The following is a 56,548-nucleotide window of genomic DNA, read 5'->3' on the forward strand; positions in this document are numbered from 1 at the left end:
AGCACGTACGAGCAGAACAAGATTCCGCCGAATCCGTTCGCCGCGCCGCCTGCGACCACGCCACCGGCAGCGACTACCCCGCCGGCGACGACGACACCGCCGGCCACCACCACGCCGCCAGCGACGACGACGCCGCCAGCGGCGAACACGCCGCCGGCCAGCATCCCGAACGGCGCCGCACTGCCGGTCACCAATCCGAACACCGCCAGCGCCGCTTATTTGCTGGCAACGGATTCCGCCGTAGGCGACGGCAAGCTGAGCCAGGGCGATTTGTGGAACATTGCCAACGACAAGACCGGCAAGTACAAGCCGCAGACCCAGGCTGCGGCCCAGTACCTGTACGCCAACAAGGGTTCGGCGTTCAAGGATGTCGACGGCGCCGACCAGAAGCATGGCACCGACGGTCATTGGAGCAAGAAAGCATGCGAGGCTTACGTGAAAAAGGCCGGCTTCGATATGTTCGATGCGGATAAGATCCCGCCGAATGCATTCGCGGCCCAGACCCCGACGCCGCCAGCACCGCCAGCGCCGCCAGCACCACCGCCGCCAGCACCGCCAGCACCGCCGCCGCCAGCGCCGCCAGTGCCACCACGGCCAGGCACCGGCGGTGCCGGCAGCCACCTGATGGCTTGACGCGTAGCCGGCGCTATCCCGGTCCGACGCCGGGAGCCGCGCGCCCGTCATGGCGCGCAATCACTCCCTGCCTGCTTGCATACGGCAGGGAGTACCGCGGCCTAATGATGCGCCGCCGCGGTTCCGCCATTGCCGTCGGGCAGTGCCACGCGGATGTTTTGCATCATGCCCTGGTCCTCGTGATCGAGTATGTGGCAATGCAGGACAAAGTCGCCGATATAGCGTTCGTAGCGGGTCCGCACCACGATCGTGTATCTGCCCTGTCTTGCCTTGGCGGGGTCATTCGATGCAAACAGGTTCTTGACCCACAAGGTATCCTTCCACACGTTTTTCAGGCCCACGTATTGACTGTCGCCGTCCGGGTCCCTGCCGTCGTCGCCGCTGATGTCGACGCCGTCGGGCGTCAGGATCTTGACGATCTGGAACGGGTTGACGTGGATGTGAAACGGATGCGAGACAAAATCCGATGCCAGCGTCCATTCGTCGACTGCGCCCAGTTGCAGCGTGCGGTCGATCCGGTTGCCGTCAAACGGCCTGCCATCGACCTGGAACGTGGTGCTGCCAGGCTTGCTGGTATCGATATTGAATGTCATCAGCTGCGTGCCGGTGACCTCGGCCGCATCGATGGTACGGTGCGGCACAAAGCTGCTCAGCTTGAAGCCGTCGTTCAGCTCGGCGACCACTTTCGGACTGACGCTGGCCGGCAAGTTGGCCTGCGCCGCCGCGACCAGCCTGGCCTTGACATAAGCGACGCTGTCGCCCCTGACCGGCGTTCCGGGCCCGACCTCGACCAGTCCCAGCAGGCGGGCCGACGGCGCGGCGCGGTCGACGCTGCTGGCCACCTTGACGTCGTTGATGACGCAGTAGTCGCCGGGCTGCGGGAATACCACCAGCGCGTCCCAGCGGTAGGCCGGCTGGAACACCACCGCCTTGCGCGGCATGGCCTTCGCCAGCGTCAGGCCGTCCGCCGCGATCAGCGGCAAATCCAGCTCCGGTCCGGTGCAGTATTGATTCACATAGTCTTCGGTGGCGCTGGCCCTGAGGCCGCTGATCGGCGGCGCGTTGAAGGCCCGGCGCTTGATCTTGAACGAAATGGTGTCCCTGACGCCGCCGTGTATCATGCGCCAGCGTTCGATCACGCCGGTCCTGGCCCTGGCCAGCTTGCCCAGCACCACGCCATTGATGCTGGTGTAGCGCCCGGAACCCTGCCAGCTGCCCGGGCCGAACTGGTCATACCCGTCGATCTGGCCGATATCGCCGTCGTCGCACTTGTAGCGCTGGTCTGTCGGATCGGACAGGCCGGCGCCGGGATCGTTGCCATAAGTTTTAATTTTGCCTTGCAGCGGGCCGGACTGGAAGCGGCAGGCATATTGTATCTGCTGGAATACCAGCACCCGCTCGGGAAACTGGGTGCGCGGGCCGGACTTGAGCAGGGTGTCGATATCGCCGTTTTCGGCCGGCGTCGGCGCCCTGGTGCCGCGCACGATCAGCGCGCCCGCCATGCCGCTCGACACTTGCAGCGCCGTCGAGCCGTGCCGGTGCGTGTGGTACCAGAACGTGCCGGCCGGATGGGTCGGCGGGATGTTGTATTCGTACTGGAAGCCGACGCCGGGATTGATCGAGATGAGCACGTTGTCGCTGTTGCCGGCCGGATTCACCCACAGGCCATGGCTATGCAGGTTGGTGCCGTTGAAGCAGTGCGGGATATTGCCGCTGCCGCCCTGGGCGATGCAGCTGGGGTCGGCCGGCAGATTGTTATTCAAGGTGATCCTGACGGTTTGTCCGGGATACGCTTCGATCTGCGGCGCGACAAACACCGTCTGGCCCGGCGCCGCCCAGTTGCTGTCCGGCGCGATCGAGCGCGCCGGGCCGCTGTCGCCCTGCACGTAGCTGCGCAGGCGGACCCGGTCGTATTTGATGGCGCCCGGCCTTTCGACGGACGGGTTGCGTATCCAGCCATTGACGTAGCGGATCGATAAATTGAGCTCCACCTCGCGCGGTACGCCCGGTGCAAGCTCGGTCATCAACGGCTGCGTCAGCAGGTTCAGGCGAGGGCGCGTGGCGCTGCTCTCCAGCAGATTGGCCGACTTCAGGATGGCCGCCGCCGAGCGCAGCGCCGGTGGATTGGCGATCTCTTGCTGGTCTTCCTGCTGCAGTTCGGCGGCGCCGGCCATGCGGCCCAGCGCCAGGCCCACGCCAAGCGCCAGCGCGGTGGCGCGCAACACAGGAATCCGGTATGTGTTTTGTCGCATGAGTTTTCTCCGGTTTACTTGCTTGGTGCGATGGCGGACGTTTCGAGGCGGATGTTGGCGACGGTCACGCCGGTGCCGGCCTGCTGGTTTTTCGCCTGGCTGGCGCTGGCCAGGTCGGCCGGCACGAAGCGCACGGTGATGTCGCTGGCCGAGCTGATCCCGAGTTCGGCAAGGTTCGCGTTGACTTTGTAGACCAGGGTGCCAAGCGCATTGTCCGATCCGTGACCGGCATGGCTGGCGTGCACCGGGCCGACCCCGAAGTAGCTGAAGGTCGCGATATAGCTGCTTTTCTGCGGCTGCGACTTGCTCGACAAATAGACTTTGTAGGTCAGCGCCGGCGCGCCCTGCAGCTGCACGTCTTCCAGCACCAGATAGGTTTGCCCGGCTTCCGCCGCGGCTGCGCCGAGCGACTTGACGATGGTGCCGCTCTCCTCGGCCGCCGCCTGCAGCCCGACCGACACGGTACTGTTGCCCAGCGTGATTTTCTTGCCGGCCGCCAGTGGCGCATGTGCTGTCAAGGGGGAGCTGGCCCATGCCTTCAGTCCTGCTGATTTTTCTTTGCTCATGGTATCCGGCCTGGCGTCGCAATTGTCGAGATGGTCGTACTGCGGGGTGTAGGCGGCGCTGAACACGTCGGCCACCTTGACCTTGACCGGTTTGCCGTTTTCATCGATGAAGGTGTATTGCTGTTCGAACCACGCATCGCTCATGCCGAGATTGGCCCTGGCCCACGCCAGCGTGATCGGCTGGCCCTTGGCCTTGCCTTTCATCCAGCACTGCCACAAGCGATCGATGTTGGCGTGGTGCATATAGAACACCGGGTCGGCGCCGGCGATCGGCACCAGGCCGATGTCGGGCATGGTGCAGCCGGAACCCGCTTCGCAATGCATGGTGCCGTGCGGCTGATTTTGCAACTGGTTCGAGAAGCCCGTGAAATCGTTGAAGCCGAACGCTTGCGTGGCGTCGGCGGAATCCGGGTCCATCAAATTGACCAGCTGGTTCAGCCCCGGCGTGCGCCACTGGTCGTACAGCGGGCTTGCTTGATTGGTGACCAGCGGCGGCAGCGCCAGCTTGTTCTTCGACGGCATATAGTTGTCGTAGTAAGACCAGTACGGCAGCGCCAGGTTCGGAGCCTTCGACTGCTTGCGCAGCGTGCGTTCGAAGAAGTGCAGGTAGAAGCGATGCCATGGCAGGAAAAACAGGTTGCCATGCTGGCAGGTGCCCCAGATCGTGTCGGTGTAGCCGTCGTTGGGCACCTTGACATTGACGACGTGCTGGTAATAGGCCGCGCAGGTCTTCTTGTCAAACGCCTTCAGGCACTGCGGAATGCGGTACTCGATGATGTACTTTTGCATGCTGGTGGCGTGCGTGCCGGTGCCGATGTAGCCATGGGTATTGGCCCAGTAGGCGAGGCTGGTCCTGAATTGTTCGGACATCGGATTGGCGCTGCTGAACTGGCGCATGCTCGCCACGCCCTTGGTCAGGGCCTCGACCATCTGCGGATTCTTTGAGAATTCCGCGACGCTGATGCGGGTCGGATCGGCGAGCGCCGCCGTGCTGCCGACGCCGAGCAGGAGCGAGCTTGCGGCGACGATGAAAAAGCGTTGGCTGTAATTATAGTCAGACATGTTACCCCCAGTTTCAAGATTGCAAATGGCGAGCGCACAGCGGGTCTGTAGTCAAAGGCGTTGAAATGCGGAGCTTGCGTGAGTCAGCGGTTCCCGATAAAGCTGAAAGGCTGATGTGCCTGACTGCAAAAAGCGGTGTCTCAGTGCGGTAAAAATGGTTGCCGCGGTTGCCGCAGCGTCGTTGCCGGCATTTGTCGAGTTTGGTATTCCGATAACGGAATGCAGTATTTATCAGAATACCGAAGCGGTCAATGCGAATCAGGGGGGTGAGAATTAGTGGTTCTGTCCATGCAACACTACTAAAAAGATACCATCTTGACGTAGCGCCGCGGCCGGTCTGGCGACTGGTTACGGCTTAGTTCGCTATCGATGCGAGAGTGCGTGTCAACTCGCGGCTCAACGCGGCGATATCGCCGCGCTGGCGCTCGATGACGGCATTGCCTGGCGCGCTACGGGCTTGTGCCTGGCGCAACGCCGCCTGCTGGTTTTGCAGTTCAACAGCGATCATGCGATAGCGTTCCTGGTCGCGCGCGCGCTGCACTTCCGGCGCAATCACCGGGAAATCGGCGGCGCCGACCGGCATGTCCGGCGCGCCGGACAGCGCCGGCATAGTGGCGGCGGTTTCGGAAAGACGCAGCGTTTTTTTCGCGCGCAATACCGGGGCCGGCGCGGCAAGGCGGATACGGCTGCCGTGCAAGCCGGACATCGGCTGGTTGCTATAGACCACGATATTTTTTGACGGCAACTGATAGCGCAGCACCGGGCTGTCGGCGCGATTCGACGCCAGCGCCGCCGGACTGGCGGCCAGCAGCGTCATCGCCAGCAGCGTGGCGCCATGCGTATGCGAAATCATCAAGAAAGCCTCCAGCGAAAAGACGGCGCCAACATGGCGCCGCTGATGCTGAGTACCCTGGCCGGGCCCGATGGTTCCGTGGCGGCGCCGCTTCGATGATGTCAGCCGTGCGCCGGTCTGGTGGCCGGCGCCGACTGGTACAGCTTGTACAGCGCGGCGCGGGTCGCGCCGCCGGCATAACGGCTGCGCAGCGGATGCCGGTTCAGCAGCGGCGTCGTGTCGCCGCCGATCGGCTTGACCGGCGTTACCGGCGTCACGGCGCTGGTGCGGACCAGCGCCGCCGGCGCTTCCAGTTGCCAGGCTGACATAACGGCGCTCATGCCGTGCGATAAGGCAGCGATTCTCATATTATTTCCTTCACAGCTCGATCATGCCGATCGGATGGGCGCGGGTATGCTGCGTCAATTCCGAAAACGCGAATACCGGCACCGAAAAGAATTCGTCTTCGATCAGGTTGCGCACCGAGCGCCGCAAGTCGGCCGCGGTGACCAGCACCGGCGGCGCGGCCGGCGTGCCGCCGGTGCCGGACAGTTCGCCGAGCCGGTCGAGGAAGCTTTGTTCGATTTCCGGATCCAGTTCCAGGTAGCTGCCCTGGTTGGATTCGCGCAGCGAACTGCGCAATTGATCTTCCAGTTCCGGCGACAGCAGCACCACTTCGATCAAGCCGTCGCGCGCCACTTCATGGCACAGCTGGCGCTTGAACGCCAGCCGCACATGGTCGGCGATGATGTCCGGATCGTTTTCCTTGGGCGCCCATTCCAGCGTGGTTTCCAGCAGCTGGCGCGCATTGCGCAGCGAGACGCCTTCGCGCGTCAGGCGCTGCACCACCGCCGTCAAGCGCGACAGCGTCACCGATTTGGCGATTTCCTTGCCCAGTTCCGGATAGCGCCGGTCGGCCCAGTTGGTGAAGCGCTGCACTTCGTGCACGCCGACGAACATCTGGCAATTGCGCAGCATTTCGACTTCGACGTCGGCCGAGAATACCTGTTCCCACGCCATGTATTTGACGCCGGCCGCCTGCAGGCCGGCGACATCGACCTTGACCCACACGCGGCGGCGGCGGGTGCCGTTCAATTCATCCTCGCTGCCGACAAAGCCCATTTCGAGGATCCGGTCCAGCGATTCGGTGGTGGCGGCCCAGCCGGTGCGCAGCGGGCTGTCGATCAGCGGCACGTCGGCCATCAGGAAATGCACGCGGCCTTCCGGCACCGATGGGTGGAATTCGAAACTGATCGGCTGCAAGTCCGGTATGCCCTTGTTGTCGATCATCAGGTTGCGCATCACGCGCACCGCGCTGATCAGCGTATCGGCCGCCTGGCTGTCGCGCAGCGACGGCGGCATGCGCACCGAGAACGGCCGCGTTGCGGTGAACGTCGTCAAGTCGACGATCTTGGCATTGTTCTTTTCGCTTTCGACCGCCTGGCGCTGCAGTTCGGCGTCGGCGCTCGGTTTCATCAGGCCGACCACGCCGCTGGCGCCCAGCACCAGCGCCAGGCCGAGGAACACCAGCGTCGGCATGCCGGGAATACAGCCGAACATGACCATCAAGGCGGCGGCGGTCAGCAGCGCTTTCGGTTCGCTGAACAATTCGGCGGCGATATCCTGGCCGATATTGCTCTCTTCTTCATCCTTGTTGTTGCCGCCCTTGCTGACGCGGGTGGTGATCATGCCGGCCGCCAGCGAAATCAGCAGCGCCGGGATCTGGGCGATCAGCGCATCGCCGATCGACAGGATCGAATACACTTGCACCGCGCCCGAGACGGTCAGGCCGTGCTGGATCACGCCGATCGAAATACCGCCGACCAGGTTGACCGCGACGATGAAGATGCCGGCGATCGCATCGCCCTTGACGAACTTCATCGCGCCGTCCATGGCGCCGTGCAACTGGCTTTCCATGCCCAGCAAGGCGCGTTTTTTCTTGGCGTCGTCGGCGGTCAGTATGCCGGCCCGCAAGTCGCTGTCGATCGACATTTGCTTGCCCGGCATGGCGTCCAGCGAAAAGCGCGCCGCCACTTCCGAGACCCGTTCCGAACCCTTGGTGATGACGATGAACTGGACCACCGTCAAGATCACGAAAATCACCAGGCCGACCACCAGGTTGCCGCCGACCACGAAGTTACCGAAGGTTTCAACGATGTGGCCGGCGCTCCCTTCCAGCAAAATCAGCCGCGTGGTGGCCACTTCCAGCGCCAGCCGGAACAGGGTGGTCATCAGCAGCACGGTCGGGAAGGTCGAAAAGGCGGTCGGGCCGGCCATGTACATCGACACCACCACCATCAGGCCGGCCACGCACAGGTTGATCGCGATCAGCACGTCCAGCAGCCACAGCGGCAGCGGCAGCACCAGCATGAAGACGATGGCGATTACCACCGCGGCGGCGATCAGCTCGGCGCGCCTGGCGATTTTCTGGCCCATCTGGTTGAGCGTCATGACAAATGAGTTCATGCTTTATTTCCTGAAGTCGGTAGGGTGAGGGTGGGAGCCACGGCGCTCATGCGTTGCCCGCGCGGCGCAGCATGATCGCGCTCCAGCCGGCGTCGGCGCCGTCGGCGTGCAGCGCCTTCAGCGCGGGCGCCGGAATTTCGAAACCCGCTTCGAGCTGGGCGTAGGCCGCCATCGCGTTCAAATGGCGCTGCTTCGGCCACAGCAGCAAACAACCCTTGGCCAGCTGATACGCCTGGTCGAACTGGCGCGCCTGCAAATGGCCCCACACCAGGCCGATCGCCAATTCCAGTTCCGCCTCCAGTGCCTCGTCCGGCCTGGCGTTGCGCAGCGTTGCCCTGATGATCATTTGGTCTCCTTGAGCGGTTTGTCGGCTGGCTTGGCGGCGCCATTGGCCGCCGCCATATCGCTATCCATATCCATCTGCAACATGCGCAAGCGCCATTGCACGTTCAGTTCGACCACCTTGATCGCCGCCAGGCATTCGGCGCGCGGCTGGCCCTCGGTGGCCAGCGACTTGGCCAGCAACAGTTTCTGCAAGGCCCGCAGGTCCGGCAAGGGATCCTGCGCCCACGCTTTATTGCGGGTGGTCAGTCCATTGCCCAGCCAGCGCGTCAGCTCGGCGCCGGCGTCGGAATGGCTGGCGCCGGCGCGCTCCAGCGACAGGCTTTGCTCGCGGGATGACAAGTCGCTGCTGAGCACCTGGTTCGGTTCCAGCTGGATCGGCATCTGCTGCTGCACCGGCGCCTGCCGGCCGCCGCCCGGCTTGACGCCATTGTTGGTGATGGGGCGTGTCGTCATATTCATGCCAGCAACTCCTGTACCGCGGTGAGTTCTTGTTCGACGGGGATAAAGGTCCGTTCGGGGCTTGGCAGGCGCCGCACCAGGTACCAGCCGCCATCGGGCAGCACGGCCGGCAGCCAGGCGCCCAGCAGCGGCAACTGGACGGCGCGCTTGCGCAGCACCGTTTCGGCGCTGGCCTGGTGCGCCCGTTCGCGCGGATAACCGACCGCGATCAAGGCGGTCTGCTCATGCGGACAGGTCAGCAACTCCATGCCATTCTCCAGCGCATGGTGCAGCACGACTTGCTCGCGGCAAGCCCGTAATACCAATTCGAAGATTAAATCCTGCATTCAGCTTCCTTTGAAAATCGGTGATGCTTGATTAGCCGCCCGCGCGTTGCAGGCTGCTGCGCCATTCGGCTTCGCGCTGGTCCGCGGCGCTGGGGCCGCTCGGCAGCGCCTGGTAGGAACCGACCGTGCAGGCTGTCAATTCTTCAATCAGCGTGCCGCGGGTCATCGGACCTTGCCACAGCCTGTCCGGGGTTTGCCTGACGCTGTCACGCAGCACCGCGTAACCGCGGGCGCGCCGCCGCTGGTCGATATGGGCGGTATGAGCCACCTGGTCGAGCATCGTGGCGGCCTGTCCGGCGCGCTGCTGGCTCAGCTTCATCAGCCACGCGGCGGTGTCTTCCTGGCTGCCGCGCGGCGTCAGTTCGGCTTGCGCCGACAAGGCGCTGTTGAGCGACTTGGCTTGCGCCATGCTGCTTTGCACCAGCCGCACCGCGGACGTATCGGCCAGCGACATGCACAGGCGCCGGCCTTGCAGCTTGCGGTCCTGCAAGCCACCGGCCATGCCCGAGTGGACTTGCTCCATCAGGGCACCGAACGGCTTGCCGCTGCTGGCCGCCGTCTTTCTCAAGGTGTCGAACAGCGCTTCCGGCGTCAGCGCCGCGCCGTCGGCCGCGCCGCAAGCCCGGCGCAACGATTGCATCGACTTGAAGTCGCCGGCCTGGCCGAGCTGGGCCAGCACGCGCGACAGCGTGTCGCCATCCTGCTGGCCGGCGCGGATCTGCGGGCCGTGCTTTTTATCCAGCTCGGCCAGCATGGCGCCCAGCTTGGCGTCCATGATTTGCCGTTTTGGATCGTCCGGGGTTTTCTTCAGCTCTTCGCGTACCGAACCGAGCAGCAGATGGCGCTGCAAGGGATCGTACGGCGACAGCATGTCTTCCAGCGACTGTTCGCTGCCGTCGCGCAGGTTGGACATGACCTTCTTGCTGACCGCCTGGATATGTTCTTCGTCATCGTCGTCATCGTCGAGCGCCGAAGAGCCGGAGGCCCCGGAACCCTTGCGGGCCTGCGTCAGGCGCCGCGCCAGGCTCTTGCCCGGTCCCGGCGCCTGGCGCGCCTGGCCGGAGCGGAAGCTGGCCAGGCCGGTGCTGGACGCGTTGCGCGCGGCATCGCGCGGATCGACCGCGGCCGGCTGGTTCCTCAATTCAGAGAGGTGGCGCTGGCGGATGCGGTTGTTGAGGGCGGCTGAATTATTGATGTTCATGGCCATGAGTGGCGCGTATCTCGATCTGGTTCCAGCGGCGCATGGCGCCGCGTTTGGCGGCAAGGCGATGGAACCCGAAGGGGCCGGCCGGTTACTTACAGCGGAGATTGTATTGAACGAGGGGATAGGCTATGTTGGAACTCAGGGTATTGAATGGCTTGCATCGCGGCGCGGTATTGCCGTTGGCGGGCGACAGCGTCACCATCGGCTGCAGCGAAGACGCCGACATGGTGATGGTTGATAACGCCATCGAAGCGGAACATGCGGTACTGCGCTTTAATGGCGTGGACTGGGTGCTGCTGGCGGAACAGGGCCGCATCGCCGGTGTCGGCCAGACCTCGGCCAGCGACAGCGTCGAGCTGGTTCCGGACCAGCCGGTATTGCTGGGCGATAGCGGCATCTGGCTGGTGCTGTCGAGCGCCGAAGCGGCGTGGATCGCGCCGCCGGCCGGCCATCCCGGCCTCGCCGCGGCGCAGCCTGAGGCGCGGGTTGAGCCGCAGCCGGCCTATGGCTCCGATGCAGGCTTCAGTGGTGCTTCCGACGCGGGTTTTTATGGCGGTTCCGACGCCGATTTCAATCCCCGCGCCGAGCCCGGTTTCAGCGACGACCCGGTGGTGCTGCCGCCGCCCGCGCCAGGCGGATCGGCCGGCGCGCCGCCGAATCTGCCGACGCCGCGCCGGCGCAGTCGCTGGCTGCCGCGCCGCCTCAGCCTCGGACTGGTGCTGGCGCTGACCGCGATCGTCTGCAGTACCGCCTATGCGCTGGTGCAGCGCGACGAAACGCCACCGCGGCGCCGGCCGCTGACGCTGGACCTGGCCAGCACGCCCAGGGCGGCGCGTGCGGCGGCATCGGCATCGGCGGCTGCGGCAGTTGCGTCAACCAGCGTCGCCGCGGCGCCGCTGAGCGATCAATTCCGCCAGCGCCTGCGCGAGGCCGAGTTGCTGGACCGCATAGACCTGCAGCTGGGCGCCGCCAAATGGGTCATGCGGGCCGACCTCGACGACGACGAGCGGGCCCGTTTCGAGCGCATCCTGGCCAGTTTCGTGGCCGAGCATCACATCACCTTTCCGGTGCAGGCGCATATCGTGACGGCCGAAGGCATGCTGCCATTTAAAATCCAGCAAGTGATCACCGGCTCCACTCCCAGCCTGGTCACCGCCGACGGCGAGCGGCTGTATGTCGGCGACGATTATCGCGGCACGCGGGTGGTGGCGATCGACCAGCACCGCCTGAGCTTCGTCGGCAAACGCAAGATCGAGGTGAACTGGTGAACGCCGCCATCGACGATGGCAAGCCGGCGATCGCCCCGGCATTGGCGGCGGTGCGCGAACGCTTGCCGGACTGGCTGGCCGGCTTGCCGGAGCGGCCCGGCCTCGACACCTACGGCCGGGTCGGGCAAGTGGTCGGCACGCTGATCGAAGCGGCAATGCCGCCGGCCGCGATCGGCGAACTGTGCCACCTGATCCTGCCGGAGCGTACCGGCCAGCCGATGCTGGCCGAAGTGGTCGGCTTTTCAGGCAAGACCACGCTGCTGTCGGCGCTCAGCCCGCTGGAAGGCGTGTCGAACCAGACCCTGGTCCAGCCTTTGCGGCGCAGCCACACGGTCGAAGTCGGCGAACATCTGTTTGGCTGCGTGCTGGACGGATTTGGTCGTGTCGTGTTCGACACCCAGGGCCGCAAGACCGAGCCGGCCGCCTGGCGCAGCACGGTGCCGGTGATCCGCGACGCGCCGGTGGCGACCGACCGGCCGCGCATCGTCGATACGCTGGCGACCGGCGTGCGGGCGATCGACGGCTTGCTGACGCTGGGACGCGGCCAGCGCATGGGCATCTTTGCCGGTCCCGGCTGCGGCAAGACCACGCTGATGGCGGCGATTGCGCGCGGCTGCGGCGCCGACGCCATCGTGTTCGGCCTGATCGGCGAACGTGGCCGCGAAGTCAACGAATTCCTGCAGCATGAACTGGACGCCGAGCTGGTCTCTAAAACCATCATCGTCTGCGCCACCTCGGACCGCACGTCGATGGAGCGCGCCCGTGCCGCCTTCACCGCCACCGCGATCGCCGAAGGGTTCCGGGCGCGCGGCAAGCATGTGCTGCTGCTGGTCGATTCGCTGACCCGGTTTGCGCGGGCCCAGCGCGAAATCGGCCTGGCGGCCGGCGAACCGCCGGCCCGCGGCGGCTTTACGCCATCGGTCTACACCATGCTGCCGCGGCTGGTCGAACGGGCCGGTTTGACGCAGAGCGGGTCGATCACCGCGCTGTACACCGTGCTGGTGGATGGCGAGGCGGCCTCGGACCCGATCGGCGATGAAGCCAAGTCGCTGCTCGACGGCCATATCTTGCTGAGCAAGAAGCTGGCCGAGCAGGGGCATTACCCGGCCATCGACGTATTGGCCAGTATCAGCCGGACCATGGGCAACGTCACCGAATCGGCGCAGCGCAAGTCGGCCTCGCGCTTCCGCGAATTGATGGCGCGTTATCAAGAGATGGAGTTGCTGATACGGCTGGGCGAATACAAGTCCGGCACCGATGAACTGGCCGACCGGGCGGTCGAGCTGCGGCCCGAGCAGTTGTCGTTCCTGCGCCAGGATACGCGCGGACAATCGCCGTATGACGAAACCATGGCCCGCATGGCCGAGCTGGCCGCATGAACGGTCGCGCGGCCGGCCGCCAGCGCGAAGTGGTCGACGTGGCCGAGCCGCGCAAGCCCGACCGCACGCTCGATGGCGTGATCAATGTGCGCAAGCAGCGCAGCGAGCGCATGGAGCGCGAGCAGCGCGAGGCGCTGGCGGCCTGGCGCGAACTGCGCATGGGCTTGCGCGCATACAAGCTGGTCTGGCGTCAGAGCGTGCTCGACGCCCAGCAATTCTGGCAGCACAGCCGCGCTGATTTTTTTGCGATGCGTACGTCCAGCGGCGAGTTTTTCAACGCCCGGCGGGTGTACACCAAGATGCGCGGCATCAGCGACCAGGCGCTGCTGGCGTGGCGCGAAGCGCTGTTGCCGTGCCGCCAGGCGGGGCGGGTCTTTTTCGAGGCCAAGCTGGCGGTACGGCTGGCCCGCCTGAACCAGGAAAAATTAAGCATGGTGCGCGACAGCATCGCGCTGCAACACCGTCTGCAGGAGGATTAAATGTCAGCCATATCGCCATACCGGGGCGCGGCTTTGCACGCCGAAGAGCATCGGGCGCCGCCCAGGCCGCCCCAGCACCATGCCGATCCGGTCAAACCGTACAAACCGCAGCCGCCGCGGGCGCCGCGCCACGACGACGGCGCGGCACAGCGGGAACCGCGGCAGGCCGATGACAAGGCCGCCCAGTGCGCTACGGTGACGGCGTGGATGCCGGACGAACGGGCGCGTCGCGAACAGGGCGGCGGGCAGGACGACGACAAGGATGGCCAGGACGGCAAGGAGGGGGGCGTGGCGCCGTCGGCCGGCGCGCCGCCGGCGCCGGACCCCGACCTGGACCTGTGCGCCGACGCCTTGCTGGGCCTGGGGGCCGACAATGGCGTGTTCGAACTGCTGCTGCCGGGCGGCCGTTCGCTGAATGTGGCGGTCGATTCGAACGACAGCCGCATCAGTTTCCTGCTCAGCACCGCCGACAATGGGCTGGCGAAACAGCTGCGCGAAAAAAAAATGGAACTGGAAGGCCGGTTGCAACGACGTATGGGTAAGAAAACCACTGTCACGCTGCTGTAGCCGTCCCGGCGCCGCATGCGTGCGGTACGTCTAGCCAGGATTCCCATGTCTTATTTCGTTGCGCCCGGACGGGCCACCGCTCTCGATTTGACGCCGACCCGCGTGACGGCGCAGTTTGCCGCGCTGACGCGCCAGCTCGGCGGCGGCATGCAAGCCGATTGCGGCGCTATCGCGCTGTCGCTCACCTTGGCGCCGGCGGCCAGCCTGGACGCCGCCGGTTCCGATGAGGCGCTGGTATTCGACGGGCCGCATGGCGCCGTGACGGTACAGCAGGGCGTGCGCTTGCTGCGCGCGCTGACCGGCATCGACCTGAGCTCGGCCGCGATGCAGGGGCCGCACTGGGCCTGGCTGGAAGCGGCGGCGCTGGCGCGCCTGCGCGGCACGCCGCTGGCCTTTGCGCAAACTGTACGATTGGCCGCTCCGGATGCCGCTCCGGATACCGGCGCGGATGGCGACTTGCTGGCGCTGGCCCTCAGCCTGGAAGATGCCGGCCAGCGGGGTGCCGTCCATCGCATCGTCACCCGCGCCAGCGCCAGCGTAGCGACCTGGCGCGCATGCCTGGCCGATCCGCTATGGCGCGCCGTGCCGCGCGCCGCGCTGTCCGACGCTTTCCTGCCCAACCCGCAGCCGGTGCTGCTGGCGCGCCATCGCTTGCCGCTGGCGCTGCTGCAAACCCTGCGTCCGGGCGACATCGTGCTGCCCGACCATCCTTATTTCGACTGCGCCGGCGCTGGCCTGCTGAGCCTGGGCGCACAGCGTCTGGGCGTGCAATTCCACGCGCCGCGCTCGCTGATTATTACTGCAATGGAGCAAACAATGGACTATTACACCGCATCCGATTACGAGACTGAACCGGATTATCCATCCGGGCATGGGGCTGAGCATCCAGCGCACTATCAGGAAAATCATCAGGCGGACTTTCCGGCAGAGCATCAGGATTATCGGGCGGACCAGCAGGCGGACTACCGGGCGGATCATCAGGCCGACTATCAGGCCGGTTATGAAGCGCAGCCGCCAGCCGCCCCGCTGGCGCCGCCGGCGGCCGAACCGGCCCACGCCGAGCCGCGTTCCACGTCTGTCGAGCAACTGCCGCTGAGCCTCGATTTCGTGCTGGGCCAGCTCAACCTGAACCTGGGCCAGATGCGCCAGCTGGCGCCGGGTGTGGTGCTGGAGCTGGGGCAGGGCACGCCGGCCAGCATCGGCGTCATGTGCGGCGGCCGCCTGCTGGGCCGCGGCGAAGCGGTCAATGTCGACGGCAAACTGGGCGTACGCCTGACGGAATGGACGGAGCAAGCGTGAACAATCAATATGATGTCGTGTCATTTTCCATCCTGCTGGGGATGCTGTCGCTGATACCGCTGATCGTCGTGACCACTACCTCGTTCCTGAAGATTTCGCTGGTGTTGCTGGTGCTGCGCAACGCCATCGGCGTGCAGCAGGCGCCGCCGACCATCGCGATCTACGGCATCGCGCTGGCTGTCAGCGCCTTCGTGATGGCGCCGACGGTGCAGGAAATCGGCAACCGGGCGCTGAAACTGCAATCGTCCACCAGCGATTCGTCGCACGCGGCGCCGCTGCTGCAGCAGGCCCAGACGACGCTGGAGCCGCTGCACCAGTTCATGCTGAAATTCAGCCAGCCGGCGCAGCGCGAACTGTTCCTCGATTCGGCCCGCAAACTGTGGCCCAAGGATATGGCCAAGGCCGCCACGTCCAGCGATACGCTGATCGTGCTGCCGGCGTTTGTCGTCTCCGAACTGCAGGCCGGCTACCAGATCGGTTTCCTGATCTATATCCCGTTCGTGGTGATCGACCTGCTGATCTCGAATTTGCTGCAGGCGCTCGGCATGCAGCAAGTCAGTCCGCAAACGCTGACCATTCCGCTGAAGATGCTGCTGTTCGTGATGGTCGATGGCTGGGGCAAGCTGCTGCATGCGCTGGCGATGTCCTATCTGTGACCGTCCGCTCCCCGTTTTACCTCTGATTTTTAGCGCCGGCGCTGGTCGCCGGGGCGCTTCCGATTTCCTGAAAGGACTTCAGCGTGGCCGATACCTTACAATTTTTCCAGCAGGGCCTGTGGCTGGCCGTCGTCTTGTCGGCGCCGCCGCTGATCATCGCCACCGTGTGCGGCGTGCTGGTGTCGCTGGTGCAGGCGATTACCCAGGTACAAGACCAGACGCTGCCGTATGTGGTCAAGCTGGTTGCCGTCGCGGTGACGCTGGCCGTGCTGGGCCGCTGGCTGGGCAGCGAGTTGATGCAACTGACCGAAACCGCGTTCCGCCTGATTCCCGGCGCCGGCCGCATGGGGATGTAAAGCGTGTACACCGTCATGCCTCATTCGCTCCTGCTGGAGATCCAGTCGCTGCTGATCGCGCTGGCGCTGACGCTGCCGCGCATCGCGGTATGCCTGGCGATCCTGCCAGGCTTCGGCGCCGGCACGCTGACCATGGTGATGCGCGGCGCCGTCGCGTTTGCGCTGGCGCTGCCGGCCGTGGTGCCGGCCTTCGCCAGCGTCAATGCGACGCCGCCGGGAATGCTGCTGGCGGGCATGCTGAGCTTCAAGGAGGCCGCCATCGGCGGCATGCTGGGGCTGACCCTGGCGGTGCCGGTCTGGGTGGTGCAATCGATCGGCTCGATCCTCGACGCGCAGCGTTCGCCGATCCAGCTGGCGTCGAACAATGCGTCGTTCGACCATGACGCCAGCGCCATCGGCGCGATGCTGGTGCAGGCGGTGATGCTGGTGCTGATACAGGCCGGCCTGTTCACCGCTCTGACCCGCATCCTGATCGAAAGTTACGGCATGTGGCCGGTGATGAGCCTCAGTCCGCCGTTCGACCCGCTGCACCTGGACGTGATGATCCAGCGCTTTTCCGAATTTGTCTGGCATATCGTGGTGTATGGCGGGCCGCTGCTGATTCCGCTGGTGATGGTCGATTTCGGCTTTGCCATCATCGGCGTGTTCGCGTCGAACCTGCAGGTGTCGTTCGCCGCGGCGCCGATCAAGAGCCTGGCCGGCATGTTCATCCTGCTGATTTACTGGCCGACGCTGTCCTATTACGTGGCCGGCGACTTTTCCCACATCCTCGACCTGAGCGCGATCCTGCTGGGGCATGGCACATGAGCGATAAAACCGAACAACCCACCAGCAAGAAACGCGAAGACGCGCGCGCCAAGGGCCAGATCGCGGTCAGCCGCGACCTGGCGCGGGTGATTTCGCTGACCGCCCTGTCGGAGCTGGCGCTGGCCACCGAGCCATGGTGGCGCGAAGCGATCAGCGGCTTGATGCTCAATTCGATCGCCGCCATCGGCCAGCCATTCCATGAACGCATGCTCGGCATGATACAGTCGGCCGGCCTGTTGCTGCTGCTGGTATTCGGCACCTGCCTGGTGGTCTGCGGCCTGCTCGCGTTCATCTCGCATTGGGGCCAGTTCGGGATTTTGATCAGTACCGAATCGCTGACGCCGAGCCTGGACAAGCTCAATCCGGTGAACGGCATCAAACAGCTGTTCTCCAAGAAAAAGCTCAGCGAACTGCTGCTGTCGCTGTTCAAGGCGACGGTCATGCTGGGACTGACGTTTTTCCTGGTGCGCGACCAGATCTCGTCGATCCTGCACCTGGCAGGCGGCGAACCGAAGGATATCTACGAGGGTTTCATCATCTTGCTGCGTTCGGTGCTGCACTCGATCCTGATATTGTGCGGCGTGCTCGGCTTGCTCGACTTCGCGTTGCAGCGCTATTTCCTGACCAAGAACCTGATGATGGATATGCAGGAAATCAAGCGCGAGTATAAAGAGTCCGAGGGCGATCCGATGGTCAAGGGCATGCGCAAGCAATTGGCGCGCCAATGGGCGCAGGAAGAACCGGTCGCCAAGACCGGCGACGCCAATGCGGTGGTGGTCAATCCGACCCATTTTGCGGTGGCGATGCGCTACGACACCAGCACGCCGGTGCCGCAAGTGCTGGCCAAGGGCAGGGATGAGGTGGCGCGCGCCATGATCGCGCGCGCCCATGAGCTGGGAATTCCGGTGATCCGCCATGTGTGGCTGGCGCGCACGCTGTACGCCACCGCGCGTCCTGGCGGCTATGTGCCAAGTTCCAGTTACGAAGCGGTGGCGCAGGTCTATGCGGCGGTGAAGGAAGTGCTGGAAAGCGGGCGCGAGCACACCGTGCTGGAACTGGAACGCTACGGCACTTCGCCTGACGCGGCGGGAGCCTGACATGAAATTGATCATCTTGCCTCCGGCGCCGGACCAGGCCGGCCTGCCGCCATCCGCGCCATCCGCGGCAGAATCGGCCGTCGATGCGATCGGCGCCGCAACCATTACCGCCATCTCGGCCGACAGCGCTTCCTTATCGGCGCCGCTGGCGGTGTCACTGGCGGCGGCGTTCGAAAAACCGGCGCCGCCGCGCGGCCGCAAGCCGGCGCCGCGCGGCGCGGCCGCCTTGCGGCGGCTGGCCGATGACAGCATCAGCATCAGTGGCGACGCCGACATCGGCGCCGGTGCCGTCATCGAGCAGGGCCCGGCCGGTACCAGGATTACCCCAGGCAATCCGGTCGCGGCAGACCGCATCGGCACGGCGGCGCGCGCCGCATTGGGGCTGGAACGGATCGTGCCGCCGCGTGCTGGCGGCCAGGATCGCGAGGATCGCCGTGACCACGATACGCTGGGTTCGGTGGAACAGGCCGGCGCCAGGTCGAGGCGCGCGGCGTTGGGCGCTAAAGCCGATGCCGCCGATGCTGCCGACGCCGCGCTGTATCAGGTTCAGGGCCGCAGCCAGGACGATGGCGTATTTTATCTGGCGATGGCAGGTATCACGGTGGTGCCGCCATTACGCAGCCCGGTTCCGTCGATCAAGCGCGGTTTGCCGGCCGTCGCGCCGCAGTCGCGCGCGCAATGCATCCGCTTTTGCAACCGCAGCCAGGGTTGCGATCCATCCAGCGCGCTCGGCTGCGGTGGCCGCTGGTGTGTCGATGACGGGGAAGTGTAAAACAGCGAAATGCCAGAGGGGGAGCGCATGCCATGCATGCGCTCCCCCTCTGGCCGTTCAGGCCAGGTGTTTGCGCGGCGCCGTTGCGCTGGTTTCAGGTCTTGCTGAAAAACGCAGATACCAGGCTTCAGCCAGGTCTTTGGTGGTCATGATGGCATCGAGCAACAGGCGCTCGTCCATCACCTGGTGCGCCGCCACCCGGCGCCAGAACAGATAACGGCCGCTGCCGGCATCGATGGCCCAGCCACAATTGCTGCGCGCCAGCGGCGACGCGCTGCTGGTTGGCAGCGTCTGCGCCGGCGTGGCCGGCAACAGCGCCGAAATCAGCAGGGCCGCTCGCGGGAAATCATCGGTAAACGTGGTCGACGTCAGGATATCGTCGAACTGCAGTTCCAGTACCGGCGCCAGTGCATTTGTCGCCGGCTGGCCGCTCAGTTCGGCCAGTTCGTTGAGCAGGCGCAAAACCTGGGACGCGGCTGCCTCGCGCGACTTTGCAGTATTGGAAATGGATTGCTTCATAAAATAGGGTATGGCGTCATCCTGTCGGCAACGCTTTATTATGTATCAAGCCGAACGCCGCCGCAATGGCCGCTTCAATTGATTGTTTGGCAATGTTATTGCTAAAAAAATAGTGCCGGTGCTTGTTACGTCTGATCGCGACGCAAACTTGATCGGACCGGCCCGGCTTGTTGCATGCGCCGGCTGAAAATATGTTGGCTATTACGATTCATTTCAAAGGTGACATAGTGTTCGTCTTCGTGAACCCTGGGCCATTTGCCGGCATCCATGAAGCGCAGCGAGCGTGTATTGAAGCGTTCGATGCGGCTCAGAATGGTTTCCTCCATCTGGAATAACCATTCCAGCGTCGGCTTGAACAGCCAGGCCCACCGGCCATAATATTGCGGCAGCACGGCGATATGGATTTCCTTGCCGTCGAACAGGGCGCCGCCGGCCGGCGCGCCATCGATTTCATAACCGAGCGAGGGGCAATCGGCGTAGTACGCCAGCACCTGTTCCATGCTGACGCCCAATGCGGCGAAATGCTGCGGACCATAACGCAGTCGTTCGGCTTCATACATCAGTTCCAGGTCGGCTTTTTCTGTTATGCGGAATCGGGACATAGCGAGCACCAATGCGTATCGAAGATAAGGAAAGTAAAAAATGGCTGGCGCGCCGGATGACGCGTCAGCCGGGGTGATCAAGGTCAGCCCGATCGTTCAGTTAGATGATTGCGCTTGGATCCGGCTTGTCGTTTTGACCGCCTTGTGCACCGCCGGGGGCGGCGGCGCTAGCGGCGGCGCCGGCGAGGCTGGCGGCCCCGGCCGCGGCTTCAAGGGCGGGGCCGGCGGCAGCGAGAATAGGGGCGAGAAATGGCATGGTAATTCCTTTCAATTTCATTGGTTGGTTGATTGCTGCATTACTCTTCATCTGAAAGAGTATTGATAAGTGGTGGGCTCCGGGCAATTGTTCCAGATGCGGGATTTATATTTTGCCTTCATGGTGCGCTGGAACTTGCATGGCCATTTTGTTACTCACCATGCAGACGGCGCGCATACCTTCACCTTGATGCATGCAATGCGATTTGCGGGGTGTCGCCGATTTTTCGCAACTGACCAGGGAGGAATCAAAGATGGGCTTAAAAGTAGGTGACAGCTTTCACTGTCCGATGGACAATACCAACTATGTGATCACGTCGGACAATACGATTAAAGCGTGCGGCACTGAAAAACATGGTCAATTTCTGCAAGATAATCCGGATTGGAAACAGTATTATTCCAATCCGGACAAGGGCGAAATACGCGAGCCATCGAATGCGCCGCCGCAGCGTTATGTGGTGCCGGGCGAGCCGGGCAGCGGCGCCAGTGGCGCCAGTGGTACCGGCGCCGCCAGCGGCGCGCCGGCGACCGGCGTCTATTCGGCTGAAATCAATGCGGCGGCCAAGGAATTCGGCGTCCCGCCGGAACTGCTGGCGGCGCAGATGCACCAGGAATCCGGCGGCAACCCGAATGCGCTGGGCGACGGCGGCAAGAGCTTCGGGCTGATGCAGTTGCAGAAAGATACCTGGGACAGTTTCCGTAATTCCGACAAGTGCCCGCCGAGCTTGAAGAACGTCGATTTCGAGCAAGTCAAAAATGATCCGGCCACCAATATCCGCGCCGCCGCCGCACTGGACAAGTCGTACCACGACCAGGCCGGCGGCGGTGACGACAAGCATGCATGGGGCGTTGCGTTGCGGATCTATAACAGCGGTTCGATCCAGGATCCAAGCAACCTGAGCAATCCGGCCGACGGTGCCACCACCGACTACGTGCAGAATATCTTCAAGAGCATCAACTGGCAGGTCTGATCAAGCAGCCGGTAGTGCATAAGAAAATGGCCGCTTTCGCGGCCATTGTTCATTACGCTTGCGCAGGCGGCGTTCTATGGTTCAGCGCCGCGGTTTGCTGGTTCAGCGTCTTGGTACTGACGCCTTGCCAGGTCAGTTCGCGGTCGGCCGCGACTTTCAGCGTGGCGCCGGCGCTCAGCATCCAGTTCACCGGAGAGACGCCGCGTTCCTTGCTGACTTCTTCCAGGTTCCACGAACCGACCAGCTCGGCCTGGTTGATCTTGCCGCCATGACCGTCATCCATCCCGGCCAGCGTCGGGTCGCCGCTCAGCAGGCCGGCGATCAGCGTTTTCAGGCCGGCGATTTCCGCCTTTTTTTCTTCCCTGACCTGATCCGACGGGGCATTGCGCAACGCCGCTTGCGCGAACACGATCGCCTCGCGCGACGCGTCGATCAGCTTGACGGCGTCGGCGCGCAGCCGCCAGCGTATCGCCGGGCGCTGGTTGGCCGCGAACTCTTGCTCGACCTGCTGCAAATGCTCGTCGACCTTCTCCTTGCCACCCAATAAGGCTTCCCATGCCGGCCGGTTTTTCGGATGGTTGATCGCTTGCTGATAGGGACCGAATTCCTGGTAGGTGACGTCCTTGTAGATCAGGTTGGGCAGCAGGCGGCCGTGTTCCTCGATGGTGCGCACGGTGGCCAATTTTCCGGTTTCATTCAGCGTCGCTTCGGCCGACAACAGCGGCAGCCTGACGAAGCCGGGCGGCGTCACGCCCACCGCGGTCCTGACGAAATCGCGCCCGGCGCTGCCCACCGTGACGAGCGAACGGGCCGTCGCGCCGGAGGTGTCTGAACGCATGAGCCCGATATGCGGGTTCTCTTCGTGGCCGTGGGTCACGCTGACGCCCATCGCAAAAGCGCTGGTGCTGACGGATTTCGACGTGGTGACCTTGGTTTGCTGCGAGCGGTGATCTTGCCAGCTGACGGAAAAGTCCGGGTCGTCGAAATATCGATCGACCAGCAGCGACTTCCACAAGCTGCCGGGCGGGGTCTTGGGCGCCTGGCCTTTGGCTTCTTTTTCCAATGCCGATGCCGCGTCGAAAAAACTGTTGATGAATTGCGCGGTCTTCGGCTGGTGCAGGTTCAGATCGCCGTCTTGGCTGTTGAGCCTGCGCAAAAAGCGCAAACGCACGCCGGTAAACACCGATTCATCGGCGCCGGTATTGCCGCCAGTCGACAGGCCGACGGCCACCGGCGGCGCCGGGATGCTGAGGCCGCCCTGCGCGCCGACATGGCGCTGGCGGATTTGTTCCACGCCGAAGCCGAGTTCATGCGCATGGCCGCCGGTGTTGTATTCGACCACCGCATTGCGTCCTTTCCTGTAGCGCACGTCCGGCGACGCCGGGAAGGGGATGGTGGTATTGTTGACGCCATACACCCCGCCGGACGACACGCGCAGCCGCGGCCCCATGCGCACCGTCTTGGAAAACGACAGGTAAAACTCGCGCATCGCGTCGATCGACAAGTCGGCCGGCTTCAACTGCGCCTTGGCCAGCACCGCCTTGGCCGAGGTCAAGCCGTCGCGGTATGGCGACGGCGGGGCCTCGGCGCCGGGTGCGCCCAGGCAGGCATGGCCCATCGCTTCCAGCGCTTCCAGCGTGCACGGCTGTTTTTTGCAGGACTGGATATACGCCTTGGCCTCGGCCTCCAGCTGCCTGCGGAATACCGGCGGCAGGCCGGCCGCCAGTTCAAGCGCGCGCTGGTGTACTTGCGGAGCGGTGTTTTTGAAATCGCAGGATTCCGGCGCCAGTCCCTGCGCTATCTGGCCCTGCCAGTTTTCCAGCATCGCCAGGGTATTGACACGCTGCAGTACCTGCGCTGGCGGCACCGTGCCGGGGCGTGCTGTCAGGCTGGCCGCGATGTCATCCTTCAAGCCGCCGATCGCCTGCTTCAGCGCCTGGTCGAAGGCGCCGCGCTCGGCCGTGTCGCTATCGAGCTGGGCTCCGGCCGCGCCCATGCCGAGCGCCAGGAACGGCGCTTTTTTCTGGCCGAACAGCGCGCGCGGATTGGCCCTGCTGAGCCAGTTCTGGCTCATGCTGGCGCTGCGCACCGGCCACAGCACGCTCTTGTCGAGCCGCGCGCTGGCCAGTTGCCGGTTGCCTTGCGGACCGGCTTCGCGCAGGTTTTGGCGCCAGTCGAAATGCGCGGTTTTTTCGGCGTCGCTCAAGGAGCCGACCGCGCCATGATCGCGCCACAGCTTGACCGCGGCGCTCTGCGTCAGGTGCGCCTGCCGGGTGGCGTCGGCGCTGTCGTTGCCGGAATCGCGCGCCTGTTCGAGCGAGGCGCCGGCTTGCAGGTGCAGCAGCAGCGACTGTTCGCGGCGCGCTTGCTGCGTGACCGGTTTCAAGTCGAGCACCACCTCGGCCGGATCGACATCGGTGCGCGCCTTGGCTTGTGCGGTGGCTTGTTCCCAGTCGGCGACCCGCCTTGCGTCGCTTGCGGCGACAGCGGGATCCACCGGCACCGGGCTCAACGCCAGCAGTGCTTCGAAGCCGACCCCGCCCGAGGTGGCCAGCAATTGCGCGGTGCGCCACGCGGCCGCCTTGTCGCCGGAGCTGTCGCGCGGCGCTGGCGGCGCCTTCTTGGGGCCTTCCGGCCCGGCCGCCTTGGCGTCCGGGTCGCCGGCCAGCCGGACCGGCGTGTGCGCAATGACTGGCGCAGGCGCTGTTTTTTGCTCGTGCTCTGCCTTGGTGATGTCCAGGCCCTGCGACAGGATGTGCATGACCTGTTCGGCGCGGAGTACATCGTTGCCGCAAATCGCGGAGACTGCCTGCAACAGCGCCAGCGGGCGTTCGAACTGGCCCGACAAGCGCTGCTGGTCCGACGCGACGGTGCGCTTGGCCAGCGCCAGCATGCGCTGGTGCGCGGCAGCGGCGCCAGGCTGGGCGGACTTGAACAGCCTGGCCGCCTCGGCATCGAACGCCGCTTCGTTTTGTACGATCAGCGGCAGCTTGCTGGCCGCGGCGCTGGCGGCCAGCGTGGCTGGCGCCGGCGCCACCGGCGCGGGCTTGCGCCGTAGCGACAGATGGCGCAGCTTGAACTGGGGCAAAGGCCAGGCCGGGGCATCGGACGACGTGCGGGTCAGGTGGTCGACGCTCAGTGCGATGGCGTCTTTCATGTCCTTGCCGCCAAAATCGCTACCGGTTGGCTTCAGCGTGGGCGCGGCGCCGGCGCTGGCCGGCGCATCGGCCAGCCGGGTACTGCGGGTGGTGTCGAGCGCCGGCGAGCGCAAGCGGCTGCCGGCAACCGAAAAGGTCGACGCCACGGTGACCCTGGCGCTGGATGGAACGCGCATCGCGTCGCGCACCGCGCGCGTCATGATTTTTTGGGCCGACGAATGGTGCACGCGCGGCGCCGCGGCGGTGGTGGTGGAAGTGGCGGGAGTGGCGGCATTCGGCGGCTGTGCGGCTTTCGGTGGTGGCGGGGTAGCTGGGGTTTCGGCAATTGGCGTTGCGTGAGCCGAATGCGTGGGGGGAGTAGCGCCTAAGCTAAACATGGTATGTCCAGTTGAAAGAGGTGATTGTCGACCTGTCACTGCACCAGGCCTGCGGCGGTAGCCCGGGCGCGACAGTCCCGGGAGCATATCTTTCCGGAAAATTAGCCTTTAAGATAACTAATTGGTAGCAGCCAAGGGTCGATCGGTTCCATTGTCAATTGTGTAGTGTTGCTGTTTTACGTCGTACAAATGCCACGCTACAGGGTTGGCCGGAGGGGCGGGGACGCAAAAGAGGGGCGGCGCCGGCCGGTCGCCGGCGCTGGAGGGCTTGCAAACTATATTTGGCGACGCGGCGGCGCATCGTCAAAATCGTCTTCGGAATCGGATTGCGCATCGCGCAGCATGCGTGCGGCTTCGCGCGAGCCGATCTTGCCGATGCCTGACTGGATGCGGCTTGGATGCTTGTTAAATCGGTTCCTGAAGTCTTCGCTCGCCTTGGTCACGGTCGATGGGGCTTTTTTTGACGGCAGCACCGAACCGGACGCGACCTTGTCCCTGGTGCGGAACGCCAGGCTGCCCGCTACCGAATCCGGATCGGGTTGCAGCGACACCGATGATTCTTCAGTTAAAAATGCGCGGATGACCTTGGGCCTGCCGCCTTTCGCGCTGGCCAGTCTTGCATAGTCGACGGCGCCCATGCCTGCCCTGTTGCCGGTTCGGAATTTGGTGAAATAAAAATGAGTCAGCGCATTACTACGGAATTTTTCTACCTGACCTGGATGCAATCTCACGACGCCCAGGGCGATGCCGTTATCCACGCTTGATCCGACTTTGTGGTTGGGATCCATGCCATTAGCGCGTCGGTCTGCCGCCTGGACATCGGTGGTGCCCTGGTAAAACCTGCCTTCTTCGTACACCGATTGTCCGAGTTCTTTCTTCTGTGCCGCGTCAAACTCGGAGGGGCTGGGAGGGATGAACGGGATGATTTCCTCTGCGTCGCGGTGCTGCGCCGTCAGATTGTAGGCCATGGCGCTGCCGGACATGTCACGCTCTTGGTAATATCTGCCCTCCTCGTACGCCGCTTTGCCGGATGCATTCTTCTGTGCCGCGTCAAACTCGGAGGGGCTGGGCGGGATGAATGGGATGATGTCTGGTGTGCGGCGCTGTTGCGACATCAGTTGGTGCCGCATGGCCGATCCCGACATGGCGCGCGGCCTTTGCTGCGGCAAGCCTGGCGGCGGCAGCCCGGCAGCGTTGAAATTGGCGTGGGTGGCGGCTGGCAGTGGCGGCCCATAGATGGGATAAGGGACGCGCGGGGTTGCCTTCTTGATTGCCGCCCGTGTTGGCTGAAAGGGGGCGGGAGGGACGGTGGGACGTGGCTGGGCGATGGCCTGCGGTGGCCGGTCGTAGAGCGGCGCATTGCTGCTGGCACTCGCTGGCGTCTGGTAAAGATTCGTCGGTGCGGCTTGCGCCATCGCTTCCGGTGTCGGCCGAAAGGGCTGCGTAGCCAGCCTGGGACGCGGCTGTGCGATCGCCAGCGGCGGCTGGGCATGGATCGGATGAGCGCTGCTGGAATTGATTGGCGGCCTATAAATGTCGCGTGGCCGCGAACGCCGCGAGTCGGGTGGGGGCAACTGGCTCGCGCTGGCGTTAAAACTCGCCGCTACCGGTGCCGCCGGTGGCGGCCCATAGATGGGATAGGGATAGTTTGCTTGAAATGAGCTCGGTTTCATAGGTGCTTTTGCAGGAGTTCAGGATGTTTTCGCAGGCAGCGAGTCATCTGACAACGCTCCCTGCCGGCATCGCTTGTTAACGCCACGGTGCCACATCGGCAAAATCGCTGTCGGAGTCGGTTTGCTCCTCGCGCAGCATGCGTGCGGCTTCTTGCGAGCTGATCGTATCGATCCGCAACGCAGTACGGGCTGGATTGTTGTTAAATCGGGTCTTGAAGTCTTCACTCGCCTTGATCAGGAGATACTTGGAATCTGCCTCAGCAGAGAATGTCGCCAGATGGCTGTTCATCTGAGGACGCTCCCTGCCGAGAGAGGCACTCCTTTTGTTGCTAATCTCTCGGCAGCAAAACGATATTAGAATTTATCGTCATCCGAATCGCTCTGCACATCGGCGAGGATATGTGCGGCACGGGTGCTGTCGAGTTCAGGAAGGCGGAACATTGGGCGGAACGGTACCTTGTTGTATTCGTTCTTGAAATCTTCGCTGGCCTGGGTCACCTTGACGCGGGCATGCTTGGAGCGTAGAACCGATCCTGCTGGAACCTTGGAGCTGGTGCGCACCGCCTTGACTTCGCGGTTGCGGGAAATGCTGTCCGGATCGGATTCCAGTTGCACCCGGCCTCCTTGCGGTAAAAATACCCTGAGCAATTTAGGATCGCGGGTTTGGTAAGCGGCCATGTTGGCATATTCTGTCGCGCCCAGTTCTTCGCCTTCCTGGTGTTTCAGTGGCGTGAAATAGTGATGTTTAAGAGCGTTATCCCTGAACGCTTCGACTTGCTGATCCAATTGCTCCTGCAATTCTTGCTGCGAATAAGCTGTTGGTGGCCCGTTATAGCTAAAACTCACATAGCCGAGCGCAATGCCGTTGTCCACGCTTGATGTGTTTTTGGTGCGCGGATCCATGCCATCGGTGCGCCGTTTAGTAGCAGTGCGCAAGTCCGTGCCTTGATAAAGCCGATTTGCCTTGTATACCTCGTTGGCCAGATTTTTTTCATGATTAGAAATGTACTGAACTGGCGCCTTGGGTTGTCTTTGGGGGAAATTCGTCTGTAATTGGTGTTGCCGCATCGAATCCGAGGACGCCCGTGGTCGCCGCTGCGCGTTGTTCGGAACCGCGTACTGTTGCTGGCTTTGCTGGCTGCCGCCGGCGCCGTGATGCGATATGCCTGAGCTTGAATAATTGTAAGGGGCAGGGGGAGTTGCGTTAGATTTCATAATGGTCAGTGTTTGAATGGATGTTGTGGATCAAGCGGCTTTGCTATGTCACCCGGCTGTCGCTGATCGCGGTAGCCGGGTTCAAGCGCCGCGTCCCTGAGCGGCTTATTGCCTGGAAGAGTGCCAAGGCGCGTCTGGAGGTCCATCGAGGGCAGACGGCGTTTTTGCGGCCTCCAGCCATCGTCGAGATCGTCAGCCGGGCCTGCGGCGTGGTGGCCAAGGGCGATGTGGCGCGCGGCATGGATTTTGCAATTTTTCTGGCAAGCGATTTGTTCCGTGAACGATGCGTGCGCTTGCCGGCATGATGCCCGAGCCGGCAAGTTTGGATCAGCGGATTGGCAGAGATAAAAATCTTGATCAAACCGGGGCGCGGGCACGCAGGGAAAAAACCATCAGCCTGGTTGCTGAAGGCATGCCGAGATAAATCGCTGACGTTGTTTTGTCATGATGCTTATCGTAAGCCGTCTTCGTCGTCGGACTGCACATCTCGTAACAACTCGCCCGCGGTTTTCAGGTCGACCTTGACACCTTGGTCTTTCAGGCGCCGTTGGAAAACCTCGGCATCCTTTCCTGGCGCGCTACGCTTGCTTCCGAGCACATGCTTTGGCGCTACGTCATCCTTGGTATGCACAGCGGTCCGATCGCTCATATAAGAATCCCTCTCAAAAGTGGTGTGCTTGTTGGTATGGGCACCCATGGTGCGTACCAACGCGGCTCCCCGGCCATTAATCTGGGCGAACGAGGCGGCAACCTTCTTGTCGCCGGTGAAGTAGTGGGTTGGCTTCGTGCCGACTTCGGTAAACGCGGTTTTATCGGCTGCGCGAAAGCCATTCTGACGAATACTTGCCGCCGAATTTTTGTCTGTGCCATGGAACAGACGTTCCTTTTCGTACACCGCCCTGGCTGTGGTGTGGAGTCCGTCCTGGGCCGAACTTCCTTGCTGAGACAGCAATTGCTGCTGTCTCATCGCATCCGAGGATGCCCGTGGCCGCCGTTGTGTGGAGCTTGAAGACTGTTGATTCGACTGGCTGGTGCCTTGATATGGCATGCTTTGCGCCGTTGTTGAATAGTTGTAATGGGCTGGAGGTGTTGCGTTGGATTTCATGATGGTGAGTATCGGTTGGATGCGGTTGATGTGAATGTTGCTATCGTGTTGTCGTCATAGAATTCGTTAAGAAACCTTGCATTTTTTTGGCAAGAAATTTATCCGGAATATATTCAGCGCTGATCGTCTGAGCGTATTCATGGAAAGTAAGTGGGAGGGGCAAGCATTTCAGTTCCTTCCATGCTGCAATGGCAATATTTTTCCGTCTGCTAAGTGAACTAAGTTGCAGATTGCGCCACTCATTTGCACTTGAGTGGTGCGTTGAGCACTCGAGTGGTGCGTCGATGCAACGCGCGCCGGAGACACGCTGGCCAGCGAGCCGGGCCAGCGTTGGTGAACCTTCCTATAATCACACAGCCTATGCAGCTGCCCATCTATCATGCCTATTCATTTCCGTTTTCCAGGGACGTCGTCATCGCGTCCGCAAGAAGAAACCCCTGCCAGCAATGCGCCGCAGCCGGTGCCGCCCCATGCGGTGCCGTTATCGACCCGGCTGGCGGGCAAGCCGGGCGCCGCGGGTTCCAGGCTGGGACATCAGTTGGCCAAGCGCCAGATCACCTCGAGTGCGCGGATGCTCGCCCTGACCAGTTCTCGCTCGTCGGAAATGCCCGACAAGAAAGGTTTGCCGGCGCAATTGGAGGGGCAGCAAACGCTGCACGCCAACGCGCGCGAGCTGGCGCAGCGGGTCGAGCGCATCATGGACACCACGCTGGAAGAATTGCCCGGGCTGAATGCGCGGCCGGGCCGCTCGGCCTTGATGGAAAAGTTGAGCACGTATTGGCCGGCGACGCTGTTCGTGCCGAAAAAACTGAGGGACCTGGTCCATGACGACGCCGCGTATGCGCAACTGGGCGACGCATCCGGCCAAGCCGACAGCAGCGATGCCGCGACCCCGCAAAATACCCTTAACGAGCGCAAGAGCTTGCTGGCCCAGGTCGCGACCGGCATGAAACAGTTGAAACAAGCCGAGTCGGAATACGTTGCGGCGCGCGACACCGTCTCGGCCGGGGGGGGGCAAGCGTCGCAAACCGAACGCGAGGCACTGGAGCAGGCCGAGCGCAAGCTGCAAGATGCGGTAGATCGATTGCATGCGTCCGTCACGCTGACCACCATGCTGGGTGGCCACGATAATGCGCTGGCCACCGATTTATTGCGGCGCAAGACCGACTTCGTCAAGGTCCAGGTGCAGATTTGCCAGCATAAACTGCGTCAGGCCGGACTCGACCTGGACCAGCAGCGCGGCCTGCTGATTCAGCAGCGCGACGGTTTGCAGGAGACGCTCGCGATGCTGACCTTGAGAGCCGACGACGCCAGGCGCGGCAAGGCGGAGATGGAAACCCTGCTGGGTTCCCTGCAAGAGCAGCTGACGCTGGACCTGGCGCAGCGGCCGCAGTCCGATGCCGGCGCCATCGAGCCGCCCGATGCGGCGCTGGAGCAGCGGATCGCCGTGGCCACGCGCCAGATCGACCAGTTGCAACTGGCGCTGCCGGACGTTGCCGTGCAATTGGCCGCGCACGAGGAAACGCTGGAGCTGGCACAGCAGGCGTTCGAACAATTTGCCCCGGTATATCACGAGAAAATGACGCAACTGTATGCGTCGCGGCGCCAGGTGGTCGATGGACAGCAGCAGTTGAGCAAGTCGGACGATGCATTGTCAAGCCGGGCCGATGCGTGGAAACAGCGCAGCGCCGATACCTATGCGCTGGAACTCGAACAGCGTGGCCAGGCGGTCGAGGCGCTGCTGCACGCGGCGCCCGGCTTTGCCCAGCACGACTTGCTGGCGCCTGCCGGCGCACAGTTGCAGGCGGCGCTGCGCCAGATTGCCGATGCCTTGCCGGAAGATAATCCGCACACCGATCGTTTACTGCCGCGCGTTGCCATCGTCGAGATCGTCAGCCGGGCCTGCGGCGTGGTGGCCAAGGGCGATGTAAGGCGCGGCGCCGCTTTGCTGCAGGAATTGTTGTCCAAGCCGAGCGGGCAATGGCCGGGCGGGGCGCCATCCGATGATTTGCGGGCACTGTACCGGCATATGGCCGAGGTGCCGCGCGGCATGGAGTTACTCGGCAAGGTGGCGGCCGGAAAGACCGGTGCGCCGCCAAAACCGGCCCAGCTTGAAGCGTTGCAAGTGTACTGGATCGCTGACCAGGCCCGGGCCGGCAAGTCGCCGTCAGACAAGAACCCGTGGCTGGACTCGGCCCAGTCGGCGGCCAAAGAGGCGCTGCGCACGCGCGGCGCCGGTGAGCCGGCTTTCGATATCGATGCCTTGCCGCTGGAGCAGAAAATCGCTTTCCGCGGCGTCAGCAAAGGCTTGTTGTCGAATGGACCCGGTTCCGATTTCGAACGCATCAATAACAGCTTGCTCAAATTCGGCGGCGAATGGGTGGACTTGACCCATCGAGAAGAAGGCAAGCCATTGCGCCGGCTGCCACGCTCGCCGTTCAATCCGGCCCGCACCCGCACCACGCCGTTCGATCCGAAGGTGTTGCGGCTGGGTATCAAACAAATGGAAGCGCATGGCATGCCATCGGTCAAAACCGATGCGGACAAGAAAATTGGCGAATTGGCGGGCAAGTTGTCCGATATATTGGCGCCGCGCTTGCAGTCGGCTGCGCCCACCGAATTCGATGTCATGGCAAAGGTATTGTGCGACTACATCAGCGGCCAGCATGCGCTCAAGGAGCAGCGGCCCGAGCTGGCCGCGCCCCGGCTGAAGACGGCGTTTCATTCCGCCAAACGGCTTTACAAGAGTCACCTGGCGCCGCTCGACCAAGAGCAGATACGGCGCGAAACCAGCGCCCAGCTGCGCCGCCGCAGCCATCCGGAGCAGGCGCATGCGGTTAATCCGCGCATGCTGATCAAGGCCAATCCCGCCGCGAAACCGCCGCCGGCGCCGTTCGCCGCATTATTCCGCGACGCCGGCGACGAGGGCGTGACATCGGCCGCCGCGTTGCGCGCGCTGGTCGATCATCTGGACGGCAGCCTGTCCGCTAGCGAACAGGCCGCGCTGCTGCCTGAACTGGAGAAAATGGAACACGCCGTCAAGGCGGCCGGGCGCAAGCGTTTCCAGAGCAAGTCCGAGATCCGCGATTTTTATGCGCCGATGCTGGAGCAGTTGCGGCTGCGCAATGAGTTGACGATGACCGGCGGCGGCGAAATCGGCGGCGGCATTCCGCTGCTGCCATGGGCGCCGATCGCGCCGCTGACCGCGAATGTGAATGTGAACCTGTTTTCGAAGAAGCAGGAAGCCGCTTTTGCACTGAAAAACCCGATTTACGGCATGGAATTCATTATGTCCGACATCGTCACCACAGGTTCGGACATCAAGGGCACCGTCGGTTTCGGGCTCGACCTGGGGCCGTTCAAACTCACCTTGCCGGCTTTTTCGCTGAAGGCAGAACGCAGCGATGCGCGCACCGATTACACGGTCTTGCGCAACTTGCGCGGCAAATACACGCACAACGCGGCGGCCGAGCGGGCCACCGGCGACCAGGCCATGGCGCTGCTCGACACGCTGATCAACTGGGATGCCGATGACAAGCAAGCCCCGTCAGGGCGGGCTTTCCAGGGGCCACTGGAAGCGGTGCTGGCGCTGCATCCGGAAATCATGGTCGGCTGGGGCAGCAAACATAGCAGCAACAAGCAAGCCAGCGCCGAACTGGCCACCGTCGCCCGCGCACCCATCGGCAGCGACCGCCTGGCTGGCGGCATCGGCCTGACCGTGACCGCCAAGGCCGATGGCAACACCGAGCGTACTGTCGAGCATTCCGGCTGGCGTGCGCACGAGACCACGGTCGAGCGCGTGTCGCAGCGTCGCCAGCGGCTCACCGGCGGCTTGACGCTGGGCGGCACGACCACGCTGTACAAACATCCGCTGGAGCATGCCGGCCAGAAGGAAGGTTCGATCCGCGTGCCGGGCGTGGTCAATCTGCTCGATTCTTCGGTGCAACTTGCCTATAACCTGGAACGCAACCGCTACGCCGTCGGCGACAAGCAGGGCGCCACGCTGGACCGGATTTATGCCCGCTCCGACACGATCCTGGCTGAAATCGAAAACAATATGGAAGACTTTTATTTACGCTTCCTGGAAGCGGTCCCGGTCGAGCCGGGCGAGGCCAGGGATACGCCGCAAAACCGCTTGCGCGCCGAAACCAGCCTGCGCCAGTTCATGGCCGATGTGAAGGCGGCGAAATCCAGTCCCAGCCTGCAATTCAACTTGCGCTATGAATTGCAGCCACGGGTGGCCGGCTGGCTCGATTCGCTCAATGCGCTGGAAAAGATCGCGCTGCAGGGCGGCGACCAGGCCGCAGCCAGGCGGCATCGGGAAGCGTCCGAAGAATTGTTGCAATTTCGCAGCAGCTGGACCTTCAAGAATTGCACCATACGCAGCAGCGGCAAATCCAGCGACGACCGTGGCTGGGATTTGCTGATACGGCTGATGTCGCGGCGCAGCGCGGAATCGTCGGTGACGCCGACCGCTTATCCGGGCTGAGCCGGATGCTGATTTTTTGGTAAGGGCAGGCGAACCAAACAGCGGCAGGCGCCACTGATGGAAGCTTGAGATGTGCAGCGGTCACGGCGGAAGCGATGATCTTTTCTTTTTGCATAGCCAAGCGTGGGAGCAAGCGTGGGAGCGAAAAGTGAGCATCGGTCCGCCGTGGACGGTAAAGCGGCGCATCGCAAGCCAGGATCATCCTGGTAATTATTTTATTTTCCATAACCACTTACGGTCAGCCTGCCATGCCTATACGTCTTCCCCATTTATTTCATTCCACGACATCGTCCGCGGTCACGCCGGACCATGCCCGCAACAGTGCACCCGCACCCTTGGCGCCGCATGCGGCGCCGCTATCGGGCCGGCTGGAGGGCCAGGCCGATAAAGACAGATCGAAAGTGGGGCGTGTCCTCGGCAAACGCCAGTTCGCGCTCAGTTCGCGCGCGGTCGGCCTGGGGCGCGTGCGAATTGCCGAGTTGCCGCATAAGACAGGGTTGCCGGCGCGCATCGATGATCGCCAGACACTGCATGCGTCGGCGCGCGCGCTGGCGCAGCGGGTCGAACGCATCATGGACACCACGCTGGAAGAATTGCCAGAAATTAATGCCCGGCCGGGACGCTCGGCGCTGGTGGAAAAGTTGAGCGGGTATTGGCCCGCCAGCATGTTCATTCCGAAAAAGGTGAGCGAGCTGCTCGCCGAGGACGTAGTCGTTACGAACTATTCGTTGAAAAAAGTCACGCAAAAGATCGTATTCAAAAAGAAGATCATACTCAATAAACAAAAGACCGTATTCAAGCAAGAGATCGATAAGGCGGCCGGCGCAGTGCCGCGCGATACCCGTCCCCAGCGCCGCGATTTTCTGGATCAAATCGCGGCCGGCATGGCACAGTTGACGCAAGTTGAACGCGAATACATCGCGGCACGCGACGCGGTGTCCAGTCAAGGCGAGACACCGTCCTCCGTCTCGGTGGATAAACTGAATGACGCGCAACTGCGCTTGCAAGAGGCGGTAGACACATTGCATGCATCGGTCACATTAACCACCATGCTGGGTAGCCACGACAATGCGCTGGCCACCGACTTATTGCGGCGCAAGACCGACTTCGTCAAGGTCCAGGTCGAGATTTGCCAGGAAAAGCTGCGCAAGACCGGCCTCGACCTGGACCAGCAGCGCGGCTTGCTGAATCAGCAGCGCGACGGTTTGCAGCAGGCGGTGGCGCTGGCCGACCTGGCCGTGGCCGACGCCGAACGTGGCCAGTTCACGATGGAAACCTTGTTGATCTGGATGCAAGAACAACTGGTACTGGACCAGGCGCCACAGCCGGCCGATGCCAGGCATGACCAGGAGCGCGCCAGCCGGATCGCCGAGACCGGGCAGCAGATCGCGCAGTTGCAGCCGGTCATTTCGGCGGCACGGCAGCAACTGGCCGCCTGCGAGCGCGAGCGCAGCCAGGCGCAAGAGGCGCTCGATCAATTTGCACCGGTGTATACCGAACAAATGACGCAATTGTATGCGCAGCGGCGCAAGGTGGTCGGCGAACAGGAGCAGTTGAGCAAGTCGGCCGCCGCGCTGCCGGCCCGGGCCGAGGCGTGGCAACAGCGCGCCGGCGACACGTACGCGCTGCAGCACGAACAGCACCAGCAAGCCATCGATGCGCTGGTGCGCACCGCGCCGGGCTTCGCGCCGCAAAAATTACTGGCCTCGGCCGACGCGCACGCCCAGTTGCAGACGGCGCTGCGCCAGGTCGCCGAGGCATTGCCCGAAGATGATGTGCAAGCCGAACGCAGCTTGCCGCGCATGGCGGTGGTCGAGATCATCAGCCGCTCGGTGGCTTCCGCTGCCGGCGGCGATGCGCAGCGCGGCGCCGACCTGCTGCGTGAATTGCTGTCGCGGCCCAGCGAGCAGTGGCTGGTTCCGCCCCCCAAGGAGGGCGTGCCGGCGCTGGTGCATGCGCCGCCATCGGACGATTTGCGTACGCTGTTCCGCAATATGGCCAGTGTGCCGCGCGGCATCGAGCTGCTCGACCAGGTGGCGGCCGGCAAGACCGGCACCACCATGAACCGGCCGCAGCTGGAGGCGCTGCACCTGTACTGGATTGCCGACCAGGCCCAGGCGCGCGAATCGTCTGACGACGTCAAGGCATGGCTGGAATCGGCCAAGTCGGTGGCCTGCCACGCGGTGCGCAACAGCGACAAGGATGCGCCGCTGTTCGATATCGAGGCTTTGCCGCTGGAACAGAAAATCGCTTTCCGCGCCGTCGGCAAAGGTTTGTTGTCGAACGCACCGGGTTCCGATTTCGACCGCATCAACCAGACCTTGCTCAAATTTGGCGGCGAGTGGGTCGACTTGCCGAAGGATGAGCGCGGAAAACTGATGCGCCAGCTGCCCCGTTCGCCGCTCAATCCGGCCAGTACCCGCACCACGCCATTCGCACCCAAGGTGCTGCGGCTGGGCATCAAGCAACTGGAAGCGCAAGGCATGCCGTCGGTGAAAAGCGACGCCGACAAGAAGATCAGCGAGCTGACCCGCAAATTGACCGGCATCCTGCAACAGGCGCCGCTGTCGAAAGGGCGGCCGGCCACCGCTGGCGATGCCGAATTCGAGGTGATGGCGAAAGTCGTGTGCGATTACATGCTTGGCCAGCATGCCGGCCAGGAAGACAGCGCCGAGCTGGCCACGCCCCGCCTGAAGACGGATTTTCATAAAAGCAAGCGGCTGTACAAGACCCGTCTGGGTCCGCTCGACGTGGAACAGATTCGCCGCGAAAGCGCCGCGCGGTTGCGCCATTTGCGCGATCCCGGGCAGCCGCAAGCCGACGGACAACGCAAGCTGATCAAACCCAATCCCGCCGCGCAGCCGCTGCCGGCGCCGTTCGACCAGCTGTTCGGCAAGGAAGGCGCGCTGCCGGGCGAGGTCGTGCGGACGCTGGTCGGCCATCTCGACAGCCATCTGTCGGCCGCGCAAAAAACGCAGCTCGGCTGGGACGATTTGCAACTGGCGGCGCAGCTCGACAAGATGGACCACGCGGTCGCCGCGGCCGGGCGCAAGCGTTTCAACAGCAAGGCCGAGATCCACGATTTTTATGCGCCGATGCTGGAGCAGCTACGCTTGCGCAATCAATTGACGATGACCAGCGGCGGCGAAGTCGGGGTCGGCATCCCGATGCTGCCGTGGGCGCCGGTCGCACCGCTGATCGCGAACGTCAACATGACGCTGTTTTCAAAAAAACAGGAAGCCGCCTTTGCGCTGAAGAGCCCGACCTATGGCGTCGAATTCATCATGTCCGACATCGTCACCAAGGGCGCCGACATCAAGGGCACGGTAGGCTTCGGGCTGGACCTGGGCTTCTACAAATTGACCTTGCCGGCTTTTTCGCTGAAGGGGGAGGCCAATAATACCCATACCGACTACGCCGTGCTGCGCGGCTTGCGCGGCAAGGACAAGAGCGGCGTGCGCGAGGAACAGGCGGCCCGCGATGACAGCCTGGCGCTGCTCGATACGCTGATCAACTGGGATGCCGACGGCAAACATCCGGAACCGGGGCAGGTCTTCCAGGGGCCGCTGGAAGCGATCCTGGCGCTGCATCCGGCGGTCGAAGTGGGCTGGGGCAGCAAGGATGGCCGCAACCGCCAGGTCACGGCCGACCTCGCCGCCGCCATCCGCGTACCGCTCGGCATCGACCGGCTGTCGGCCGGGGTGGGCCTGAATATCAACGCCAAGGCCGACGGTTCCACCGAACGCACCGTCGAACACTCCAGCTTTGCCCATCGCGAGCTGCATGACCAGTTCGACCAGCGCCGCCAGCGCATGGCCGCCGGGGTGGTGCTGGGCGGTTCCGGCACCTCGTACAAGCAGGCGCTGACCCATGACGACGGCGGCCTGGATGGCAGCATCCGCATCCCGGCGCCGTTCAGCCTGGCCGACCTGAGCCGCGAGCTGGCCTACAATCTGGAGCGCAATGGCGTGACCACCTTCAGCATCGGCGACAAGGCCGGCGCCAGCGCGGACCGGGTCTATGGCCGGGCGGAAACGCTGCTGGCCGAGATCGAGGCGAACATGGAGGAATTCTACCTGCGCTTCCTGGAAGCGCTGCCAGTCGAGCCTGGCGCAGTCAGGGACACGCCCGAAAACCGCGCGCTGGCCGAATCCACGTTGCGCCAGTTCATGGCCGACTTGAAGACGGCCGCATCGCGTCCCAACCTGCAATTCAACTTGAAGTATGAATTGCAGCCGAGGATGAGCGGCTGGGTCGACGGCTTGCGTGCGATGGAAGCGATCGCCGCGCACAACGGCGACCTCGACGCGGTGCAGGAGTATCGCCAAGCCGCCATCCAGCTGATGCAGTTCCGCAGCAGCTGGGCTTTCAAGAATTGCGCGATCCGCAGCAAGGGCAAGGCCGGCGACGACCGTGGCTGGGATTTCCTGGTGCGCCTGATGTCGCGCAGCAGCGCCGAAAGCTCGGTGGCGCTGAACGCCTATCCGGCCTGATATGCATGGCAACCTGCCGGCTGGTCCGGCAGGCGTAAAAAAAGCCCCGTCACAACGGGGCTTGCATGGTGCGGAATTGGCCGCCTTAGCGCGGGCTGTTCATCATTTCGTGCAATTCGAGCCGGTTGTAGGTGGCGCGCATCGCATCTTTCGAGCTGACCTGGTTCTTGCTGACCATCTTGGCCAGCACTTCGTTCAAGCCGCGCGACAGATTGTCTTCCTTGCGCTTGATGAAGTCCGTAATCATGTGCAGCTTGCCCGGGTCGCTGATGAACGGCGCCACTTGCTGGTTTTGATTAAAGATCATTTCGCTGGCAAGCACGAACGATTCGCCGTCTTCGCTCGGCAGCAGGTTTTGATAAATCACGCCGACCAGCGAATTGGCCAGCGCGGCGGAGCGCTGGCTATATTCGTTCGACGGGAAAAAGCTCAGGAACTTGCTGATCGCGCCCAGCGCGCTATTGGTGTGCATGGTGGCCATCATCAGGTGGCCCGATTCGCCGGCGTGCAGGACGGTGTCGGCGGCGTTGAAGTCGCGGATTTCGCCGAGCATCAGCACATCCGGTTTTTGGCGCAAGCCTTCACGCAAGCCACTTGCAAAACTTTCGGTATCGGTCGGCACTTCCTTTTGCGAGATGATCGACAAGTTGCGCTCAAGAATGTATTCAATCGGTTCTTCGATGGTGACGATATGGCCGTTGCGGTGCGTATTCAAATGTTGCAGCATCGACGCGATGGTGGTGGTCTTGCCGGAGCCGGTCGGCCCGGTGACCAGGATGATGCCCTTGGTCGCTTCCAGCATGGTCTTGACGTACAGCGGCAAGCCGGTTTTTTCGATCGGCAGCGGGTGCAGCGGCAATTTGCGGATCGAGATCGCCACTTTTTCGCCACTTGCCAGGCGGTAGGCGTTGCAACGCAGGCGGCAATTGGTCAGCGCACGGGAACGGTCGATCGCCGCGGTAATGATTTTATCTTCCCAGTCTTCGTCGATCGATTCCAGCACCGGCACCATGTCGCGCAACTCGACCGGTTCCGGGCTGGTCTCGACCCAACCCCTTGGGGTCTTGATCATAATCGGCATATCCTGTTCGATATGCACGTCGGAAAACACACGTCCCGTATTGATCAGGGACATCAGCTCCCAGAGAACGTTTCTTTCGGGAAAAAAATCCTGGCTCATGTTGGTGGCTTCTTTTTTCTACTCATTATTAATGTACGGATACACGGATTGATACGTTGTCGTAGTCACAATCAAAGACTAATTTTACTCTGTTTGCGGCGACATATTCTCAAAAAATCTCGTGTGCGGCCTGACATTGATGTTTACGATATGGCGCGTTTTGCCCGAGTGGCGCCCGGCTCAATGATTGAATTTCTGGAGGGCAATTTTTTCACTGGCGATATGTCGGAGTTGGTGTGGTCGGCGCAGTCATCGCGTTGCTGGCGCTGCCGGCCATCATACCGCAAGTATCGCGCGGTTCAGTCGCGCGCGCATGCTTGCCCGATATGCATTTCCTAGGACTCCGCTTCGATCAGGCAAACCATCTGCGCGCGCCGCCGGGCTTCCTGTTCCAGGCGTATCATGTGCAACTGGATGCGCGCGGCGCGGCGCGCCGTGATGATGTGCTGGGCTTGCCGGTCGAGATCGCGCAGTTGCCAGCGGATCGTCATTTTGCGGACTAATCGTAAAAGCTGTTTCATGGATGACCTTTCAAGAGGTGGCTGCCTGAATAAAATGGGTGCAAATTATTTTCAGGCAAATTCGCCGAATTGCGAACGCACCGTGGCGCGTACCCGCGACACCCGCGAACGCACCGTGCCGATAGGCACCTGCATATGTTCGGCCGCCATTTCATACGTCATGTCGCCCTGCAGGACCGCTTCAAAGGTGCTGCGGATTTTCGGCAGCATATTACCCAGCAGCGCATTGATGCGGGTGTTCAACTGGCGCGCCTCGATCACCGTGGCCGGGTCCGAGCACGGATCGACCAGTTGTTCCATGAAGTTTTCATCGACTGTTTCGTAGCGGTCGGCGCAATTGCGGCGGACTTGATTGCGGGCCAGGTTCAGCGCGATGCCGAACAGCCAGGTCGACGGTTTCGACAGGCCGGAAAAACGGTGGCCGCAGCGGACGGCTTCGGCGAAGGTGTTTTGCACCACATCCTCGGCATCTTCGCTGTTGCGCAGATAGCGTTTGACGAACAGCAGCAAGTGATCGTAGTGCTCGACGAACAAGGCGTTGACGTCAATGACCGCAGCGTTTGCCGATGCCGGGGCATCGAGTGGCGCGTTGTTGTGATCCAGATCGATTTCAGCAATTTCAATGGTAGCGGTCATCATGTTTTCCTCAGGCGAGTGGTCGAAGTTATCGGTATGGTCAAGCGCGACAGGCGTTGTTTTTAAACTGTTGTTGCGCCGATGAACGAACCTTAACAGTAATTTTTTCGCCTGATTTCAAACGATGATTATTCGTGAGACATTGAGAAAAGTTGAGCAATGGCGGCAGGATTGTTGAGAAAAAAGCTGGAACTATTCTGTATATGATATGCATGGTTTCCAGGGCGCCGATGCCTTGTCCGCGATGGAACCGCGCGGGCCGCTGCCGCTACCTATGATGACTGCCGCCACGGCTCTCATCAATAAAGGACCGCATCATGACACTCCCAACCGGTATTCCAGCGGCATCGCTCGCTACCCCTCATGCCGATGCCTCGGCAAGCGCTGGCGGCGCCAAATCCGTGCTGGTGCTCGATGCGCCGGATGGCGCCGCATTCCGTGCCACGCTGGCGCGCCAGATGGAACAGGCGCAGCCGGCGTCCAGCGTTGCTCCCGCCACGCCTGGCACGGACGGTGGCTCGCTGGGCGACCGCCTGATGACCCGTGTCTCCGACCTGGCCAGCGACGTGCAGGAAAACCATGCGATCGTATCCCGCTCGCTGGAACAGGCCACCCGGCAAGGCAACCCGGAACAAATGATGAAGGCGATGATGGCGCTCAACGATTACCAGACGCGCATCCAGTTCATTTCCAAGGTGACTTCGAAAGCCATTTCATCGCTCGATCAACTGACCAAGCTGCAATAACATGAAGGCAGTCATGTACTCTCCACTGATATCGCTCTGCAAGTCGATCTTGCGCGCGTTTGCGCGGCCGCGCCGCCTGGCGCTGTATTGCTGCGTGTTCGCAATGGCCATGCTGACCGCCTGCAGCAACCAGGTGAATTTGCAAACCGGGCTCAATGACGCCGATGCGAATGAAATCCTGTCCTTGCTGACCCGTTCCGGCGTCGATGCGCAGAAAGTCACCGGCAAGGACGGCGTGACACTGACCGTCGACGCGGGCGATCTGTCGCGCGCGACGATGTCGATGCGCCAGGCCGGCCTGCCGCGCCGCAACTTGTCCAACCTGGGCGCGATCTTCAAGAAGGAAGGCATGATTTCGACCCCGCTGGAAGAGCGCGTGCGCTATATCCACGGCCTGGCCGAAGAGCTGGAAGACACCGTGCAGCAGTTCGATCATGTGATCGCCGCGCGCGTGCACGTGGTGCTGCCGGAACGGGTCGCGCCGGGCGAACCGGTGCAGCCGTCGTCGGCGGCGGTGTTCGTGAAATATTATGCGCCTATCGATGAAGACACTTTGCTGCCGCGCATCCGCAACCTGGTGGCGTCCAGCATCCCGGGCTTGTCCGGCGAAGCGGGGCGCAACAAGGTGTCGGTGATCCTGGAAGCGAGCGAACCGCTGCAGCCGGTATTCGTCGAGTGGACCCAGGTCGGGCCGTTCCGCGTGCTGGCCGCATCGTCCGGCACGCTGATGTGGACCCTGGGCGGCTGCGCGGCCCTGCTGCTGCTGGTGCTGGCCGGCCTGGTCTGGGTCTTGCTCAAATATCACCCGACGCTGATGCCGCGCCTGCGCGCCCATTTCGGCAAGCCGGCGCGATTTGATGAAGCCAATGCCGAAGCCGGCGAAGGCGGCGCATCGTGATGGTGGCCGACAGCCGCGTCGAAGCGCCGCTGGGCGCCGACTTTATCGACTGGTGGTTTGCGCCGTGGCCGCCTGCGCCGGCGAGTGACGCTGAGCAAGCTGAACAAGGTGCGCCGGGCTTGCCGGCATTGCGCGACCGCTATCGCTGGTGGTGCCAGCAGGCCGGCTGTCCGGCCGACTTGCCGGCCAGTTTCGATCCGGCCTGGCAGCCCTTGTGCGGCGCCGACGGCGCAGTATTGCAGGCCACGGCCAGGCTGTATGCCGGCCTGATCGCCGCGCGCGAGCATGACGCGGCGCTGCTGGCCATGCTGCCGCCGGACGACCGCAAATGGTGCGCCAGCCTGGCCGCGACCCAGCCCTTGCCGCATTGCGGACGCGCCGTTTACGAGGCTGGCGACAGCGCCGACGTGCGCGGCCTGGCGGAACTGGCGCAGCATCTGCGGCATGGCTTTCCGGGGCTCTGGCCGCGCCTGCAATGCCTGCTGCCGGCGCCGCTGGCCGGGCGCGTGCAAGCGTTGCTGGAACTGATGGCGCCGCACGATGAATTGACGCCGCGGCAATCCGGCCGCGTGCAGCGCTGCTGGTTCATGTGCGCCGCGCGCGCCGCCGCGGCAATCCCATCTTCCGTTTGAAAAGGTCAGCATCCATGCATGCATTTTGTAGCGACACCATCCATCCCGATCCCTTGCTGCGCGCCGATCACGGCGTGCTGCGGCCGGACGGCCTGCGCCGCACCGCGGACGCGCGCGACGCCGCCGGCCAGATCATGGCGCAAGCGCAGGAGCAGGCCGCCGCGCTGGTGCTCGAGACCGAACAGCGGCTGCTGTCGCGCGCCGCCCGGTTTAATGACGAACTGGCGGCCTCGCACCACGCGTTCATGGAGCAGGCGCAAGACATGGTGATCGAACTGGCGCAAGCGATGTTCAGCCGGCTGGTCGGCACGCTGGCGCCGCCAGAGCGCCTGGCGGCGCTGTACCAGCGCCTGCGCCAGGAAGTGCCGCGCAGTTTGACGCAGCCGGTCTTCTGGATCCATCCCGGGCAACTGGCGCTGATGCCGGAAACCGACTGGGAAGTGCGCTGCGATGCGGCGCTGGCTCCCGGCGCCTGCCGCCTGGAAGCGGCGGAGGGGGAGTGGCGCATCGATTTCGAGGCTGGCCTGGCCGCGCTGCTGTCGACATTACCGGCCGGCGGCACGCTCAAGCCGGCCCATCATTCAACCACTGAGGAGTCCATCCATGCCTGAACCCATCACTTCTTACCGGTTGCCGACGCACGACGTCAGCAGTCTCCCGTCGCCGGCCGTACCGGAGGCCAGCCGTCCGTTGCCGCAGCCTCCGCATGGCGCGCGCCTGGCGCCCGTCGGCCCGCGCGCCAGGGGCGCCGGCCTGGTGAACAAGCGCATGATGGACGAGTTTCGCGAGTTTCGCGCGCGCGAAGCCGGCAATGCGGAGAAAAACGGGCAGCCGAACACCGCCCTGCGGCGGGATGGTGAAGAGTTGCCTCCGACCTATACGCCAGCGCCGCATGGTCCGTTTGCGCGGGACGAGCAAGATTCTTATCATCAATTGCCGTCGATGACTCCGCAACAGCATGGGCCGCATGCCTCCCCGGTGTCGGGGCCGCACACGGCACCGCTCGATGCGCCGCCGCCTTATACGCCGACGCCAGCGCCGGCGCCGCACACGGCGCCGCTGGATGCACCACCGCCTTATACGCCAGAACCCCAGATGCCAGGACACCCTGCGCCGCCGCGCCGTTCGCTGATGGGACACCTGCAAGACTTTTTCCATCAGTTCGACAGCCATATCGGCCAGATGTTCCAGCACTGCCAGATGCCGCCGTATCCGGAACCCAAGCCGATGCCGCCGAACCTGACACCGGCCGAGCAGGAGCAGTTCCATCAGGAGCAGCAGCATTTGCAGCAGATCTACCGTGTGCAAATGGGCATGGCGATGGATAACCTGATGACCATGTTGAATATGTTGGCGGACATGTCCAAACGCATGAATAAAATCGCCGCCGAAGCCATTTGATTCCCGCCGCGCATGGCGGCTTTTCGGGCCGCCTGCGCTAGTCACCAGAAGATTTTGTCAACCGTTCTAAGTATTTCTACGGATATATATTTTCAGTATAAATTCAGTACAGAGTGCGCATCATGCGTTACATTATCGATCTTATACATATTATTTATAATATTAAAATAATATTTCATAAATAATATCTTTTTTTGCGATCGCCATGCGGACGCGCCGATGGCCCTCCCGACGCCGCGGCCGGCTGCCAGGGCGGGGCTTGCCGGCGCGCAGAAAAGGCTTGGTTTCTATTAATCTTTGGCTATAAAATGTTGTTGAGTAAAATGTTGCTTTGCAAACTGTTGCTCAATTAAATGTTTTTCAATACGTTTTTTGTCACGACTATAAGTATTTTGTAAATTGTATTTTGCAAGTTGAGTTGTAACCAAGTTGTAATGCCAACCGGGTATTGTCCCGGGGAGCCGCGCTGCTGGCGGATGATCTGTTTTTTTGTAATTTATGGTGGCTTGCATGAAATTGAACGTATCTAGTGTCTGCGTACCTCTTGCGCATCGGGCTGTATATTGCGTGTGCCGAACCGGGAAAAATCTGCTGAAAACGGCAGCTGGCGTCAATTGCATACGCGGTTATGCCCAATGACACAAAAGATTGGCTGCTACATTCGAAGTGACGCAGGTTACGAACGTATCAAGCACATGCTGGAAATGGCCTCCTATGAATGCCAGCGCTTCCCATCTGAAAATACCTTGTTGCGGATGACGGGACGTCGAAATTTAGTCATGCTGATTATCGATATAGGGACCGACCTGTCCGCCGCCGAGTGGTTTTCATCGTGGCTCAATTGCCGCAGCGGCGACCGTACGCCGATCATCGCCCTGTCGGGCGCGGCCAGTCCGGACTTGAGCGTGCTGGCGCTCGATTCGGGGGCGGACGATTTCCTGCATATGCATTTCGAGCCGGTGGAAGCGCTGGCGCGCATTCGCGCCGCGATCCGGCGCAGCAATCCGGTCGGCCTGAGCCGCACGATTGCGCTGGAGGGGTTTGTGCTGGACCGCGAGGCGAGCAGGATTTCCTACGATAACGAGGTGATCGAATTGACGCCGCGCGAATTCACCATGGCGTGGCTGTTTTTTTCGTCGCCCGGCATTTATATCTCGCGCAGCACGATCGGCTCGACCATCTGGAGCGCCGACAGCGAGATTGCCGGCCGTACCATCGAACAGCATGTCTACAAGCTGCGCAAGAAACTGGAACTGGGGCCGGAGCGCAAGGTCACCATCCGCACCGCCTACAGCCAGGGCTACCGGCTCGAAATCCATACCTGATCCGTTGCGCCGTTGCCCCGCGTCAATCCCCCCCCTGCCACCGAGGAGGCAGGGGGGGGGCACCGCGTCAGCGGTTGCTGCGCACCATATCCAGATAGCTGTTCAATTGCGCATTGCCGACGCTGCGGCGTCCCTTGCAGCGCGCCCGCGGCGGTTTGGCGGCGATCGCGCCCGGCGCCGCCAGCGCTGGCGCCAGGCCGGCCGGAACCTGGGCAGCCGCTGCTGCCAGCAGCGTATTCGCCTGCACCTGCACGCTCGATTGCGGCGTCGCCGCGATGCCGTCGCCGGTCAGGCGGGGCGTGATCAGGAACAGCCGTTCACGGCTGCTCTGCGAGTCCGACGATGAGCGGAACATGCCGCCGATTAGCGGCAAATCGCCCAGCAGCGGCACTTTCTGGTTTTGCCGGTTCAGTTTTTCGGCATGGTAGCCGCCTATCATCAGCGTTTGCTGCAAGTTGATGATCGCCTGGGTACTGATATTCGAGCGCGTCACCTTGGTATTGGCATTGTTGCTGCTGTCGCCGAGACTGCCGTCTTCGACGTCGACTTCCAGGTGTACCCGCTGCGCGCTGCCGTCGTGCACCAGGCGCGGCACCACGCGCAGCAGGGTGCCGACTGAAATATTGGCCAGGTCGGCGACCCGTTCGCCGACCAGCGGCACGTAGGCGGTCTGGCTCAGGTCGAGCACCGCCGGCACATTGTCGAGCGTCATGATGGTCGGCTTGGCCAGCACATGGGCTTCGCCGCTGCCTTCGAGTGCATGCAGGCGGGCGTAAAAGCGGCCGAGGTTATTGATCAGCAGCGTCGATCCCGGCAGCGGCGTATCGGTGCCGTTCGAATTGGCGCCGGTGCCGTTGACGGTGGTGGTGGTATTGCCGCTGGTGACGCTCCACTCGACGCCCAGCTCGGCCAGCTTGTCGCGGTCGATATCGATGATCAGCGCTTCGATTTCAATCTGGCGCGGTTCGACATCGAGCTCGTCCAGCAAGGCCCGGTACATATCGCGCTTCTCCGGCAAGTCGTATACGATCAGCGCATTCAGGGTGGGATCGGCGTCGATGCGGATGCGCTGTTTCTGTTCGCCGCCCTTGTTGCGCGGCTGGGCCGCCGGCGCCAGGCCGGGATCGGGATTTTCGGCCGGCAGCATGCCGAGTTTCTGGTACGGCGATTTGGCGACGCGCTCGGCCGGCGCTTCGGTCCTGGCCTGCGTGTCGTTATTGATCATGCCGCTCAAGATGGTTTTCAGACCGGGGATGGTTTCCTTCTGGCCGCGCCGGTCGATGGTGCGGTCGGTTGCGTTGGCGTACTTGAGGCGGAACACCATGATCTGCTTGTCTTGCGGCGCGACGCCTTTTTCCTTGGCCGTCGGCGTCAGCAACTTGCGCGCCAGTTCGACATACGGCCGCGGGCCGCTGACGATCACCGCGCCGTCTTCCGGCAGTTCACCCCAGCCGAAACGGCTGTCGAACAGGCCCAGGCCGACCAGCGCCGGCTTGGCGTCGGGCACCGCGGCTTCGCCGATGTTCAGCCGGGCGGTGGTGTAGTCGCCGTCCGGCACGATGTACAGCGTGGCATTGTAGACAAACCAGCGGAAATGCTGCGTCGCTCCCAGGCGATCGAGGAAGTCGCTGCCGCTGTCGGCCTTGATGCGGCCCTTGACGCGCGACGCTTCGGTCAGGCTGCTCTCGACCCGCACGCCATAGGCGGTGGCGAATTCAGCCAGCACTTTTTCCAGCCCCATGCCGTTGGCGTCGACCGAATAGGCGGTGTCTTTCCAGTTGGCGGGCGTGCTGGCCGCCGCCGGCAGCGCCGTCATCAGCGGTACCGCCAGCGAGGCCGCCAGCAGGAGCGCGCGGCGCCATGACGAAAAATGACTGTGGTTCATGGTATTCCTTTTGCAAGAGCCATGCGCATGCGCAGTTCCTGGCGTTGCCGTGGCGATTGGGCGTTGCGTGCCGCCGGCGGCGCTGCCAGGTTGAGGCGCCAGTAGGCGACCTGGTTCAACAAGGTTTCCAGCGGCTGCGCGGCCTGGCTCCAGTGCGTCACGCCAGGCAGCCACTGACTCAGCAGCAAGCTGTTGCCGTCTTCCGACAGGCGCAGGCCGGCGTCGAAATACTGTGCGCTGGAAAAGCCCAGCCGCAGCGCCGCGTTCAGCCGTTCGCCGTTGGATGGCGCATACAGCACCGCGCTCAGTTCCGCGCCGCCGGGACGCGGCGTCAGCGTGACTGTCTCGCCATCGATCTCGGCCGGCACGCCCGGCGCCAGTCGCGCCAGCCATGCCGCGACGGTGTTGTCGTCGGCGCCCAAGATCAGCGGCCCGATTCGGTCAGCACGGTCTTCATCGGCTTTTCATGCAGCAGGCTTTGCGCCAGCATGACGTTGCGGATCGCCCAGCTTTTTTCCATCAGCCGCGAGAATTCGGCCGGGTCCGGCTGCTCGCCGTCGGCCTGGCGCCGCATGAAGTCTTCCATCTGATCCGCATTCTTGTCATCTTGCCGGTTCAAACGGCTGAGGTCCCGCAGCGCCGCCAGATTTGTGTCGTTCATAGTCAGGTTCTCTTTCAGGGTGGAGGGAAAAGCGCGCACCGTCGGCGTCATTTTCATGGCGCCGGCGGCCCGCGGGCCTTGCGATGAAAGCATTCTAAGTGAGTCGCGCCGCGCACGACGATCTGGATGAGATTTGTTGAGACACTGCTTTTTCAACGTCTCGTACAATCGAATCGTCGAGTAAGGCCAGGCGTATCTCCGGCGCCGCCGGTGCCGAAAACAATCGGGCACGTCTAGTCGTTTTGCGCATAAAAAAGGAAAACAACTGATGCAAGTCACATCTTTTTGGCGATCGCGCCAACTGGCGATACTGCTGTTACTGGCCGGCGCCGCGATCCGCTCGCAAGCCGCCGATCCCTTGCCGCCAGTGGGCTGGACCTTGCCGGTGCTGGGCGTACCGGGCGGCGCCCTGTACGGCCGTGCGATGCCTGCCGCGTCTTCCGCCGGCGCCGATGCGCAGGAAGAGGATTGCATCGAAGATGAACCGGCGCCGGTCCGTGCCGCGCCGTTCGCCGCGGCCATGGCGCAACCTGCCGCGCCGGGCGCCACGCCCGCCGCATCCGCCACCCTGCCTGCCGTCGTGACTGCCTCGGTGGCGACGCCGGTGGTGTCGCCCGAATGGCGCATCCTGGCCAGCGACAAGACCCTGAATGCGACGTTCAAGCGCTGGGCGGCGGCCGCCAACTGGCAATTGCTGTGGGAAGTGCCGGTCGATTATGCGGTCGACAGCGACACCACCATACCAGGCAGTTTCGAGAAGGCGGTCGAGACGGTCGCCAAGAGCATGGAATCGGCCGAAGTGCCAATGAAAGTCATTTTCTACCAGGGTAACCACGTCTTGCGTGTCGTCGAAAAAGGGACAGAACAATGAATCGTATCAACCGGACATGGCCAGGCGCCGCACTGTTCCTGATGCTCGCGGCGCTGGGCGGCTGCAGCGACTTGAGCAAGCGCGCTGAAAAAAGCATCGGCGAAGGAGATGTCAGCGCATCGCAATATGTCAAGCAAGTCGGGCAGAATATCCCGTCGCCGCAGCCGCAAGAGCCGTCGGCGGTCGAGCATGACAGCGGCATCTGGCTCAGCAAGAAGATAGTCCGGCGCGACGGCCCGTCGCTGCCGCCGGTGTTCCGCGAAACCGCGATTTTCGACCGTACCGTCTATTCGCTGCAAGAATTGGCCGAACGCCTGTCGCGCCAGTCCGGCCTGTCCGTGACGGTGCGTTCCGACGCGGCGCTGGCGGCGGCCCGGCTGCAATCCGATGGCGGCCAGGCAAACGGCGCGCCAGTCTCGGTGGCGCCTGGCCAGAATGCGCCGTATGCCGCCTTGCCGCCCGGCGTGCCGGGCGGCGCGCAGGGCAATGGCGTGCCGCCGGCGCCGGGCGCGGCCAACCCGCTGCGCGGCGGCGCCAGGGCGCCGCTCGGCGTGCGCCTGGTGCATACCGAAGGCGACTTTAAAAGCTTGCTCGACCAGGCCGCGCTGCGCTTTGGCGTGTCATGGAAATATGCCGATGGCGGCGTGAGTTTTTACTTCATGGATTCGCATACTTACCAGATCAATACCTTCCCCGGCGAAGCCAAGTTTTCGGCCTCGGTCAGCAGCGGCGCCAGTTCCAGCGGCGGCGTGTCCACCGCTGGCGCCGGCGGCGCGGCGGCGGGCGGCACGGGCGGCGGTTCGGATGGCGTCAATTCCAACAACCGCCAGAATACCGCCGTCGCGTCGTCGCTGTCGGTGTACGGCAATGTCGAAAAGACCGTCGAGGCGCTGTTGTCGCCGTATGGCAAGGTGGTGTCGTCGCCGGCCACCGGTTCGATCACGGTGATCGACGTGCCCGAAGTGCAGCAGCGGGTGGCGGCCTATATCGCCAACGAGAACAGCGTCATGTCGCGCCAGATCGCCATCAATGTGACGGTGCTGGCGGTGAGCCTGAACGACTCCGACGAATACGGCATCAACTGGAACCTGGTGTACAACAATTTGTCGAATAATTACGGCATCAAGAATGCGCTCGATTCGACCACCACGACCGGCTTTTCCGCCGGCCTGCTGAGTTCCGCGAGCGGCAAGTTCTCCGGCAGTTCGCTGCTGATCAAGGCATTGGCGCAGCAGGGCCAGGTGCGCCGCCAGACCAGCGCCACCGTGGTCACGCTGAACAACCAGCCGGTGCCGGTGCAAGTGGCGCGCCAGACCAGCTATGTGCAGTCGTCGCAGACCACCCTGACGCCGCAGGTCGGCAGCGCCACCACGGTGACGCCGGGCACCGTGACCACCGGCTTTAATATGAGCATCCTGCCGCATATCCTGGAGAACGGTAACGTGATGCTGCAATTTTCCACCGATATCTCGGCGCTGAACAAGCTGCGTCCGGTGGGCAGCAAGGAAAACGGCGTGGAAGTGCCGGAAGTCGATACCCGCAATTTCCTGCAGCGCGTCTCGATGAAGTCGAACCAGACGCTGATCATCAGCGGTTTCGAGCAAAACGAAGATACCTTCAACCAGAACGGCATCGGCCGGCCCGACAATTTCGTGCTGGGCGGCGGCAAGAAAGCGGCAAAAAACAAGGATGTGATCGTGATCCTGGTCACGCCGACTACCGTATCGTCCCTGTAAGCGAGCCGCCGTGTCCATTTACCTGACCCACATCGGCAAGCATCAGTTCTGCAGCGGCCTGTTTTGGCAATCGTTGTCGCGGCCGCGCGAATTATTGAAGGAGGCGCGCGACCTGGCGCTGAAGATCGATTTCGATCAACTGGTGCTGCGCAAGGAATATGCGACCGCCCAGGCCGGCTTCGCGCATGGCGCCGGCGATGGCCGCAGCGCCGTGTATTCGCTGGCGCTGGCGGTGTCGTCGGCGCTGGCGCGGCAGGGCGCCCATTATGACGGCGAAAACCAGCCGGCCCATAACTGGCTAGCGGCGTTCCGGCTGCCGGACGGCATGTGGGCCTATTTTGCCGTGCGCGACGCCAACTTCCTGCCGAACGGCGACTTTGCCGGCAGCCGTGAGGAAGTGCTGGAGCGGCTGCACGGCGATTACGGCCTGGGCGGCTGGAACCTGGTGATCGGCGACGCCGAACTGGAAGACTACGGTTTCCACAATTTCATCGAAAAAGGCATCCTCGACCTGCTCGAGGAAAAGGGCGGCAAGATCAAGGTGTCGCCGCAGTGGGCCTTGCGGCCGTTGCGCAGCCAGCTGTTGACGCGGCGCCGCGTGGCGCTGGGCGGCGCCGTGATATTGGCGCTGTGTGCGCTGGCCGGCATCAAGATTTACCGCGACCGCGCGGAACAGGAACGCCAGCGGCTGGCCATCGTCGAGGCGCAACGGCAACTGCATCTGCAGCAACTGCCGCCGCCGGCGCCGCTGCATCCATGGGCCAGCCTGCCGCCGCCGGCGCTGCTGGCCGAGACCTGCAACCGCTACCCGCGCTTCCTGGCCAGCGGCGGCTGGGCGCTCGACGGCTACGCTTGCGACGGCCATGCGGTGCAATACGGCTGGCTGCGCCAGGATGCCAGCCTCGATTCGTTGCTGGCCCAGGTGGCCGGGGCGGTGCCGGACCTGAATGGCGAACGCGCCACGTATACCCAGCCATTGCCGGCGCTGGCCGGGCGTGATGAGGCATTGTTGCCTTACCAGGAATTGATGGCGCCGATCTTGTCGCGGCTGCAATTGATGCATGTGAATATGAAGGTGGTCAAGGCGCCGCAGCCGCCGGCCGTCAATGGCGTAACAAGCGCGGATCCAAATGGAACTTTGATGCCTCTCTGGAACACTTATAGCTACATGATCAATACCTCGGATTGGCAGCCTGTGGAACTGGCGGCCATCCTGGATCAACCCGGTATCCGGATCAACACCATGAATTTCCGGGGCGATGCCTGGACCATTGAAGGAACTATTTATGCCAAATAATCTGAAAATCGCGATGCGCGCATGGCTAGCCGGCAGCGCCACGCTGGTCTGCATGATAGCCCAGGCGGCCGGTCCGGTCCAGCCGGCGGCATCGGCATCGGCCGCGGCGCCGGCGCCGGCTGCGGCGGTATCGGCTTCCGCCAATGCGCAGGCGCAGGCGGTGTCCGACACCTTGAGCAAGATCGAAGCCGAGACGCTGGTGCTGAAGGCGCGCGAGCGGCAATTGTCGGTCAAGGCCAGCATCGGCGCCCGCGAACAGGAAATCGCCACGCGCCAGTTCGAGCGCAGCCTGCTGGTGCGCGCGCCGCTGCATGGCGAGCCGACGCTGGTGGCGGTGGAGGGCATGGGACGGCGCCTGGTCGCCACGCTGGAATTCGACAATGGCGACAAGGTCGAAGTGCGCCAGGGCGACCAGCTCGAAGGCGGCGCCCGCGTGGTCGCGGTCGAGCCGGGCGCGCTGGTGCTGCAAACGCCGCGCAAGCAACGGGTCCGGCTCAATATCGTGCAGCGCCAGCCGGAGCGCGGCAATCTGAACAATCCGAATAATCTGAATAACAACGTCGCCGCCGGCGCGCTGTCGCTGCCTTTGCCACCACAGGGGAAATGAAGATGATCGCCAAACAAGCAGATAACCGTACCGTGCTGCCGCTGCGCCGCGTCGGCCCCGCCGTCAGCGCCGTCGCCAGCGGCGAGGTATTGAGCCGCAGCGGCACTTTCGAGGCCAGCAGCGAGCAAGTCAAGCTGCTGTGCCTGCTGGCCGGCGGCCAGCTGCTGGTGGCCTATGGCCAGGGCACCAATCCGCATGTGCTGTCGTATTGCGCGCGGCTGGAAAAAATGGGCCAGCCGTTCAAGCTGGTGTTCACCGATATCGAGGCGATCACCGCCTTGTACCAGGATGGCCATGCCGGCGCCGGCGGACGCCGCCAGGAGCATTCGATGATGCAGGTGACGGCCAAGGATTTGCTGACCAAGGCATGCAGCGCGCGCGCATCGGACATCCATATCCGGGTCGAACGCAACGCCACCGAAGTCTATTTCCGCATCCATAACGACCTGGTGCTGAACAGCAGCCAGACCGTCGAATACGGCACCCGCCTGCTGGCCACCTTGTATGGCGCGATGACGTCGGTGTCCGACAGTTCGTACAAGCCGACCGAACGGCAGGACGCCAGCATCGCCGACCGCGACAAGCTGCCGCCGATGCTGTACGGCGTGCGGATCGCCACCGCGCCGACCAGCGAAGGCACGGTGATGGTGCTGCGCCTGCTGTATAACGACGCCGGCGACCATATCGACCTGCGCCCGCTCGGCTTCAGCGACAAGCATGCGGCGCTGCTGCAATGCCTGAAGGAACAACCGATCGGCATGAACATCATTTGCGGCCCGACCGGTTCCGGCAAGTCGACCACGCTGCAGCGCGTGCTGACCGGCCAGATCCTGGAAACCGAGCACAAGCTGCATGTGCTGACGGTGGAAGACCCGGTCGAATATCCGATCGACGGCGCGGTGCAGACCTCGGTCATCAACGCCCCGACCGAAGAAGAGCGCAGCCGCATGTTTTCGGCGGCGATCTCGAATGCGCTGCGGCTCGACCCGGACACCATCATGATCGGCGAAATGCGCGACCGCGCGTCGGCCCAGAATGCGCTGCGCGCCGCGATGACCGGCCACCAGGTCTGGACCACGGTGCACGCCAACAGCGCCATCGCGATCATCGACCGGCTGGCCGACCTGGGCTTGCCGATGAACCTGATCAGCGACCATACGCTGATCACCGGCCTGGTCAGCCAGCGCCTGGTCAAGCTGCTGTGCCCGGATTGCAAGGTGCCGTACGCCGAAGGCCGGCAAGCGCTGTCCGAAGCGGCCCAGACGCGTTTGCGCCGTGCCTTGCCCTACGGTATGGACCGGGTCTGCGTGGCCGGTCCCGGCTGCCCGACCTGCAATGGCCACGGCACCATCGGCCGCACCGTGGTGGCCGAGGTGATCACGCCGGACGAGCGCTTTTTCAGCTACGTGCGGGCGGGCGACAAATCGGCCGCGCTGCGCTATTGGCAAACCAACCTGGGCGGCCAGACGCTGCTCGCGCATACGCTGTCGAAAGTGGCGCAGGGCCTGGTCGATCCGCGCATGGCGGAGCAGGTGGTCGGCCATCTGACCAGCGAAATCCCGGTGCAGACCGCGCGTCTGAGCATCGCGGAGGACAGCCATGCTGGCTGAACTGAATCACCATTGGGCCAAGCTGCAGTTTTCCGAACTGCCGCGGCTGCGGCTGTACCGCAAGATCGCCAAGATGCTGTCGAACGGCTTGCCCTTGCTGAAGATCCTCGATGAATTGTGGGAGCGCGCCTCGTCGCGCGGCCGCAATCCGAACGAGCCGATGGCGCTGGTGCTGTCGGACTGCCGGCGCATGGTGCAGAACGGCCGCTCGCTGGCCGACGGCCTGGCCGACTGGATCCCGGTCAATGAACAAATGATCATCGGCGCCGGCGAACAGTCGGGCCGCCTGGAATCGACGCTGGGAGTGCTGATCGACGTGGTGCAGGCGCAAAAGAAGATCAAGAACGTGATTTTGTCGGGGCTCAGCTACCCGCTGGCGATCGGCGGGCTGATCCTGATTTACCTGTACATCTTCGGCACCCGCGTGATTCCCGAATTCGCCAGGATGCTGGACCCGGCCGGCTGGCACGGCGCGGCCCGTTCGCTGTATGTGATGTCGCAGCTGGTGCAGCACTGGATGGTGGCCATCGTCGGGCTGGTGCTGGCCGTGATCGCCGTGCTGCTGCTGTCGATGCCTTACTGGCGCGGCAACCTGCGCGTCATCGCCGACCGTTTCGCGCCGTATTCGATTTACCGCCTGATCATCGGCAGCGGCTTCCTGATGGCGTTTTCGGCCTTGCAGTTCGCCGGCATCACGGTTGAAAAATCGCTGATGCGCCTGGCCCAGCGCGCCCAGCCATGGCTGCGCGAACGGCTCGACGGCGCGCTGCTGGGCGTCAAGTCCGGCCTCAATTGCGGCGAAGCGCTGCGCGCCGCCGGCTACGGTTTTCCGTCGCCGGAACTGGTCGACGATTTGTGCGTGTACGCCCAATACCGGGGGTTCGCCGAGGCCCTCAAATTGATGGCCGACGAATGGATGGAAGAGGGTGTCGCCACCATCGAGCGGCAAATGAAATTGCTGAACGGCGCATCGATCGTCTGCCTGGCCACCGTGATCGGCTGGCTGGTGACCGGCTTTTTCGGCATACAGCAAGAAATCGCCACCATGACCCGCGCGGTGCATTAGCGCGCCGGTTTTTGTAAAGAATCAGCGTGGTGAAAACCACGCGGCAGTCGCAGTGAAGTTTAATTCCGTCGTTTAATTTTTTTAACTGGAGCCTGACATGAAACGCACTAACACAATGAATCAACTGCCATCGCCATTGTTCCGTCAACAGGGCGCGTCGCTGCTGGAAGGCATCGCCTATCTGGGCATCGCCGCGCTGGTGATCCTGGGCGCCGTGTCGCTGCTGAACGGCGCGTTCAGCAGCGCCCAGTCGAACCGTTCCGCCGAAGAGCTGATTTCGGTGCGCACCGCCGTCAAGAAACTGTATATGGCGTCCGGCTATGGCACCGGCAGCCTGAATGCCCAGTTGGTGACGGCGCGCGTGCTGCCCAACGGCTTGACGCAAAACGGCGCCACGATCACCAATTCCTTCGGCGGCCCGGTGACCATCACCGGCGCCACCTCGAATTTCACGGTGGCTTACGGCCAGGTGCCGCAAGACGTCTGCATCAGCACCGTCACCGGCGCCAGCGGCTGGAGCACGATCAGCTCCACTGGCGGCGGCGCCCCGGTCTCGACGTTCCCGGTCACCGCGACCGACGCCGGCAAGGTGTGCGCGGCCGCCAATAACGACCTGACCTTCACCGCCAGCTGATTTACCCCCGACTCAACCAATAAATAGATTGCTCATCCGATGCTTGCTGCTACCACTGTCAAGGAACTTCGATTTTCCGAACTGTACCTGGGTCACGAAACCCTGGACGACCGCTTTTCGGAAACTCCGGGCGCCGACGTCAATATACTGTCCGCCGGTCCCGCGCTGCGCCGCGACCTGGACTTGCTGCTGGCGATGTGCCGCGACGCCCTGGCGGCGGTGAGCAACTCGCAACGTTGCCGGGTGCTGTATGACGGCGTACCGTATCATGTGTCGGTGATGCGCACCACCGGCGGCACGGTGTTCGTGCTGCGCCGTATCGCCGGCACGATACCGTCGTTGTCCTCGCTCGGCATTCCCGATGCGTACCTGCGCCGCTTGCAGGTGCGCGACATGAGCGGCCTGTTCATCATCAGCGGGCCGTCCAAGTCGGGCAAGACCACCACCGCCTGCGCGCTGATCAAGCAGCGCCTGCAAGCCTTCGGCGGGCTGGCGGTGACCGGCGAGGAATTGATCGAACTGCCGCTGGAAGGCCATCACGGCACCGGCGTGTGCTATCAAACCACCATCGGCGGCCAGCTGTCGTTCCGCGAGGGCTGGAATAACCTGATGCGCTCCGGCGCGCAGATCATCTTCGTCGACGAAATACGCGATGAAGAAAGCGCGGCGGCGGTGCTGCGCGCCAGCATGGAAGGACGTTTGATCATCACCACCATCCCGGCCGACAGCGCGATCCAGGCCATCATCAAGCTCGACGCGCTGGCGGCCGAACGGCTGGCGCCGGCCAGCGTCAAGACCTTGATGGCCGATGGCTTGGCCGGCGTGCTGCACCAGCGCCTGGGACGCGACGGCAAGCAGCCGCTGATGACGGAAACGCTGTTCCTGCGCGATGCGCTGCGCACCCGCAGCATCTTGCGCGACGGCGCCTACGACCAGCTGGCGGTCGATATCAAGCAGCAGATGGCGGCGATGATTTCCAGCTACGAACCAGCCCGGCGGGTGCTGGCGTGATGCTGCCGCTGGTCGTGCTGACGCTGATGATGTCGCTGGCCGGCTACTACGGCACGCGGCATCCCGAGCACAGCGTCGACAATGTCGCGCAAGTGGCGCAGTCCGGCGCGCTGGCGGCCGGCATGGCCAGCTACCGCGATGCGCTGATC

The 56,548-nt window shown here is 63.3% G+C and carries 53 protein-coding genes (1 of these 53 cut by a window edge); 29 read left to right on the forward strand and 24 right to left on the reverse strand.

Annotated features, from left to right (window positions below; translation table 11 throughout):
* Positions 1 to 734: 734 nt before the first annotated feature.
* The 9 genes from GJA_RS07710 to GJA_RS07750 form a co-directional block, all read right to left on the reverse strand.
* Positions 735 to 2,885, reverse strand: a complete 2,151-nt coding sequence (locus GJA_RS07710) for a multicopper oxidase family protein (RefSeq protein ID WP_038490675.1) — start codon at positions 2,883 to 2,885, stop codon at positions 735 to 737.
* 14 nt (positions 2,886 to 2,899) lie between these two features.
* Complete coding sequence (locus GJA_RS07715) at positions 2,900 to 4,513, reverse strand: tyrosinase family protein (protein WP_038490678.1); 1,614 nt, start codon at positions 4,511 to 4,513, stop codon at positions 2,900 to 2,902.
* A gap of 355 nt (positions 4,514 to 4,868) precedes the next feature.
* Positions 4,869 to 5,369, reverse strand: a complete 501-nt coding sequence (locus tag GJA_RS07720; RefSeq protein ID WP_144241444.1) for a hypothetical protein — start codon at positions 5,367 to 5,369, stop codon at positions 4,869 to 4,871.
* 98 nt (positions 5,370 to 5,467) lie between these two features.
* Complete coding sequence (locus GJA_RS07725) at positions 5,468 to 5,713, reverse strand: hypothetical protein (RefSeq protein ID WP_144241445.1); 246 nt, start codon at positions 5,711 to 5,713, stop codon at positions 5,468 to 5,470.
* A 10-nt stretch (positions 5,714 to 5,723) separates the two neighbouring features.
* The gene (gene sctV, locus GJA_RS07730) at positions 5,724 to 7,811 is read right to left on the reverse strand and encodes a type III secretion system export apparatus subunit SctV (RefSeq protein WP_038490687.1); all 2,088 of its coding nucleotides are present in this window, start codon (positions 7,809 to 7,811) and stop codon (positions 5,724 to 5,726) included.
* A 46-nt stretch (positions 7,812 to 7,857) separates the two neighbouring features.
* Complete coding sequence (locus GJA_RS07735; protein WP_081905276.1) at positions 7,858 to 8,157, reverse strand: hypothetical protein; 300 nt, start codon at positions 8,155 to 8,157, stop codon at positions 7,858 to 7,860.
* Positions 8,154 to 8,609 (reverse strand): hypothetical protein, encoded by a 456-nt coding sequence (locus tag GJA_RS26040; RefSeq protein ID WP_144241446.1) that lies wholly within the window; start codon positions 8,607 to 8,609, stop codon positions 8,154 to 8,156. Before GJA_RS26040 ends, GJA_RS07735 begins: the two co-directional genes overlap by 4 nt.
* Before the next feature lie 2 nt (positions 8,610 to 8,611).
* On the reverse strand, positions 8,612 to 8,941 hold the full coding sequence (locus GJA_RS07745; protein WP_038490690.1) for a hypothetical protein: 330 nt from the start codon (positions 8,939 to 8,941) through the stop codon (positions 8,612 to 8,614).
* 31 nt (positions 8,942 to 8,972) lie between these two features.
* Entirely contained in the window at positions 8,973 to 10,148 is a 1,176-nt protein-coding gene (locus GJA_RS07750; RefSeq protein ID WP_038490693.1) for a hypothetical protein, read from the reverse strand.
* A 125-nt stretch (positions 10,149 to 10,273) separates the two neighbouring features.
* Here GJA_RS07750 and GJA_RS07755 point away from each other — a divergent pair, with 125 nt between their 5' ends.
* The 10 genes from GJA_RS07755 (at position 10,274) to GJA_RS07800 (ending at position 18,825) form a co-directional block, all read left to right on the forward strand.
* Positions 10,274 to 11,413, forward strand: coding sequence for an FHA domain-containing protein (locus tag GJA_RS07755; protein WP_038490696.1), 1,140 nt, complete (start codon positions 10,274 to 10,276; stop codon positions 11,411 to 11,413).
* Positions 11,410 to 12,792, forward strand: a complete 1,383-nt coding sequence (locus tag GJA_RS07760) for a FliI/YscN family ATPase (RefSeq protein WP_051780425.1) — start codon at positions 11,410 to 11,412, stop codon at positions 12,790 to 12,792. Before GJA_RS07755 ends, GJA_RS07760 begins: the two co-directional genes overlap by 4 nt.
* Complete coding sequence (locus GJA_RS07765; RefSeq protein ID WP_038490699.1) at positions 12,789 to 13,271, forward strand: hypothetical protein; 483 nt, start codon at positions 12,789 to 12,791, stop codon at positions 13,269 to 13,271. Before GJA_RS07760 ends, GJA_RS07765 begins: the two co-directional genes overlap by 4 nt.
* The gene (locus GJA_RS26045) at positions 13,272 to 13,838 is read left to right on the forward strand and encodes a hypothetical protein (RefSeq protein ID WP_051780427.1); all 567 of its coding nucleotides are present in this window, start codon (positions 13,272 to 13,274) and stop codon (positions 13,836 to 13,838) included.
* Positions 13,839 to 13,883: 45 nt separating this feature from the next.
* Positions 13,884 to 15,137, forward strand: a complete 1,254-nt coding sequence (sctQ, locus tag GJA_RS07775; protein ID WP_038490702.1) for a type III secretion system cytoplasmic ring protein SctQ — start codon at positions 13,884 to 13,886, stop codon at positions 15,135 to 15,137.
* Positions 15,119 to 15,793, forward strand: coding sequence for a type III secretion system export apparatus subunit SctR (sctR, locus tag GJA_RS07780; RefSeq protein WP_038490706.1), 675 nt, complete (start codon positions 15,119 to 15,121; stop codon positions 15,791 to 15,793). Before sctQ ends, sctR begins: the two co-directional genes overlap by 19 nt.
* An 83-nt stretch (positions 15,794 to 15,876) precedes the next feature.
* Entirely contained in the window at positions 15,877 to 16,149 is a 273-nt protein-coding gene (gene sctS / locus GJA_RS07785; protein ID WP_038490709.1) for a type III secretion system export apparatus subunit SctS, read from the forward strand.
* Between the two features lie 15 nt (positions 16,150 to 16,164).
* Positions 16,165 to 16,956, forward strand: a complete 792-nt coding sequence (locus GJA_RS07790; RefSeq protein WP_038499032.1) for an EscT/YscT/HrcT family type III secretion system export apparatus protein — start codon at positions 16,165 to 16,167, stop codon at positions 16,954 to 16,956.
* Positions 16,953 to 18,053 carry a type III secretion system export apparatus subunit SctU gene (gene sctU / locus GJA_RS07795; RefSeq protein WP_038490712.1) on the forward strand — a complete coding sequence of 367 codons (1,101 nt, stop codon included), beginning with the start codon at positions 16,953 to 16,955 and terminating at the stop codon, positions 18,051 to 18,053. Before GJA_RS07790 ends, sctU begins: the two co-directional genes overlap by 4 nt.
* A gap of 1 nt (position 18,054) precedes the next feature.
* Positions 18,055 to 18,825, forward strand: coding sequence for a hypothetical protein (locus GJA_RS07800; protein WP_038490715.1), 771 nt, complete (start codon positions 18,055 to 18,057; stop codon positions 18,823 to 18,825).
* A gap of 57 nt (positions 18,826 to 18,882) precedes the next feature.
* Here GJA_RS07800 and GJA_RS07805 read toward each other — a convergent pair whose 3' ends face one another.
* The 3 genes from GJA_RS07805 to GJA_RS27760 all read right to left on the reverse strand — a co-directional run bounded on the left by GJA_RS07805 (position 18,883) and on the right by GJA_RS27760 (position 20,202).
* Positions 18,883 to 19,344 (reverse strand): hypothetical protein, encoded by a 462-nt coding sequence (locus GJA_RS07805; RefSeq protein WP_038490717.1) that lies wholly within the window; start codon positions 19,342 to 19,344, stop codon positions 18,883 to 18,885.
* A gap of 125 nt (positions 19,345 to 19,469) precedes the next feature.
* A complete protein-coding gene (locus GJA_RS07810) occupies positions 19,470 to 19,946 on the reverse strand; it encodes a GNAT family N-acetyltransferase (RefSeq protein ID WP_144241447.1) in 477 nt (158 codons plus the stop codon).
* Between the two features lie 100 nt (positions 19,947 to 20,046).
* Positions 20,047 to 20,202 carry a hypothetical protein gene (locus GJA_RS27760; RefSeq protein WP_156484096.1) on the reverse strand — a complete coding sequence of 52 codons (156 nt, stop codon included), beginning with the start codon at positions 20,200 to 20,202 and terminating at the stop codon, positions 20,047 to 20,049.
* Positions 20,203 to 20,455: 253 nt separating this feature from the next.
* Between GJA_RS27760 and GJA_RS26050 the strand changes: the two genes are divergently transcribed.
* The gene (locus GJA_RS26050) at positions 20,456 to 21,172 is read left to right on the forward strand and encodes a transglycosylase SLT domain-containing protein (RefSeq protein ID WP_167541090.1); all 717 of its coding nucleotides are present in this window, start codon (positions 20,456 to 20,458) and stop codon (positions 21,170 to 21,172) included.
* Positions 21,173 to 21,224: 52 nt separating this feature from the next.
* Here GJA_RS26050 and GJA_RS07825 read toward each other — a convergent pair whose 3' ends face one another.
* The 4 genes from GJA_RS07825 to GJA_RS27170 all read right to left on the reverse strand — a co-directional run bounded on the left by GJA_RS07825 (position 21,225) and on the right by GJA_RS27170 (position 27,595).
* Positions 21,225 to 24,707, reverse strand: a complete 3,483-nt coding sequence (locus tag GJA_RS07825) for a hypothetical protein (RefSeq protein ID WP_144241448.1) — start codon at positions 24,705 to 24,707, stop codon at positions 21,225 to 21,227.
* Positions 24,708 to 24,982: 275 nt separating this feature from the next.
* Positions 24,983 to 26,122, reverse strand: a complete 1,140-nt coding sequence (locus tag GJA_RS07835; RefSeq protein ID WP_144241449.1) for a hypothetical protein — start codon at positions 26,120 to 26,122, stop codon at positions 24,983 to 24,985.
* A gap of 334 nt (positions 26,123 to 26,456) precedes the next feature.
* A complete protein-coding gene (locus GJA_RS07840) occupies positions 26,457 to 26,669 on the reverse strand; it encodes a hypothetical protein (RefSeq protein WP_038490732.1) in 213 nt (70 codons plus the stop codon).
* Positions 26,670 to 26,734: 65 nt separating this feature from the next.
* On the reverse strand, positions 26,735 to 27,595 hold the full coding sequence (locus GJA_RS27170) for a hypothetical protein (protein ID WP_144241450.1): 861 nt from the start codon (positions 27,593 to 27,595) through the stop codon (positions 26,735 to 26,737).
* Positions 27,596 to 27,615: 20 nt separating this feature from the next.
* On the opposite strand from GJA_RS27170, the gene GJA_RS07850 reads away from it, so the two are divergent.
* Entirely contained in the window at positions 27,616 to 27,900 is a 285-nt protein-coding gene (locus tag GJA_RS07850; protein WP_038490737.1) for a hypothetical protein, read from the forward strand.
* Between the two features lie 146 nt (positions 27,901 to 28,046).
* Here the strand turns inward: GJA_RS07850 and GJA_RS07855 are convergent, their stop codons facing one another.
* Complete coding sequence (locus GJA_RS07855) at positions 28,047 to 28,700, reverse strand: hypothetical protein (RefSeq protein WP_144241451.1); 654 nt, start codon at positions 28,698 to 28,700, stop codon at positions 28,047 to 28,049.
* A 379-nt stretch (positions 28,701 to 29,079) separates the two neighbouring features.
* Between GJA_RS07855 and GJA_RS07860 the strand changes: the two genes are divergently transcribed.
* Positions 29,080 to 33,189, forward strand: a complete 4,110-nt coding sequence (locus GJA_RS07860) for a coiled-coil domain-containing protein (protein ID WP_038490742.1) — start codon at positions 29,080 to 29,082, stop codon at positions 33,187 to 33,189.
* Positions 33,190 to 33,437: 248 nt separating this feature from the next.
* Positions 33,438 to 37,682 (forward strand): cell envelope integrity TolA family protein, encoded by a 4,245-nt coding sequence (locus GJA_RS07865; RefSeq protein WP_144241452.1) that lies wholly within the window; start codon positions 33,438 to 33,440, stop codon positions 37,680 to 37,682.
* Positions 37,683 to 37,767: 85 nt separating this feature from the next.
* Here the strand turns inward: GJA_RS07865 and GJA_RS07870 are convergent, their stop codons facing one another.
* The 3 genes from GJA_RS07870 to GJA_RS07880 form a co-directional block, all read right to left on the reverse strand.
* Positions 37,768 to 38,862, reverse strand: coding sequence for a type IV pilus twitching motility protein PilT (locus tag GJA_RS07870; RefSeq protein ID WP_038490747.1), 1,095 nt, complete (start codon positions 38,860 to 38,862; stop codon positions 37,768 to 37,770).
* A gap of 335 nt (positions 38,863 to 39,197) precedes the next feature.
* Positions 39,198 to 39,383, reverse strand: a complete 186-nt coding sequence (locus GJA_RS27175; RefSeq protein ID WP_144241453.1) for a hypothetical protein — start codon at positions 39,381 to 39,383, stop codon at positions 39,198 to 39,200.
* Between the two features lie 51 nt (positions 39,384 to 39,434).
* The gene (locus tag GJA_RS07880) at positions 39,435 to 40,022 is read right to left on the reverse strand and encodes an RNA polymerase sigma factor (protein ID WP_144241454.1); all 588 of its coding nucleotides are present in this window, start codon (positions 40,020 to 40,022) and stop codon (positions 39,435 to 39,437) included.
* Positions 40,023 to 40,336: 314 nt separating this feature from the next.
* On the opposite strand from GJA_RS07880, the gene GJA_RS07885 reads away from it, so the two are divergent.
* The 5 genes from GJA_RS07885 to GJA_RS07905 are packed head-to-tail and all read left to right on the forward strand — an operon-like array spanning position 40,337 to position 43,696.
* A complete protein-coding gene (locus tag GJA_RS07885) occupies positions 40,337 to 40,765 on the forward strand; it encodes an EscI/YscI/HrpB family type III secretion system inner rod protein (RefSeq protein ID WP_242404479.1) in 429 nt (142 codons plus the stop codon).
* Between the two features lie 13 nt (positions 40,766 to 40,778).
* The gene (gene sctJ, locus GJA_RS07890; protein WP_051781375.1) at positions 40,779 to 41,663 is read left to right on the forward strand and encodes a type III secretion system inner membrane ring lipoprotein SctJ; all 885 of its coding nucleotides are present in this window, start codon (positions 40,779 to 40,781) and stop codon (positions 41,661 to 41,663) included.
* Positions 41,660 to 42,295 carry a hypothetical protein gene (locus tag GJA_RS26055; protein ID WP_144241455.1) on the forward strand — a complete coding sequence of 212 codons (636 nt, stop codon included), beginning with the start codon at positions 41,660 to 41,662 and terminating at the stop codon, positions 42,293 to 42,295. Before sctJ ends, GJA_RS26055 begins: the two co-directional genes overlap by 4 nt.
* 14 nt (positions 42,296 to 42,309) lie before the next feature.
* Positions 42,310 to 42,906 carry a FliH/SctL family protein gene (locus tag GJA_RS07900; RefSeq protein ID WP_051780436.1) on the forward strand — a complete coding sequence of 199 codons (597 nt, stop codon included), beginning with the start codon at positions 42,310 to 42,312 and terminating at the stop codon, positions 42,904 to 42,906.
* A complete protein-coding gene (locus GJA_RS07905) occupies positions 42,899 to 43,696 on the forward strand; it encodes a hypothetical protein (RefSeq protein WP_144241456.1) in 798 nt (265 codons plus the stop codon). Before GJA_RS07900 ends, GJA_RS07905 begins: the two co-directional genes overlap by 8 nt.
* 290 nt (positions 43,697 to 43,986) lie before the next feature.
* Here GJA_RS07905 and GJA_RS27180 read toward each other — a convergent pair whose 3' ends face one another.
* On the reverse strand, positions 43,987 to 44,208 hold the full coding sequence (locus tag GJA_RS27180) for a hypothetical protein (RefSeq protein ID WP_144241457.1): 222 nt from the start codon (positions 44,206 to 44,208) through the stop codon (positions 43,987 to 43,989).
* 267 nt (positions 44,209 to 44,475) lie between these two features.
* Between GJA_RS27180 and GJA_RS07910 the strand changes: the two genes are divergently transcribed.
* The gene (locus GJA_RS07910) at positions 44,476 to 45,021 is read left to right on the forward strand and encodes a response regulator transcription factor (protein WP_242404480.1); all 546 of its coding nucleotides are present in this window, start codon (positions 44,476 to 44,478) and stop codon (positions 45,019 to 45,021) included.
* A gap of 67 nt (positions 45,022 to 45,088) precedes the next feature.
* Here GJA_RS07910 and sctC read toward each other — a convergent pair whose 3' ends face one another.
* Genes sctC through GJA_RS07925 form a run of 3 tightly spaced genes read right to left on the reverse strand, consistent with a single transcriptional unit; the run spans position 45,089 to position 47,567 of the window.
* Entirely contained in the window at positions 45,089 to 46,906 is a 1,818-nt protein-coding gene (gene sctC, locus GJA_RS07915) for a type III secretion system outer membrane ring subunit SctC (protein ID WP_051780437.1), read from the reverse strand.
* Positions 46,903 to 47,328, reverse strand: coding sequence for a hypothetical protein (locus tag GJA_RS27765; RefSeq protein ID WP_051780438.1), 426 nt, complete (start codon positions 47,326 to 47,328; stop codon positions 46,903 to 46,905). Before GJA_RS27765 ends, sctC begins: the two co-directional genes overlap by 4 nt.
* Before the next feature lie 2 nt (positions 47,329 to 47,330).
* Complete coding sequence (locus GJA_RS07925; RefSeq protein WP_038499062.1) at positions 47,331 to 47,567, reverse strand: hypothetical protein; 237 nt, start codon at positions 47,565 to 47,567, stop codon at positions 47,331 to 47,333.
* Between the two features lie 268 nt (positions 47,568 to 47,835).
* Between GJA_RS07925 and GJA_RS26580 the strand changes: the two genes are divergently transcribed.
* The 9 genes from GJA_RS26580 to pilM all read left to right on the forward strand — a co-directional run.
* The gene (locus GJA_RS26580) at positions 47,836 to 48,438 is read left to right on the forward strand and encodes a toxin co-regulated pilus biosynthesis Q family protein (protein WP_242404481.1); all 603 of its coding nucleotides are present in this window, start codon (positions 47,836 to 47,838) and stop codon (positions 48,436 to 48,438) included.
* Positions 48,435 to 50,174 (forward strand): PilN family type IVB pilus formation outer membrane protein, encoded by a 1,740-nt coding sequence (gene pilN / locus GJA_RS07935; protein ID WP_038490757.1) that lies wholly within the window; start codon positions 48,435 to 48,437, stop codon positions 50,172 to 50,174. The genes GJA_RS26580 and pilN overlap by 4 nt, the downstream gene beginning before the upstream one ends.
* 10 nt (positions 50,175 to 50,184) lie before the next feature.
* The gene (pilO2, locus tag GJA_RS07940) at positions 50,185 to 51,471 is read left to right on the forward strand and encodes a type 4b pilus protein PilO2 (RefSeq protein WP_038490760.1); all 1,287 of its coding nucleotides are present in this window, start codon (positions 50,185 to 50,187) and stop codon (positions 51,469 to 51,471) included.
* A complete protein-coding gene (pilP, locus tag GJA_RS26060; RefSeq protein ID WP_051780440.1) occupies positions 51,461 to 52,078 on the forward strand; it encodes a type IV pilus biogenesis protein PilP in 618 nt (205 codons plus the stop codon). The genes pilO2 and pilP overlap by 11 nt, the downstream gene beginning before the upstream one ends.
* Entirely contained in the window at positions 52,075 to 53,688 is a 1,614-nt protein-coding gene (locus tag GJA_RS07950) for a GspE/PulE family protein (RefSeq protein WP_051780443.1), read from the forward strand. Before pilP ends, GJA_RS07950 begins: the two co-directional genes overlap by 4 nt.
* On the forward strand, positions 53,678 to 54,754 hold the full coding sequence (locus GJA_RS07955; RefSeq protein ID WP_038490763.1) for a type II secretion system F family protein: 1,077 nt from the start codon (positions 53,678 to 53,680) through the stop codon (positions 54,752 to 54,754). Before GJA_RS07950 ends, GJA_RS07955 begins: the two co-directional genes overlap by 11 nt.
* 97 nt (positions 54,755 to 54,851) lie before the next feature.
* Complete coding sequence (locus tag GJA_RS07960; protein ID WP_038490766.1) at positions 54,852 to 55,388, forward strand: type 4 pilus major pilin; 537 nt, start codon at positions 54,852 to 54,854, stop codon at positions 55,386 to 55,388.
* A 39-nt stretch (positions 55,389 to 55,427) separates the two neighbouring features.
* Entirely contained in the window at positions 55,428 to 56,399 is a 972-nt protein-coding gene (locus tag GJA_RS07965) for an ATPase, T2SS/T4P/T4SS family (RefSeq protein ID WP_051780446.1), read from the forward strand.
* Positions 56,399 to 56,548, forward strand: the 5' portion of a protein-coding gene (gene pilM / locus GJA_RS07970) for a type IV pilus biogenesis protein PilM (RefSeq protein WP_038490769.1). The gene runs 342 nt beyond the window's last position; 150 of the gene's 492 nt are visible here — the first part of the coding sequence; the start codon lies at positions 56,399 to 56,401; its stop codon lies off the right edge, out of view. Before GJA_RS07965 ends, pilM begins: the two co-directional genes overlap by 1 nt.

Origin of the sequence: Janthinobacterium agaricidamnosum NBRC 102515 = DSM 9628, assembly GCF_000723165.1 — a bacterium.
GTDB lineage: Bacteria > Pseudomonadota > Gammaproteobacteria > Burkholderiales > Burkholderiaceae_D > Janthinobacterium > Janthinobacterium agaricidamnosum.

What these genes read in the sequence shown, in the direction of transcription:
- GJA_RS07755 (WP_038490696.1), top strand. Translation starts at nt 10,274, where the DNA reads ATGTTGGAACTCAGGGTATTGAATGGCTTGCATCGCGGCGCGGTATTG.
- GJA_RS07725 (WP_144241445.1), bottom strand. Translation starts at nt 5,713, where the DNA reads ATGAGAATCGCTGCCTTATCGCACGGCATGAGCGCCGTTATGTCAGCC.
- sctJ (WP_051781375.1), top strand. Translation starts at nt 40,779, where the DNA reads ATGTACTCTCCACTGATATCGCTCTGCAAGTCGATCTTGCGCGCGTTT.
- sctR (WP_038490706.1), top strand. Translation starts at nt 15,119, where the DNA reads ATGGACGGAGCAAGCGTGAACAATCAATATGATGTCGTGTCATTTTCC.
- sctC (WP_051780437.1), bottom strand. Translation starts at nt 46,906, where the DNA reads ATGAACCACAGTCATTTTTCGTCATGGCGCCGCGCGCTCCTGCTGGCG.
- GJA_RS07825 (WP_144241448.1), bottom strand. Translation starts at nt 24,707, where the DNA reads ATGTTTAGCTTAGGCGCTACTCCCCCCACGCATTCGGCTCACGCAACG.
- GJA_RS26040 (WP_144241446.1), bottom strand. Translation starts at nt 8,609, where the DNA reads ATGACGACACGCCCCATCACCAACAATGGCGTCAAGCCGGGCGGCGGC.
- GJA_RS07750 (WP_038490693.1), bottom strand. Translation starts at nt 10,148, where the DNA reads ATGGCCATGAACATCAATAATTCAGCCGCCCTCAACAACCGCATCCGC.
- sctU (WP_038490712.1), top strand. Translation starts at nt 16,953, where the DNA reads ATGAGCGATAAAACCGAACAACCCACCAGCAAGAAACGCGAAGACGCG.
- GJA_RS26050 (WP_167541090.1), top strand. Translation starts at nt 20,456, where the DNA reads ATGGGCTTAAAAGTAGGTGACAGCTTTCACTGTCCGATGGACAATACC.
- sctV (WP_038490687.1), bottom strand. Translation starts at nt 7,811, where the DNA reads ATGAACTCATTTGTCATGACGCTCAACCAGATGGGCCAGAAAATCGCC.
- GJA_RS07790 (WP_038499032.1), top strand. Translation starts at nt 16,165, where the DNA reads ATGCCTCATTCGCTCCTGCTGGAGATCCAGTCGCTGCTGATCGCGCTG.
- GJA_RS07805 (WP_038490717.1), bottom strand. Translation starts at nt 19,344, where the DNA reads ATGAAGCAATCCATTTCCAATACTGCAAAGTCGCGCGAGGCAGCCGCG.
- GJA_RS07925 (WP_038499062.1), bottom strand. Translation starts at nt 47,567, where the DNA reads ATGAACGACACAAATCTGGCGGCGCTGCGGGACCTCAGCCGTTTGAAC.
- GJA_RS07905 (WP_144241456.1), top strand. Translation starts at nt 42,899, where the DNA reads ATGCCTGAACCCATCACTTCTTACCGGTTGCCGACGCACGACGTCAGC.
- GJA_RS07960 (WP_038490766.1), top strand. Translation starts at nt 54,852, where the DNA reads ATGAAACGCACTAACACAATGAATCAACTGCCATCGCCATTGTTCCGT.
- GJA_RS26580 (WP_242404481.1), top strand. Translation starts at nt 47,836, where the DNA reads ATGCAAGTCACATCTTTTTGGCGATCGCGCCAACTGGCGATACTGCTG.
- GJA_RS26045 (WP_051780427.1), top strand. Translation starts at nt 13,272, where the DNA reads ATGTCAGCCATATCGCCATACCGGGGCGCGGCTTTGCACGCCGAAGAG.
- sctQ (WP_038490702.1), top strand. Translation starts at nt 13,884, where the DNA reads ATGTCTTATTTCGTTGCGCCCGGACGGGCCACCGCTCTCGATTTGACG.
- GJA_RS07850 (WP_038490737.1), top strand. Translation starts at nt 27,616, where the DNA reads ATGTTGTGGATCAAGCGGCTTTGCTATGTCACCCGGCTGTCGCTGATC.
- GJA_RS07965 (WP_051780446.1), top strand. Translation starts at nt 55,428, where the DNA reads ATGCTTGCTGCTACCACTGTCAAGGAACTTCGATTTTCCGAACTGTAC.
- pilN (WP_038490757.1), top strand. Translation starts at nt 48,435, where the DNA reads ATGAATCGTATCAACCGGACATGGCCAGGCGCCGCACTGTTCCTGATG.
- GJA_RS07910 (WP_242404480.1), top strand. Translation starts at nt 44,476, where the DNA reads ATGCTGATTATCGATATAGGGACCGACCTGTCCGCCGCCGAGTGGTTT.
- GJA_RS07900 (WP_051780436.1), top strand. Translation starts at nt 42,310, where the DNA reads ATGCATGCATTTTGTAGCGACACCATCCATCCCGATCCCTTGCTGCGC.
- GJA_RS07855 (WP_144241451.1), bottom strand. Translation starts at nt 28,700, where the DNA reads ATGAAATCCAACGCAACACCTCCAGCCCATTACAACTATTCAACAACG.
- GJA_RS07745 (WP_038490690.1), bottom strand. Translation starts at nt 8,941, where the DNA reads ATGCAGGATTTAATCTTCGAATTGGTATTACGGGCTTGCCGCGAGCAA.
- GJA_RS07810 (WP_144241447.1), bottom strand. Translation starts at nt 19,946, where the DNA reads ATGTCCCGATTCCGCATAACAGAAAAAGCCGACCTGGAACTGATGTAT.
- GJA_RS07950 (WP_051780443.1), top strand. Translation starts at nt 52,075, where the DNA reads ATGAAGATGATCGCCAAACAAGCAGATAACCGTACCGTGCTGCCGCTG.
- GJA_RS07860 (WP_038490742.1), top strand. Translation starts at nt 29,080, where the DNA reads ATGCCTATTCATTTCCGTTTTCCAGGGACGTCGTCATCGCGTCCGCAA.
- GJA_RS07885 (WP_242404479.1), top strand. Translation starts at nt 40,337, where the DNA reads ATGACACTCCCAACCGGTATTCCAGCGGCATCGCTCGCTACCCCTCAT.
- GJA_RS27175 (WP_144241453.1), bottom strand. Translation starts at nt 39,383, where the DNA reads ATGAAACAGCTTTTACGATTAGTCCGCAAAATGACGATCCGCTGGCAA.
- GJA_RS07865 (WP_144241452.1), top strand. Translation starts at nt 33,438, where the DNA reads ATGCCTATACGTCTTCCCCATTTATTTCATTCCACGACATCGTCCGCG.
- GJA_RS07800 (WP_038490715.1), top strand. Translation starts at nt 18,055, where the DNA reads ATGAAATTGATCATCTTGCCTCCGGCGCCGGACCAGGCCGGCCTGCCG.
- GJA_RS07870 (WP_038490747.1), bottom strand. Translation starts at nt 38,862, where the DNA reads ATGAGCCAGGATTTTTTTCCCGAAAGAAACGTTCTCTGGGAGCTGATG.
- GJA_RS27170 (WP_144241450.1), bottom strand. Translation starts at nt 27,595, where the DNA reads ATGAAATCTAACGCAACTCCCCCTGCCCCTTACAATTATTCAAGCTCA.
- GJA_RS07835 (WP_144241449.1), bottom strand. Translation starts at nt 26,122, where the DNA reads ATGGCGCAAGCCGCACCGACGAATCTTTACCAGACGCCAGCGAGTGCC.
- GJA_RS07710 (WP_038490675.1), bottom strand. Translation starts at nt 2,885, where the DNA reads ATGCGACAAAACACATACCGGATTCCTGTGTTGCGCGCCACCGCGCTG.
- GJA_RS07735 (WP_081905276.1), bottom strand. Translation starts at nt 8,157, where the DNA reads ATGATCATCAGGGCAACGCTGCGCAACGCCAGGCCGGACGAGGCACTG.
- GJA_RS07840 (WP_038490732.1), bottom strand. Translation starts at nt 26,669, where the DNA reads ATGAACAGCCATCTGGCGACATTCTCTGCTGAGGCAGATTCCAAGTAT.
- GJA_RS27760 (WP_156484096.1), bottom strand. Translation starts at nt 20,202, where the DNA reads ATGCCATTTCTCGCCCCTATTCTCGCTGCCGCCGGCCCCGCCCTTGAA.
- GJA_RS27180 (WP_144241457.1), bottom strand. Translation starts at nt 44,208, where the DNA reads ATGCAAGCCACCATAAATTACAAAAAAACAGATCATCCGCCAGCAGCG.
- GJA_RS07765 (WP_038490699.1), top strand. Translation starts at nt 12,789, where the DNA reads ATGAACGGTCGCGCGGCCGGCCGCCAGCGCGAAGTGGTCGACGTGGCC.
- GJA_RS07715 (WP_038490678.1), bottom strand. Translation starts at nt 4,513, where the DNA reads ATGTCTGACTATAATTACAGCCAACGCTTTTTCATCGTCGCCGCAAGC.
- GJA_RS07955 (WP_038490763.1), top strand. Translation starts at nt 53,678, where the DNA reads ATGCTGGCTGAACTGAATCACCATTGGGCCAAGCTGCAGTTTTCCGAA.
- pilP (WP_051780440.1), top strand. Translation starts at nt 51,461, where the DNA reads ATGCCAAATAATCTGAAAATCGCGATGCGCGCATGGCTAGCCGGCAGC.
- GJA_RS07880 (WP_144241454.1), bottom strand. Translation starts at nt 40,022, where the DNA reads ATGATGACCGCTACCATTGAAATTGCTGAAATCGATCTGGATCACAAC.